General features: G+C 57.2%; 48 protein-coding genes and 2 pseudogenes (1 of these 50 running past the window's edge). 38 read left to right on the top strand and 12 right to left on the bottom strand.

The features are described from left to right. From ACWGS8_RS32150 to ACWGS8_RS32245, 20 genes are all read left to right on the top strand, one after another. The coding region (locus ACWGS8_RS32150; RefSeq protein ID WP_454584708.1) for an NAD-dependent epimerase/dehydratase family protein at positions 1-442 on the top strand (442 nt) is incomplete at its 5' end. A 196-nt stretch (positions 443-638) separates the two neighbouring features. After that, complete coding sequence (locus ACWGS8_RS32155; protein WP_454584709.1) at positions 639-1,889, top strand: hypothetical protein; 1,251 nt, start codon at positions 639-641, stop codon at positions 1,887-1,889. Positions 1,890-2,041: 152 nt separating this feature from the next. Then, positions 2,042-2,743 carry a hypothetical protein gene (locus ACWGS8_RS32160; RefSeq protein WP_454584710.1) on the top strand — a complete coding sequence of 234 codons (702 nt, stop codon included), beginning with the start codon at positions 2,042-2,044 and terminating at the stop codon, positions 2,741-2,743. Between the two features lie 226 nt (positions 2,744-2,969). Next, complete coding sequence (locus ACWGS8_RS32165) at positions 2,970-3,920, top strand: hypothetical protein (protein ID WP_454584711.1); 951 nt, start codon at positions 2,970-2,972, stop codon at positions 3,918-3,920. Between the two features lie 200 nt (positions 3,921-4,120). Further along, entirely contained in the window at positions 4,121-5,311 is a 1,191-nt protein-coding gene (locus tag ACWGS8_RS32170) for a polysaccharide biosynthesis/export family protein (RefSeq protein WP_454584712.1), read from the top strand. Between the two features lie 118 nt (positions 5,312-5,429). Continuing rightward, positions 5,430-6,917: an AMP-binding protein gene (locus ACWGS8_RS32175; RefSeq protein WP_454584713.1), complete on the top strand. Its 1,488-nt coding sequence runs from the start codon at positions 5,430-5,432 to the stop codon at positions 6,915-6,917. Continuing rightward, positions 6,914-7,165 (top strand): acyl carrier protein, encoded by a 252-nt coding sequence (locus ACWGS8_RS32180; protein WP_454584714.1) that lies wholly within the window; start codon positions 6,914-6,916, stop codon positions 7,163-7,165. Before ACWGS8_RS32175 ends, ACWGS8_RS32180 begins: the two co-directional genes overlap by 4 nt. 60 nt (positions 7,166-7,225) lie before the next feature. Further along, positions 7,226-7,828, top strand: coding sequence for a GNAT family N-acetyltransferase (locus ACWGS8_RS32185; protein ID WP_454584715.1), 603 nt, complete (start codon positions 7,226-7,228; stop codon positions 7,826-7,828). Between the two features lie 145 nt (positions 7,829-7,973). Continuing rightward, on the top strand, positions 7,974-10,289 hold the full coding sequence (locus ACWGS8_RS32190) for a hypothetical protein (RefSeq protein ID WP_454584716.1): 2,316 nt from the start codon (positions 7,974-7,976) through the stop codon (positions 10,287-10,289). A gap of 30 nt (positions 10,290-10,319) precedes the next feature. Next, on the top strand, positions 10,320-11,690 hold the full coding sequence (locus tag ACWGS8_RS32195) for a tetratricopeptide repeat protein (RefSeq protein WP_454584717.1): 1,371 nt from the start codon (positions 10,320-10,322) through the stop codon (positions 11,688-11,690). A 69-nt stretch (positions 11,691-11,759) separates the two neighbouring features. Next, positions 11,760-14,099, top strand: a complete 2,340-nt coding sequence (locus ACWGS8_RS32200) for a glycosyltransferase (protein WP_454584718.1) — start codon at positions 11,760-11,762, stop codon at positions 14,097-14,099. A 343-nt stretch (positions 14,100-14,442) separates the two neighbouring features. Next, entirely contained in the window at positions 14,443-16,530 is a 2,088-nt protein-coding gene (locus ACWGS8_RS32205) for a glycosyltransferase (RefSeq protein ID WP_454584719.1), read from the top strand. A gap of 395 nt (positions 16,531-16,925) precedes the next feature. Next, the gene (locus ACWGS8_RS32210) at positions 16,926-18,923 is read left to right on the top strand and encodes a glycosyltransferase (RefSeq protein WP_454584720.1); all 1,998 of its coding nucleotides are present in this window, start codon (positions 16,926-16,928) and stop codon (positions 18,921-18,923) included. After that, positions 18,920-20,488 carry a hypothetical protein gene (locus ACWGS8_RS32215; RefSeq protein ID WP_454584721.1) on the top strand — a complete coding sequence of 523 codons (1,569 nt, stop codon included), beginning with the start codon at positions 18,920-18,922 and terminating at the stop codon, positions 20,486-20,488. Before ACWGS8_RS32210 ends, ACWGS8_RS32215 begins: the two co-directional genes overlap by 4 nt. Positions 20,489-21,079: 591 nt before the next feature. Next, positions 21,080-22,456 carry a hypothetical protein gene (locus ACWGS8_RS32220; protein ID WP_454584722.1) on the top strand — a complete coding sequence of 459 codons (1,377 nt, stop codon included), beginning with the start codon at positions 21,080-21,082 and terminating at the stop codon, positions 22,454-22,456. Positions 22,457-24,397: 1,941 nt separating this feature from the next. After that, the gene (locus tag ACWGS8_RS32225; RefSeq protein WP_454584723.1) at positions 24,398-24,946 is read left to right on the top strand and encodes a DnaJ domain-containing protein; all 549 of its coding nucleotides are present in this window, start codon (positions 24,398-24,400) and stop codon (positions 24,944-24,946) included. Positions 24,947-25,088: 142 nt separating this feature from the next. Next, positions 25,089-25,337, top strand: a complete 249-nt coding sequence (locus ACWGS8_RS32230; protein ID WP_454584724.1) for a DUF982 domain-containing protein — start codon at positions 25,089-25,091, stop codon at positions 25,335-25,337. A 347-nt stretch (positions 25,338-25,684) separates the two neighbouring features. Next, positions 25,685-26,080 carry a hypothetical protein gene (locus ACWGS8_RS32235; protein ID WP_454584725.1) on the top strand — a complete coding sequence of 132 codons (396 nt, stop codon included), beginning with the start codon at positions 25,685-25,687 and terminating at the stop codon, positions 26,078-26,080. A 478-nt stretch (positions 26,081-26,558) separates the two neighbouring features. Continuing rightward, positions 26,559-27,440, top strand: coding sequence for a carboxylating nicotinate-nucleotide diphosphorylase (gene nadC, locus ACWGS8_RS32240; RefSeq protein WP_454584761.1), 882 nt, complete (start codon positions 26,559-26,561; stop codon positions 27,438-27,440). A gap of 12 nt (positions 27,441-27,452) precedes the next feature. Beyond that, entirely contained in the window at positions 27,453-27,767 is a 315-nt protein-coding gene (locus ACWGS8_RS32245) for a hypothetical protein (protein ID WP_454584726.1), read from the top strand. Positions 27,768-27,993: 226 nt separating this feature from the next. On the opposite strand, the gene ACWGS8_RS32250 is transcribed toward ACWGS8_RS32245, so the two are convergent. The 4 genes and pseudogenes from ACWGS8_RS32250 to ACWGS8_RS32265 form a co-directional block, all read right to left on the bottom strand. Continuing rightward, positions 27,994-28,461, bottom strand: coding sequence for a MucR family transcriptional regulator (locus ACWGS8_RS32250; protein WP_454584727.1), 468 nt, complete (start codon positions 28,459-28,461; stop codon positions 27,994-27,996). Positions 28,462-30,294: 1,833 nt separating this feature from the next. After that, positions 30,295-30,439: pseudogene (locus ACWGS8_RS32255) on the bottom strand (tyrosine-type recombinase/integrase); the annotation flags it as partial. After that, positions 30,423-30,653: a hypothetical protein gene (locus ACWGS8_RS32260; RefSeq protein ID WP_454584765.1), complete on the bottom strand. Its 231-nt coding sequence runs from the start codon at positions 30,651-30,653 to the stop codon at positions 30,423-30,425. The gene ACWGS8_RS32260 and the pseudogene ACWGS8_RS32255, both read right to left, overlap by 17 nt. Position 30,654: 1 nt before the next feature. Further along, a complete protein-coding gene (locus tag ACWGS8_RS32265; protein ID WP_454584762.1) occupies positions 30,655-31,023 on the bottom strand; it encodes a tetratricopeptide repeat protein in 369 nt (122 codons plus the stop codon). A gap of 76 nt (positions 31,024-31,099) precedes the next feature. On the opposite strand from ACWGS8_RS32265, the pseudogene ACWGS8_RS32270 reads away from it, so the two are divergent. From ACWGS8_RS32270 to ACWGS8_RS32285, 4 genes and pseudogenes are all read left to right on the top strand, one after another. Beyond that, positions 31,100-31,627: pseudogene (locus ACWGS8_RS32270) on the top strand (IS66 family transposase); the annotation flags it as partial. Further along, positions 31,611-32,777 carry an adenosylmethionine--8-amino-7-oxononanoate transaminase gene (locus tag ACWGS8_RS32275; protein WP_454584728.1) on the top strand — a complete coding sequence of 389 codons (1,167 nt, stop codon included), beginning with the start codon at positions 31,611-31,613 and terminating at the stop codon, positions 32,775-32,777. The pseudogene ACWGS8_RS32270 and the gene ACWGS8_RS32275, both read left to right, overlap by 17 nt. Then, positions 32,774-33,790: a beta-ketoacyl-ACP synthase 3 gene (locus ACWGS8_RS32280; RefSeq protein ID WP_454584729.1), complete on the top strand. Its 1,017-nt coding sequence runs from the start codon at positions 32,774-32,776 to the stop codon at positions 33,788-33,790. Before ACWGS8_RS32275 ends, ACWGS8_RS32280 begins: the two co-directional genes overlap by 4 nt. A 708-nt stretch (positions 33,791-34,498) precedes the next feature. Then, positions 34,499-35,545 carry an IS110 family transposase gene (locus ACWGS8_RS32285; protein WP_454584730.1) on the top strand — a complete coding sequence of 349 codons (1,047 nt, stop codon included), beginning with the start codon at positions 34,499-34,501 and terminating at the stop codon, positions 35,543-35,545. Between the two features lie 889 nt (positions 35,546-36,434). Here ACWGS8_RS32285 and ACWGS8_RS32290 read toward each other — a convergent pair. Then, on the bottom strand, positions 36,435-37,691 hold the full coding sequence (locus tag ACWGS8_RS32290; protein ID WP_454584731.1) for a metallophosphoesterase family protein: 1,257 nt from the start codon (positions 37,689-37,691) through the stop codon (positions 36,435-36,437). A gap of 774 nt (positions 37,692-38,465) precedes the next feature. Continuing rightward, positions 38,466-38,807 (bottom strand): hypothetical protein, encoded by a 342-nt coding sequence (locus tag ACWGS8_RS32295; protein ID WP_454584732.1) that lies wholly within the window; start codon positions 38,805-38,807, stop codon positions 38,466-38,468. A 666-nt stretch (positions 38,808-39,473) separates the two neighbouring features. Here ACWGS8_RS32295 and ACWGS8_RS32300 point away from each other — a divergent pair. Beyond that, positions 39,474-39,926: a helix-turn-helix domain-containing protein gene (locus tag ACWGS8_RS32300; RefSeq protein ID WP_454584733.1), complete on the top strand. Its 453-nt coding sequence runs from the start codon at positions 39,474-39,476 to the stop codon at positions 39,924-39,926. A 148-nt stretch (positions 39,927-40,074) separates the two neighbouring features. After that, complete coding sequence (locus ACWGS8_RS32305) at positions 40,075-40,392, top strand: hypothetical protein (RefSeq protein ID WP_454584734.1); 318 nt, start codon at positions 40,075-40,077, stop codon at positions 40,390-40,392. Positions 40,393-40,432: 40 nt separating this feature from the next. On the opposite strand, the gene ACWGS8_RS32310 is transcribed toward ACWGS8_RS32305, so the two are convergent. The 6 genes from ACWGS8_RS32310 to ACWGS8_RS32335 all read right to left on the bottom strand — a co-directional run bounded on the left by ACWGS8_RS32310 (position 40,433) and on the right by ACWGS8_RS32335 (position 44,367). Further along, positions 40,433-41,146 (bottom strand): hypothetical protein, encoded by a 714-nt coding sequence (locus ACWGS8_RS32310; RefSeq protein WP_454584735.1) that lies wholly within the window; start codon positions 41,144-41,146, stop codon positions 40,433-40,435. Between the two features lie 11 nt (positions 41,147-41,157). Continuing rightward, positions 41,158-41,691: a hypothetical protein gene (locus ACWGS8_RS32315; protein WP_454584736.1), complete on the bottom strand. Its 534-nt coding sequence runs from the start codon at positions 41,689-41,691 to the stop codon at positions 41,158-41,160. Between the two features lie 209 nt (positions 41,692-41,900). Next, the gene (locus ACWGS8_RS32320) at positions 41,901-42,491 is read right to left on the bottom strand and encodes a hypothetical protein (RefSeq protein WP_454584737.1); all 591 of its coding nucleotides are present in this window, start codon (positions 42,489-42,491) and stop codon (positions 41,901-41,903) included. A 280-nt stretch (positions 42,492-42,771) separates the two neighbouring features. After that, positions 42,772-43,110, bottom strand: coding sequence for a hypothetical protein (locus ACWGS8_RS32325; protein ID WP_454584738.1), 339 nt, complete (start codon positions 43,108-43,110; stop codon positions 42,772-42,774). Positions 43,111-43,430: 320 nt separating this feature from the next. Then, on the bottom strand, positions 43,431-43,670 hold the full coding sequence (locus tag ACWGS8_RS32330; protein ID WP_454584739.1) for a thermonuclease family protein: 240 nt from the start codon (positions 43,668-43,670) through the stop codon (positions 43,431-43,433). Positions 43,671-43,767: 97 nt separating this feature from the next. Beyond that, on the bottom strand, positions 43,768-44,367 hold the full coding sequence (locus ACWGS8_RS32335; RefSeq protein WP_454584763.1) for a thermonuclease family protein: 600 nt from the start codon (positions 44,365-44,367) through the stop codon (positions 43,768-43,770). 628 nt (positions 44,368-44,995) lie between these two features. On the opposite strand from ACWGS8_RS32335, the gene ACWGS8_RS32340 reads away from it, so the two are divergent. From ACWGS8_RS32340 to ACWGS8_RS32395, 12 genes are all read left to right on the top strand, one after another. Beyond that, positions 44,996-45,856: a lytic transglycosylase domain-containing protein gene (locus ACWGS8_RS32340; protein WP_454584740.1), complete on the top strand. Its 861-nt coding sequence runs from the start codon at positions 44,996-44,998 to the stop codon at positions 45,854-45,856. Between the two features lie 12 nt (positions 45,857-45,868). Continuing rightward, positions 45,869-46,177 carry a TrbC/VirB2 family protein gene (locus tag ACWGS8_RS32345; RefSeq protein WP_454584741.1) on the top strand — a complete coding sequence of 103 codons (309 nt, stop codon included), beginning with the start codon at positions 45,869-45,871 and terminating at the stop codon, positions 46,175-46,177. 5 nt (positions 46,178-46,182) lie between these two features. Next, positions 46,183-46,491 (top strand): type IV secretion system protein VirB3, encoded by a 309-nt coding sequence (locus ACWGS8_RS32350; protein WP_454584742.1) that lies wholly within the window; start codon positions 46,183-46,185, stop codon positions 46,489-46,491. A 2-nt stretch (positions 46,492-46,493) separates the two neighbouring features. Then, the gene (locus ACWGS8_RS32355) at positions 46,494-48,905 is read left to right on the top strand and encodes a VirB4 family type IV secretion/conjugal transfer ATPase (RefSeq protein WP_454584743.1); all 2,412 of its coding nucleotides are present in this window, start codon (positions 46,494-46,496) and stop codon (positions 48,903-48,905) included. Next, on the top strand, positions 48,902-49,789 hold the full coding sequence (locus ACWGS8_RS32360) for a hypothetical protein (protein ID WP_454584744.1): 888 nt from the start codon (positions 48,902-48,904) through the stop codon (positions 49,787-49,789). Before ACWGS8_RS32355 ends, ACWGS8_RS32360 begins: the two co-directional genes overlap by 4 nt. A 12-nt stretch (positions 49,790-49,801) precedes the next feature. After that, positions 49,802-50,515: a type IV secretion system protein gene (locus tag ACWGS8_RS32365; protein WP_454584745.1), complete on the top strand. Its 714-nt coding sequence runs from the start codon at positions 49,802-49,804 to the stop codon at positions 50,513-50,515. A 226-nt stretch (positions 50,516-50,741) separates the two neighbouring features. Further along, positions 50,742-51,809: a type IV secretion system protein gene (locus ACWGS8_RS32370; protein ID WP_454584746.1), complete on the top strand. Its 1,068-nt coding sequence runs from the start codon at positions 50,742-50,744 to the stop codon at positions 51,807-51,809. A 15-nt stretch (positions 51,810-51,824) separates the two neighbouring features. Next, on the top strand, positions 51,825-52,556 hold the full coding sequence (locus tag ACWGS8_RS32375; protein ID WP_454584747.1) for a virB8 family protein: 732 nt from the start codon (positions 51,825-51,827) through the stop codon (positions 52,554-52,556). Next, positions 52,553-53,389, top strand: a complete 837-nt coding sequence (gene virB9, locus ACWGS8_RS32380) for a P-type conjugative transfer protein VirB9 (RefSeq protein WP_454584748.1) — start codon at positions 52,553-52,555, stop codon at positions 53,387-53,389. The genes ACWGS8_RS32375 and virB9 overlap by 4 nt, the downstream gene beginning before the upstream one ends. A 7-nt stretch (positions 53,390-53,396) precedes the next feature. Further along, positions 53,397-54,728, top strand: a complete 1,332-nt coding sequence (gene virB10, locus ACWGS8_RS32385; protein WP_454584749.1) for a type IV secretion system protein VirB10 — start codon at positions 53,397-53,399, stop codon at positions 54,726-54,728. Then, positions 54,694-55,740, top strand: coding sequence for a P-type DNA transfer ATPase VirB11 (virB11, locus tag ACWGS8_RS32390; protein WP_454584750.1), 1,047 nt, complete (start codon positions 54,694-54,696; stop codon positions 55,738-55,740). Before virB10 ends, virB11 begins: the two co-directional genes overlap by 35 nt. Then, positions 55,718-57,671 carry the 5' portion of a type IV secretory system conjugative DNA transfer family protein gene (locus ACWGS8_RS32395; RefSeq protein ID WP_454584751.1) on the top strand. It continues 329 nt past the right edge of the window, so the window shows 1,954 of its 2,283 coding nt (coding positions 1-1,954); its start codon is at positions 55,718-55,720; the stop codon falls past the right edge of the window. The genes virB11 and ACWGS8_RS32395 overlap by 23 nt, the downstream gene beginning before the upstream one ends.

The raw sequence follows: 57,671 nt of genomic DNA on the forward strand, positions 1-57,671 counted from the left end.
GTTCCTGTTCACCAGGAGCATCCTGGCCGGCGAGCCGATCAAGCTGTTCAACAATGGCAACCACACGCGCGACTTCACCTATATCGATGACATCGCCGAAGGCGTGATCCGCGCCAGCGACAGCCCCGCCGCGGCCAACCCGGCCTGGGATTCCAGCCATCCGGATCCGGCGACCAGCAGCGCGCCCTGGCGCATCTTCAACATCGGCAACAACAATCCGGTGAAGCTCACCGCCTATGTCGAGGCCCTGGAAAACGCGCTCGGCCGCAAGGCCGTGATCGACCTCCTGCCGCTGCAGGCCGGCGACGTGCCTGATACATTTGCAGACACGTCGGTGCTGGAGAGGTCCGTCGGATACCGTCCAGCCACATCCGTAACAGACGGCGTCGGGCGATTTGTGGATTGGTATCAGGCACATTTCGGCACTAGCCGACTTCTTTGACAAGGCCGTGCCCTCAGCATCCAAGAAATAAATGCGCGTATCGTCCGAAATCCCAAACAGAAGCCGTGCTGCCTGCTTCACGCTCGCCGAACGGCTTGGAACGGAGGTAATCCGCCTATCTTTGGAGCTATCCAAGGGTAACGCCGATGTTAAGCGAGATTCAGTTGGTGGCAACCTGACCCGTGGAGGATAAGGAATGCAATCGACAGCCGATGGCAGACCGCCGAAAAGAATTCCATATTTGAAGATAATTCTTCGAATTTTGTCGCGAAGCCCCAATGGCAAGGTAGCCGAGCGCCGGGAAATTTACGAAAGAGCTCAAGAGCAACTCAAGACTGCGATGGAGAACATGCGTGCTCCGCTAGACAAGGAGCTGCAGGATGTCGAGCTCAGAATACTACGACAGACAATCCGTCTTTTGGAACATGACATCCGAGCTGGTGTAGACGTTTGGGCCGCGGGATATGAACCAGCTGAATTGAGCGAGCTCCTTCAGAAGAACGAACAAGCTAAATTGAACATCCAGGCACGTCGCAATTCAATCGAGATTCGCGCGGAACGAGAGGCGGTTGTCGCAAAAAAAGATGCAGAATACGCCGCTTTGGTTCAGGGGCAGGAAGAAACTCTGAGATACCTGGAAATGGCTACGCATATAGACACAATTGGATATAAAAAAAACGGTCACGCCATCAAGTCCATAACAATAATATGGGCGCTTTTTATTCATAATTTTCACACGATAAACGCTGATGGTCCATTTTCAATCATATGGCTGCTCATTCAGCCAATGATTATGCTTGCTATTATCAGTTCTGTATATCTGTTGATTGGCACCCACTACATTCTTAATATGGAAGTCCCTACATTTGCACTGCTCGGCTCTGGCACTTGGGTAGCTTGCCGGATGACGATCTTCCGGGTTAGTGGTCAAATTGCACACAATAGAGTAATGTTAAACCTACCCATGGTGTCGCCATTTCATCAAGGGATAACAACCGCGATATTGTACCTGATTGTCTATATGTTTTCGATAAGTCTTCTTTTTAGCGTTGGACGCTATCTTGATATAATTTCCATGCCTGATGACGTTCTTATTGCTGCACTTTATTTTGTAGGCATGTGGCTATGTGGACTTAGCATCGGCTTCATATTTGGTGTTGTCATTGGAGTATGGCCTTTCTTTGCGCGCCTGACGGGCGCAGTGGAGCGCTTGTTACAGATGTTTTCGTCTGTCTTTTATGTCTCTGAGCAATTGCCGGAGGTATATAGGCGGTACGTACTTTGGAATCCGTTGAGCCATGGTATGCAGCTTTTACGCGGCGCTTATTTTCACTCATATCCATGTACCGACGCGAAGCCGTCGTATTTCTGGCTTGCGGTCGTTTCCTTGATTTGTTCTGCACTTATTCTGGAAGGGTGGTTCCGCCGACATGTTCAGCCCGTCTAGCGGATGTCGACGCCTTTGGCATCTCGCAGTGCTAACGGACCCACGGGGTGGACGTTGTGTCTCTCGTGCCAGGGGTCACGATCATCGTGCCAGCACGGACTTTTGGATGGACAGCATTCAGATCCGCAGCGGGGTAGAAGCTTAGTGGCCAGATGATAGCCTTTCAGCGGACATCCGATGGGCCTGAGATTGCTGGCGTTCGTCGGCAAATTGCGTCATCTGTCGATCTCGACATTCCGACAGGACGCTATGCCCTACTTACAAGCGATCCGCTTGCGAAGAAGCCGGCAATTGATCTTTTAGCCGGGCTCAGGCCGCCGCAGATGGGGAGGGTAAGTTTCATCGGCTTAACATCGTGGCCAATTGGTCGCCCAGCATTTTTACGTGGCAACGTCACTGGTCGACATGTGATCGCCCTGATATGCAGGCTTTACGGTCTGGACATGCATGTATCGAATGCGGCAATGGAAATGATTGTTACCGACCCGAGACATCTCGACGGCAAAGTGGATCACTGGCCGGCGCAATTTCGTTATGAATTCGGACTAGCCGCTGCGCTATTGCCGCCGTTTGACATGTATATAGTCGAGGGCGTGTTCCCATTTCTCAAAGACCGCTTTAGCTATCTGTGGAACACCCTATTTGAGCGGCAGTCGAGCGGGAAGATGCTAATCGCCGGGAGCAATCGTGTCGCTGATCTGAACAGATACTGCGATAGGGCTATTATCGTTAACAGGGGACGAGTGGCAATTGCGAATGATCTCAAAAAGGCCCTTGATCGGTATCCGCCTCGTGCTGCCTCTTACGATGTTCAGAAGGAGTTCGACAACGAACTTACCGACGACATTCTCTGATGCGGATGCTCCAACCTTCCCAGTCTCGCCCGTAGGGAGAGACGAGCAGCGTCGATTTGTCGAATTGCGCCGCTTAACGCGCGCTCGGTCAAAATGGGGGGTCTGGGCGGCAGTTCTTTGCGTAGCTGTTCCGATTTTGACGACATCAATCTTTGTCTTCTTGTTCGCCACCCCAATGTATACGACGGAGGTGAGGTTCGCGATCCGCGGAGGGGCGGATGCTCAGGTGACGACGCCTGTCAACTCACTGTTCTCGTCAGGCAGCGGCCCGATGGAGGGATATGTCGATGGATATGCGGCTCGAGACTTTCTGGTTTCGCGCGAGGCTTTGGCAAGGCTCCAGCAACGGGTTGACGTGCGTAAACTATTTATTAGACCCAATTCCGATCCTCTGGTGCGGCTGCCTCAAAATGCGGATGACGATCAGCTTTTTGATGCCTATAGCGCGCGCGTAGTCGCGCGTTTCAATATACTGGAACAGATTGTCGTCCTGAACGTCAGCTCTTTCAAACCAGAGGACTCGGTGCTCATAGCGTCCTCTCTCGTTCGCATGACCGAGGAGTTTGCGGATCAAATGAACCAACGCGCTCGTAGAGATGCTTTACGGTTCAGCGAGCAAGAATTGGACCTCGCAGAGAAGCGCGCGACAGAAGCCAGACAAGAGATGGCTAAATGGCGGAGTGATACCGGGATCGTCGATCCGACGGCCGACGTGACAATGCTCGACGGATTGATTGGTCAAATGGAATCACAGCTTACAGCTGCTGAAAACGATCTAGCCAATATCGACGCGACCGGCGCGAGCGATCACCCCAGACGTCGGCCTCTCCTCACCGAAATTAAGACCTTGACCGAACGCATTGCGGACACGCGAAAGCGCAGGGGTGGCCCCAGTGGATCAACGACAGACCTGATCTCCCGATATGAAGGTTTGAACGCTGCCTTGGGATATTCCGAGAACAATTTGACATCGGCCCGCCAGGCTCTGGACTACGCTCGGCAAGCCGCTCTCCGCCAGCAGAAATACGTCGTTGTGATCGCCGATCCCAGGGCGGACGGGAGACCGACCTATCCCAACCCGTTCACCAGTCTGCTGGCCGCGTCGATCGTCGGTGTCGGCCTCGCGTTTTTCGGCTCTTTGATCGTAAGTATGGTTCGGTCAAGATTCGCCGCGTGACATTAGCGGATTGATAGCAGTCAAATTGGCGCGATGTGTCGCTTCAACGCGGACAGAGTCATGCAACATCCGGGCGCCAACATAACTGCTCAGGTTTCAACCAGTTTAACCGTAGCTCCCGACATCCGGTCCCGAGTGCCTTCTTCTACATTTACCTCCGTCTGCTCCACAAGGATCCACGCTATGGAAAGCCCAACGGTATGGCTGGCTGGGGCCAGGAAAATTTACAAGTGATGACAAGAAGAAAACACATGTTGTTGCTGTTGCCTGGGCTGTTGATGGGCTGCGCTAGTTTGCCGGCGTCGGGGCCAACAGCCACCGCAGTAATTAATGCGCAGGGTCAAGGCGCCGATTCTGCGCCCTATGAGGTGGTCGATATCACTGATGCCACCCTGGCTGCGCTGCGCAACTGCCCATCCGGTGATCTTGCCAGTCAATTCTCCCGTCATCGGCCCGCGCCTTCACAGGAACTCACGGTCGGAGACCAGATTGTTGTAACGATCTTCGAAGCGGCCTCCGGCGGGCTATTTTCCGGATCATCAGCTCAAGGCGCGGCCACGGGAAGTTCGCATAACATTTCGCTTCCACAGCAAACTGTAGACCGTGATGGATCAATCAGTGTGCCCTACGCAGGCCGTATCATTGCTGCAGGCCGCACGCCTAATTCCCTGGCGAAGGCGATAGAGGCGCGGCTCGCAAATAAAGCCGTTGAGCCACAGGTCATCGTCTCAACGCTGGGCAGCGCGGCTACCGCGACGGTCTCAGGCGACGCGACTGGATCGGCGCGGGTCCCGCTTTCTCTGAAAGGTGACCGTCTACTAGACGTTATCGCCCAATCTGGAGGCGTTAGGACGATGCCACAGGAGACCAAGGTTCGCCTAACGCGCGGCACGCTCAGCGAAGTCACTCTTCTAGACACGATCCTTAAAAATCCAACACAAAACGTCTTTGTATATCCGGGTGACAATATCTACGTTTATCGAGACCCGCCGATCTTCGTAGCGCTTGGTGCCGTTACGGCGCAAAAAGATTACCCAATCGACAAAGAACCCATGTCGTTGCTCCAAGCAATCGCCAGAGCGGGCGGGCTTCAAGACGCACAAGCAGATACCAGTGCTATATTTCTGTTCCGCCGTGAGTCTGCAAGCTTAGTTCGGACTATAAGGCCAAATTCAAAGCATCTTGCTGGCTCTGAAACCGTCCCAGTCATCTACCGACTGCGGCTAGATAAAGCCAATAACTACTTTTACGCACAACAACTTGCCATTCGCGATAAAGACATTATATACGTCGCAAACTCGCCTGTAGTCCAATTCAACAAATTTATAACTATGATCCGGGGTGTTACGTCGACAGCTGGCTCGTTGCGCGGTGTCACTTTCGCCAACTGAAGCTCGTCACCTACGGCCTGCTGTGTCGTTGGGCGAACAAAAATCATCAGCATGAATGACCTTGGTGAGGAACCAAGACATCGCGATAGAAACCTTATCGTTTACACGGGGATATGGCATGCTTCTGGATGTAGTCGACCGATTTCTATCAATGGCTTCTCGTTATCCCGAGCGTCTGGCTATAGACGTTGGCGCGCGCCAATTTTCCTACGCTTGGCTTGAGGAACGAGTCCGAATCTACGCCGAAATTTTTTCGTCGTTCGAACAGCCCAGAATTGCGATAGCGCTCCCTCAGGAAGCCGATGCCTATGCATGCATCCTGGCGGCCGGATTAGCTGGGGGCTTCCACACGCCGTTGAACACGGCTGCACCAATACAGAAGCTTCGGCGAATCCTGCATCGGTTGCAACCCAATATACTAGTAGCCAAGCCAAAGCTGGCGGCGGAAATTGCCGATGCGGTTCCCAACTTGAAGGTCGTGGATCCAGACTCCATCAACACAGATCGCTGCTTCTTGGGCAAAGGAACGCGTCATCATCTAGCTTATGTCATGTTCACCTCCGGATCTACAGGCGATCCAAAGGGAGTAATGATCTCGCGTTCCGCTTTAGCTAACTACGTTGATTGGCTGGAGAGCCTAAGCATTACTCCGCAAGACCGTATTTCTCAACAGCCCAACTTAGCTTTCGATATCAGCATGACCGATATATTCGGGGCATTATGTCATGGCGCTTCCCTTCACCCCTTGCGTGATGAGGGCGACAGAATGCTGCCGGCCGAATTTATTGCGAGACAAGGTATCACGATTTGGAACTCGACGCCCAGCGCGGTTAGTTTAATGATGCGCGCACGGCAAGTGACAGCGAACAATCTCGGGAGTGTACGGCTTTTTAATTTCTGCGGCGAACCGCTCGTTAGACAGCAGCTGGACGCCATTTTTGCCGCGGTGCCAGAGGCCCTTGCCCAAAACACCTACGGCCCCACAGAAGCTACAATCTCAGTGACTGAGCAAGTCCTGACGCCCGACAACTACGCGTCCTACTGCCACACATCCGCTGCCCTCGGTCGCTCCATACAAGGGATGAAGATTTCGCTTGTCGGCGGCAGTTCTGCCAACGAGGGCCAGATTGTGATTAGCGGTCCCCAACTTGCCGAGGGCTACTGGAACGATCCGGAAAAGACCGAGCAGCAGTTTCGCGAATTGGAGGAATTATCGGGCGAACGCGGGTATTTAACGGGTGACTGGGCGGAAATCCGCGGCGACTGTTTGTTCTTCAAAGAGCGAATTGACTTCCAGGTTAAGGTAAAGGGATACCGGATCGAACTCGATGAGGTCGTTTCCGCTATTGGGCAGTGCGGGTGGCCTGTGGCAATCGTATTTAAGCGAGGCGATGGACTGGCGGCCGTGGTGGAATCTAATGGCCTAGGATCGCTTGACGAGCGAAAGCTGAAGGTAGCCTTGTCAAGCATTGTCGAAGCCCATGCTGTGCCGACATGGATCCTGGAGATCCCGAGAGCACCGCGCAGCGAAAATGACAAACTTGACCGCACAGCCGCTGCGGCTTGGTTCGAGGACAATCTTGTTGTGAAGAAGGAGCGCACATGATGGACGACAGCAGCCTGTTCCAAAAAGTCGTTAATATTATAAACGACGAGTTCCCTGACAATGACACGGAAATTGCACGCGAGACCGTTGCGGAGGATGTAGTTGGCTGGGACAGTATGGCGCATGTTAGCCTCATAGCAATGATTGAAGAGGCATTCGGCGTTCGTTTCAGTGGCGCGGAGATTGTCAATTTTGAGAATGTCGGAGGTCTTTCCGATATTCTCAAAGAGAAACTATTGAATAAGTAGTTTAGCTATTTATTCAATATGCGGCGATAAACGCTTATATACTATGAGACGAGGGCGACGGTGGATCACTTGTTCAGGCAATTAACTAGGCGGGAAATTGAGAACGATTTTTCGGAAGACGGAAAGGCGTTTTTAGGCGACCTCGTATTTCAAGCTTTGCCCGAGTTGTATGACAGGGTTCCGATCGATCGACGGAAGCTCAACCTCATTCTAGCCGATCAAATCGATTCTCCGTCGACCGAACTTTCCGAAACCTGGGCCCTTTGGGAAGGGGGCTCGGTTTTGGGTCTTCTGTCAGTCATCGACGCGGGCGAACTGGATTTGTGCCAGCGGACAGGAATGTTGGACATCGTTCGGCACCTAGATCGGGACGCGAGGAAGAATTTTAAAAGAACCCTCGAAGGTCATGGCTCAAATGTTGAGTCTCTTGCATCACAGGCAGGGAAGTATCTTCCTCGCATGGCCGTGGCCGAATCGGCCCGGGGGAAAGGAGTGGCGCGGCGATTGATGCATCATGTCATTGACCGTTATGCGAATACTCCCATATGCTTACACGTAGCAGCCTCAAATGCGATCGTCATAAAACTGCATATGTCTCTGGGATTTCAGAACCAATCCGATACAGAGTGTCCTATTCGCGTGCTAGTCCGCAATCCACAATAATCCAGAATATAGACTTCCGTTTACCTTTCTGCGAATTGCACAGATGCAGTTCGGCAGGGCGGTTGGCGGACTAAACAGCTGTCACGGGTGAATTGGCGGTGGACTGCCAAAAGGGTGATTGATGCTGATGAAAGGAACTATAGCATTGGATAACATTCGCCCACTGTCGTTCGGCGGCTGCCTGCTGAATAACCTAATTTCTGCTCTACATCAGAACAATAAATTGGGAGGCATATATAAGGAGATGGGCTTCCTCAGGACGCCGTTCTCCATTTCTGCCGCGAGCGCTGTCCAGCTTCTCGAGTTTTTAACCGGGAGTAATACAATCCCTCAGCACGTCCGGCGGTTTTGCTATCTCGACAGCAGCCGAGAGCCTAATAAGGCCCAGATGGCCATCCCATATACGGCAGACTTAATTATTGTGGAAATGAGCACCTCTATCGATATTTTGTACGACGGCTTTGTTGTAAATACGAATCGGTTTCAAGAAATCATCCTCCCCGAGCTTGAACATCTCAATGTGCCATCAAGAATAGTTGCCAAGTGGAGGTCTTCTCTCGTTAAACAGAATGAGTCGGATCGCGCCAAGTATGCGACCCAGCTTCTCGAGTTGGTTCCCTCTACGGAAGAGTTCGAGTGGCTTCACGATTTGGTCGGAAGGACCACCACACGGCAATTGAACGTCGATGAAATGACCGACTACATTGGACGTATTAGGGAGACGGTAGATGTCCCCCTTGCGATGGTTCATCACAATTTTAGATACATGCCCGACGGAAGGCCTGTTTCATGGCCGACTGAACTTAAGGATCAATCGATCGAGGTCGCACATCGGCTAAAGGCGCATGAGCTGGATTTTGCTCCTTTTGTAGCGCGCCATGGCGTGAAGCGTGTTCTCGCCGATGATTGCCGCCATTGGAATCCTGCCTTTTTTCCCGAGATCGCCAACCATCTGTATAAATTCATTTGCAAAGGCGCCGGGAGAGGGGCGCCGGACGACCTGATTGAGAGGACGTTCGTTCCAACTGACCTCGAGAACGACGAACCGACACAGATCTCAGGCAAGCGTTTCAGAGAACCCAGCAGCGTCGAAGGGCGCGAAGAGAAGAACTCGACGGTCGGTCCTGCGATGCCCTCTAAAGATGCCGGAGTGCTTCAGCGGGGGACAGAAAGTGGCATAGGGATCTCAGGGGATCTCGTTTATCACCCGGAAACGGCGTCTCACTTCGATTTCGACGCTCGTGTGCTCAACATGATTGTTGTCGTTGGCCAGTCCTGGGCCTTGGGTGGCAATAACGATGAGGCAGGGGATGCGCCTTGTACCACTGCACCTGAACATCCTGGGCGCGCGCTGATGTTTGATGCCGGCTCTGCACCTCGTGGGAGGCGCGTGTCGAAGCTAGTCGACCTGTTTGAACGGGCGACGGGTTCGACAAAGGAAACCCCCTGCGGCGGCTTGGCCGACTACTTTTTGCGAACCTGCGAAGCCCGGTTCGGAAGGAAGCCCACCGTGGTATTTGCGTCTGTTGGCCGCGGGGGCACAACGCTGAGCGGGCTTAATCAAGGAAGCGCCGACGGCTTACTGCGAGGATCTGCACAGCATCTGGAAGTCATGCGGTTGGTAGCGAAGGCAGTGGAATTCGCCAGGGCCGACGGCAAACGTGTCCGGATGCTAGCGATCTGTCTCGCACACGGTGAGTCCGATGCCGGACGGGGAACGCCGGGTGACTCCTATCAGCGAGGGCTGATCCTGCTCAGGCAGCAATACGACGCCGATATTCGGCACCTCACCGGACAGGTGGATTCTGTCCCTATGCTGACATATCAAGCCAATCGGGGAGCATCGCGCCCGGGAATAATCGCCGAAAGTGTCTGGTCGCAGCTTCGCGTGGCAAAAGCTGAGCCACACATACGGTGTATTGGGCCTGTTTACCATCATGATCCTGAAAGTCGTTCGGAAGGTCGCTCGGCTCATTTGAAAGCGATTGGCTATCGACGTATTGGCTTTCAGTTCGGGCGTTATTTACTGGACGACCTCTTCGGACCAGGACTTGAACCGTTACGCGTCTGTCATGTTCGGTTGCTACGAGCGAATGTGATCGGTCTTGAATATTCCAGAGCAATCACTTTGGAACAAGACGATGAACGCGTGAACATATCAAGCTTAGGGGCCGGGATTGGTATCGATGTAGTTGGAACGGGCTGGTCTAGCCCAGCAATAACTTCCTTGGCCATATCCGCTCGAGACGACAAACTCGTCGAAGTACATTTTTCGAGCCCGATAAGCCAGCACGGGTGCCGGCTTTTCATAGCCGCACGCATAACTGGCACCAATTGCGGCCGACACGAAGGAGCGCGAAGCGGCATTCGCGCGAAAGTTCCTTACTACGTAGATCCGCACGACAATACTGAAATGTATGATTGGGCTTGCTCAGAGATCGTCGATTTTCCCTACCAATAACTCGTAGATGTGAAAGTAGGTTTAGGTCACATGAAATCCAAGCCACGAAAATACCAGGCTAAAACTCAAATGAGGACCGTTGAAAACATGTTAGCCCCCACCAGTCCGTCGACCGATCCCGGTTTTTTTGAATGTGTCGCAAATGCACATACGGAGTTGAAAATCTCCTGGAAATTGCGAGACTATATCCGCGTCGGAAACGCTGCAGCGACGCTTTTGGCATTGATCCCCGACAACCAGAATGCGCTGAAACTCCAGTTGAAGGCCGCCATTCGTAGAGGTGACGATACGGACCTTGTCGAAACTGCGCGCGCCGCAGTGGCCATTGCCGCGCCTGATGTTCAAAGTGCGGCTCAGCAGCTCGCCACGAAACGAAGGTGGGAGGATGCAGCCACTTTACTGCTAATTCTACCGGAAAACGCCGTCAAAACCGAACAGCGCGAAGCTCTATCACGCCGCATCGCCACCCAATTGGCCGCCGAAGGCCTACAAGCAAAAAACGAAGGCAACGAAGAGAAAGCGGCCAGGCTTTGGCAGTTGGGGCTGCGCCTCAGTCCCGAAGATGCCAAGATAAAGCGAAGGCTGCGCCAAATCGTTCATTCCGCGGCCGTAAAAGCCGTTGAAGCCAACTTCGACGCGGATCCAAATAGCTATATTCGAACATGGCACGGTGTCCTGACGCTCAGTCCCGATCACAGTACAGCTTTGAAAAGATTGGCGACAGCGTATGAAAAAGGCGGACATCACGAGGCCTCGCTGGAATTATGGGCCCGTTTGGTGCGCCTGACGCCTGAAAATCCGTCCGTGGTGCGTCGCGTGTTGCGGTTGGCGCTTTTGACTAGCCAGGAACTGGACGCCCTTGTGCTTTTGGCACGCGTGGGCGCCTCGGTGCCCGATGATAAGATCGGCGAAGCAACCCGGCGTGCTGTGTTCTATCAGCTCAGGGACTTCCTGCGCGCGCACAACTATCTTTTGGCGGCTCATCGGTTCTCCGTCCTCAAGAAATCCTCGTTGGACTTGTCCAAATACGATGACATTCAGGAACGGGTCTACCGTGGTGCCATCCGCGATTACAAACGCTTGATGAAGGAGGGAAACGTAAAGGAAGCTACCCAGTTGGCGGAACTGATGCTGGATATCGACGGGAACAATCAATTTGCATTGACTAATCTCGCCCAATATTCCTTCAAGGTGACCAATTTCGAACAAGCAACGTCCTACTATGAGCGATTGGCATCGGTGGACGGATCGAATGTAAAGGCATGGATCGGATTAGCTCGCAGCCTTAAAAAACTTGGCGATCATGCGGGGGCTGTTGCAGCCGCGAGGAAGTGTCTCTCCGTGGAGCCTGGAAATCAGATTGCAGAGCAAATCGTCACCGCTTTGGCAACAGCGGCTTAAAGGCTCGACGGACTGCGCTCATCTACTTGTGCATGCCGTCGCGCAAAATCGGGTCGGAGGGATTTCAACATGGCAGGATCGAAAGATCATAGCGCTCGTCAAAGCAGCCGTACGCTGAATAGTCTGTTTGGCGAAGGTCTCGGAACGAAGTCGGTTTCGCGCTTGATCGACGAGAACCTCCCGCCCCTGAGCGAAGGCGCCAAGAATGAGGAGCCTCTAAAGGCAGCGCAGACAGGTGCGCTGTCTTTAGCAGAACGACAGGCTTATGAAGTGCGGATTGAGTCCGCCAGCCGGAAAGAAGCCATCGACCGCGAGCGTATCCGGGAACTCCAGGCCGATATCCATGCGCTGAAAATCGAAATCTCGAGAAGCGATGTCTCCGTGCGAGCGAGCCAGATTGAGAAGGAACTGGAATCCTATAAACAGGCAAAGAGGAATGTCGACGTTCTCAATCTCGACCTATTGGCCCAGATCAAAACGGCGACAAACAAGCTCGAGACGCTCCGCAACAGCCCAATTTTCGGCCTAGGCCAAGAGATCTTGGCGGTCAAAAGCGACTGGACACGCGTTTTTTCCTTTCCGGCCAAATTCCGTGCCGCTCAAGAACAAGCGATGAAGGACAAGGCGGATGCGCCACCCGAACTTGGTGTCGATCTTTTAGCAGCCGAGGCTCTCCAGCATGCCGAACGGGCACTGGCCATCGCCGAACTAGATGGTTGGCTTGCCGCCGAGCATTGGGTTCGCGATCAAAGGTTGCCTGCAGGCATTTTGTCGCGCGTGCTTTTGGAACTATCGCGTCGTGCTCGCTTCAGCGATATTCCCGCGGCCGTTGCGCTGGCCAAGGCCGCGCTGGCGGCTGATCCACAACAGTGGCGAGTTAAACATCTCGCGTTCGTTCTCGCAGACGTTGGCGTTGTCAAAGAGGCTGCCGAGGTGATGCGATCGGCAATAGCCACCGGTGTCAACTTCAACACAAGCGAACTTAGACGCTTCGAGGAGGTAAACGCCCTTGCTAGGCTCGAAACGACTGGGCTCTCTTTGCCGCAACGCTGCGCTGGCCAAAAGGGCCGTTTCAACTCCATCATGCTCTATTGGCCGAAATCTCTCCCCGGCCACTGGTCCGCTTCCAGCTTGCGCGGACTCGCGTTGGCTAGTTCCTTTCAGACGGCCGGGAACGAAGTGAAGATAGTGACCGTCCCCGGCTACCCTTCAATCGACAAATCAGGCCGTATCGAACTTAGCAAGGAGACTGTGGCGGGTATTGCTCACTTCCGGCTCCCGGCCATCGAAATCGACGGCAGCATTTTCGACGCACACTCTTGGGATGCTAGCGAATTGCTAGCCGAGAGGATCGCTGCAGCGAATGCCGGGGCTGTTGTCGCACCAAGCTCGATCGAGTTTGCCTACCCGGCGGCGATAGCGGCGCGCCTCAACGGATCTCGCCTCATTCTCGATTGCACGACTATGACACGAGCGAAGAGCAACCCAGCCAGCGAGCGGGAAGCCATTCTTATTACGCTAGAAAATGCTCTGTTGGCCGAGGCTGATACTCTCCTAGTGCGCGACGACTTCTTTTCCGACCGCTTAGCCGAAGCCGGCGTGTCGGCTAATAAAGTTCTTTCGATTGGAGAAGCGGTTTTCCAATTCAATGTGGACGAGAATCGCCCCGACTGGTCGTCATCGCCAGCTCTCCAGGGCGGGTTTGTCATCGGATATATCGGCGATGCCTATGACGATGTGGACCTCGAAGCTTTCCCGGCAATCGTGGATGAACTGATCAAGCGCGGGCATCAAGTACGGCTCCTCGTTTTCGGCGTCGGCACGCGCTTCCACCGGATTCGTGATCAGCTGGAAGCTCGAGGCCACGGCGATCGATGCCTATTCCCTGGACGACCTCGCAACGGACATATCGCAGCTGCCTTTGCGGCGATTGATTTGATCGTTATCCCGGCCATGCCAGCAACACGTTATTGCGGGCGGTCACGCTTCGAAATAGCAGAAGCCTTGGCGCATGGGCGACCTGTACTTGCGGCAGGACCTGTCGCAAGCGCGATGCAGCCTAACCTAAAAACAATTGACGCTTTTGGAGAGGAAATGGTCGGGGCGATGGTTGATGCCGTCTCGACCTTCATCCTGCAGCCGGCTAGCTTGGAACAACTTACGCAAGCTGCATGTGAGGCAGCCTACGGCATGACCGTGACAGCGGCCGCAAAACGCTTAGTAGAGAAAGCGGATGATTGCAGCATAGAGGCCGGCGAAAGGGTGGAAGACTCCTTGTGTGTGTCTGCGACCCGCCGACAATTTTCCAAAGGAGACCTCGACCGCGTCGAGCCACGAGCACAAGGTCAGTGCCAAGTGGAGGGAGATACGCTGATGGCTGCCGAGCAAGGGACGCACTTGGGCCGCTGATCGGCATGGCTGCCGAGCAAGGCACGCCGCCGCTCAGCGCCTTTGGCATCGGCCATCAATGAATTCGTGATGGCATGCCAGGGGAGTGCAGTCCGGGTTCCTTCCCGAGTCGACACCACACGAATGCGGTAGGGCCGCATCCTGTGGCGCAACAGCCTTCGAAGCCTGCTGCGGCAGGCGCCAGGTCGTGGACTTGGCCTGTGTGCAGCTGACCTCGACTGTTCCACCCTATCACCGCTCTACAGAATAATCTCGGCGGGTCAAACATCCTTCTCTGCGGCGCGCATGCGCGCTCACGGAAGGGCTCTCCGGTTCGCACTGTTAGCAGACCACTAGAAACGTAATGGATTGGCCCAACATGTTGTCCACGGCTAAAAATTGGTGGGGAAGCGCTAAGAGAACCGAAAAGCCAAAGACTGTTGAGCAATATGACGGCGATCCCGTGACAGCGGCAGTTCTTCAGGCGTTACAAGAAACCCGAATTGCTCTTCGGCCTGATGCCCTGGCGATTGCCACGGCCCAAAGTCGAGTCAGCTCGCTGCGAGAAATGGCCGGATTGCCTGACACCCTCTCCTATCTTCTCGGAGAGATCACGCGCTTCCCGAGTGACGAGAGGCTGCAACAGATGGCAGCGCGTGCACTCGAAAGGTTCCAAGACCCGCGTGCACTGGCGGTCTGGCGCGGCATTGATTCTCGATTTCCAAGATCGCGCCATGCCTACGTACGATTCTTGCGCTGGACCATACGATTGGGGGGGATCGATGCCGGGCGCCAGATCCACGATGAACGCTACTCTGAAGAACCTAAGCAATCAGAAGACTTGTTCGTATTTGCGCGCGCTTTGATAGAGCTAAAAGATTTCGAAGACGCAGAACAATCTCTTTCGAAAATAGCTTCTTTAGACGATGCTTCCGAGTCTATCACTCTGGAAGTCGCGAAACTGTACTTATCGATGAGTCAACCAATCCGAGCACGGGAGATAATTCGCTTTTGTCAGGACCGCTTCGGTCTCACAGAGAAAAATATAAGTATCGCCTCACAGGTCGACGCAAATGTATCTGCTCTGGAAAGAGCGCTAGAGGGCAACAATGTCACCGAAGTTGACCCTCAGGAATTTCTCATAAATCACGTCTTCAAAGAGGCAACCCGTCTTCGATCGACCTCAGCGGCAACCAAGAAGGGGTTTTTGGGCCACCTAATACTGGTTAATGGCGGCCTTGGCTCCGGAGGTGCGGAGCGTCAATTGACCAATACAGCTCTTTCGATCAAATCGGCAATGAATGCGGGGCGCTCAATCGACGGGCACGATGTACTCGGTCCTGTTCAATTTCTATGTCGATCCCTCAATTCGCGTTCAGGCTCGGATTTCTTTGCTCCGCAGTTCTCCCATGCAGGATTTAACGTTCACGAATATGTGGAATTCGAAAAATTTGCTGGCCGGCCGGGATGGTCATGCCTGCGGAGCATAGTCCATTGCCTTCCCTATCTTCCGTTTCCTATGCGCGAGGGACTGGCTCAGGCGGCGGATGTCCTTCGTCAGGCGTCGCCGGATGTCATACACATCTGGCAGGACGGTTCTGTCTTGGCCTTGGGGTTAGCAGCACTTTTTGCGAACGTACCTCGCATAGTGCTGGGTGTGCGTACTTTGCCGCCTGTCGACCGAGCCGAACGAAATAAACCCGAATATCAGACAGTTTACCGATTATTATTATCCGCACCGGGTGTTGTGATTGTCTCTAATTCCTTCGCCGCCGCCAAACGTTATGAAGAGTGGCTCGATCTACCCCGCGGAACCGTGCGCGTAATTCCGAACGGTCTAGAGCCGTTGTCTTTGGAAGCTGACGAGCCAACTTTGGCGATGGCGCGGGCCTTTGATCAAAATAGCCCCCGCGGCCTTTTTACGGTGGGTTCAGCAATGCGATTTGACAACAATAAGAGGCCATTAGAGTGGCTCGATGCCGCAGCAGCCCTGGCCTCATCCCGCCCTGACGTGCGGTTCATAATGGTCGGGGACGGCCCCCTCCGTAGCGCTGCACGGGACCATGCTCAAGAACTAGGGATTGCAGATCGAGTTCTTTTCACTGGACGGTCGCAGAATGTGGGCTTTTGGCTTTCGCAGATGGATGTGTTCTTGTTGCTCTCGCGGCATGAGGGTTTGCCTAATGTCCTCATCGAGGCCCAATACTCCGGGCTACCTGTGGTGTCGACGCCAGCAGGAGGTTCTGCGGAAACTTTTGAAAACGGAAAAACGGGAACGCTGCTACCCAGCATAGATCAGCTGAATCCGGAGCAGATTGCAGGAGCGTTGAACTCCTGGAGTCGGCCTCTCGCTCAGAAGAACGCGCTTGCGCAAAAAATTCGTGACTACGCAACCGAGCGCTTTTCAATTGATAAGATGCTCGCACTAACTCTCGATGCCTACCTTAACTGAATAGGACTCGGACATCTGGCAGGGCCCTGAACGGCGCCCTTTTTGGCTAGGCAAAAGGTGAGGCTGCCTACCACCTTTTTAGACGAATGCCGCACCACTCGTGGACACCCCTCGGTGTGACCGGAAACCGAACGCACCCAGACGAAGAGCCTTATGAGATCGGCACGTCGAGGCAGTCAGATCTGGTTCATCTGCCAGCGGGCACCACCTCCTTCTCTTTGCCGCGCGAGTGAATATCGCTCGCCCAATCGGGTGATGCGAGTTCCCCGGCATCCCATAGAGATTTCCTGGGGCGGGACGCGGGCGTGGGTGACGACCTACGGTTTTTCAAACATATCAGAATTGTTGTCATCGCTTGTTGGCCAACTGGATAAAATGCTTCCTAAGGACAGACAATGCTAGACGTGAATGCAGCGCTGTTAGGCGGGTCATCCCTCCAAAACGCCGAATATCTTCATGAAATCAAGCAATTGATGCAGGAAACCGGAACCGCCACGGGTGCGCGGCGCGTGGAGCCTCGCCTTCGGGAACTGGTATCCGTTTATCCGCTGGAATTCGATGTCAACTACAACCACGTGCTCGCCTTGGAATTGTGTCGCACAAGGCATGATATGCTCTTGTTGTGGCTCCAATTGCACGAAAGGTTTCCCAAAGAACTCAAACCTTTGCGATACATCGTTCGGTGGTTCTACCGAGAAAGGCGAGTGGACGAGGCTTGCAATTTCATCGAGACTGTCCTTCCATCTGTGCCGGAAGCGGCGGATGAGTTGTTGGAAAAGGGTGAACTGTACTGCGAACTGCGTAAAAACGACACTGCGGAATCCCTCTTTACTCGGTTTATAGAACGATTTCCTGAGGATACGCGCGGAAGGATATGTTATGCGCGGCGCCTTAAGGAGTGGGGCAACAGTTTCGCGGCGTCATCAGTTTTGGACGGCCTTAACCCCGCTACGGTGGGCTCGCACGCCTCCGGGCAGTTCATTAAGGACTTGCGCGACGGCATGGCGGTCCTTGCCAAACGCTACGACGACCAGACGTTGCAGTCCCGGGACACGTCGGGGTTGGCGCTTGCCCTTGTGATCGAGAAGTACGCGTCCAGGCGCGAGGAGCCGCCAGCAACGAACAGATTGGGTAAGGTCTCCCTCATCACGGGGAGCTTGGCTGCGGGAGGAGCCGAACGCCAGATAGCGCGCGTCGGCATTCGTTTGACCGATGCTTTCCGGAACAAAAGACCGCTCGCAGGGGTCGTATTGACCGAGCCGTGCCATGTCGTGCTCAAATCGCTCAAGAGTGCGGAGGGGTACGATTTTTTTCTGCCAGCTGTGCGTCGAAACGAGGTGGAGACACGGGAGATCGATGATTTTCTTGCAGTAAGAAATCAGGACCTTCCGTTATACGACGCCGAAGTAACAATGCTTCTGCCGATGCTCCCTAAGGCTGCGGTGTACGGCATCCGGAGAATGGTAAATTATTTTCGAGATGAGAAGATCGAAGTCGCCTTTATCTGGCAGGATGGGGCAGTCCTATTTGCCGCTTTAGCAGCGCTGATAGCGGGTGTGCCGCGGATCGTAATTTCTGTTCGCGGCTTGCCACCTTCACTGCGGGTACATCTGTTCCATCCTGCTTATCGCGATATGTACCGGGCGCTCGCAGTTACACCTGGCGTGCGGTTTTCCTCCAATAGCGAGGCGGCAGTTCAGGCCTATATCGACTGGCTCAAAGTTGATAACTTGAATTTCAGCATAGTGCACAATGGCGTTTTGGTCCCCTCGCTTCCGGATGCTGACAGAGACGTAGAATTGTGGGAGGGACTGCAATCGTCGAACGCCGATGCGACTGCCACGATCGGCAGTGTCTTTCGTTTCGATACCGATAAGCGGCCTTCTCTCTGGATAGATTTCGCTTATGCTTACCTGCTGCGCCATCCAAAGACGAATATTGTACTTGTCGGCGGTGGGCGCATGCTTAAGGAGGCAAAAGAGAAGGCTGTCCGCCTCGGCATTGCCGACCGCCTGCTATTCACTGGTTTGTCCGACAATGTCGGTTTCTGGTTGCGTAAAATGGATGCATTCGTGCTGCTTTCCCGGTTTGAGGGCTTGCCCAATGCTCTTATCGAAGCGCAGTTATGCGGTGTTCCGGTTGTCACCACCCCTGCTGGCGGCGCGGCCGACACGGTAGTGGAGGGTGTCACGGGCTGCGTCCTATCCACAGTAGAACACGTAGACATGGAGGAATGCTGTGACAAGGTAGACGAGGTTCTTGCATTCAAACAGGCCGACTCGCAGACATCAGCCAAAATTCGCCTAATTGCCGAGGAGCGGTTCTCAACTGAAGCCATGGTACTTCGTACTGTCCGATTGCTCGCAGGAGACTGCGAAGGTGACGCGCTATGACTGTCGAGATCAGCCAAAAACCCGACGCGAGAGCCGTCGCAGCGGCATCAGTCGGCATTTTGCGCGCCGGCCAGGCAGGCAATATCGAAGAAGCGATCAACCTTGCTCTTGCCCACATGTCTTACGCTGCGGAGTATCCCAGACTTGCGCAAGTGTCGCTGCAAGCGTTTTTGAGGGGGAAGCGCAACGATGCCGCAACGCGACTGGTCGACAACGTGGTCGCGAAGGGCAAGGCATCGCCTGAAGTTGCCGTGTTGGCCATCCGCCATTTGCTTAGCTTAGATCGGGCAGACGACGCCTACGCCTTTGCCCGCACCCTTCTAGAGGTTAACGGAAACGTTGAACCTCGTCTTGCCGAAGCGGCGGCTCGCGCTGCTCTCGCTAGCCATAGACCAATCTCGGACGCATTGGGGATCCTCGAGACGGCTAAAGATTTTGCGAAGGACGACGGCATATTTCTCCGTGCCTACGGCGAACTTCTGCTGTCTGCCGGGCGGTACGCAGAGGCCGTCAATGTCCTCGCCCCCATCGTGTCGCAGAGGCCGAACACAACCAATACCCGGCTTCTGTTGGCTCGAGGTCTCAAGCATGCGTATCGTCTTGAAGAGGCATGCACCGAGATGTTGGCTGTTGTGGAGCTCGATCCTTCCGTAACAAACAGGCGCAGCGCAGTCGCTTTGCTGTTGCAGGTCGGGCGGGATGCTGAGGCAAAGGAACTGTATGATTCTATAGTGAGCGAACGGCAGAATAAGTTAGGAAAGACTTTTTCTGCAGGCTTGGCTACGCTCGATACGCGTCTGGATAGCGTTAAGCTCCCGCAGAAGCGGCTTGACTGGGCGTGGGAGATCGTTACCCGGAAGCTCGGATGCCCGCCATCACACAACCGCGAGGACTGGGATCGGCGCGCAAAGTGGGGACATCTGCTAGACAAACTTATTCAAGACTGGCTGGAATGCTGTATTGACAAAGCCGGAGAGATTGCCAGCTACTTCAACGTCAGCGATGCCAATAGAAATGCTATCATGGAGGCCAGTGACGAAGGCAAAGGGGTTTTACTAGTCAGCGCGCATATCGGCCCAATGTTTGCAGGCCCCATCGCCATCCACTCGTTCGGAAAGCCCTACAGATGGCTGTCGTCGACACCAAGCATCTCGACCGCCAGCTTTACGGATAGCTTGATCTCCACGGCCGATCTAAATGAAGTCCAAGTGGCGCAACGTGTCGTCGATTCATTGCGTTCTGGCTGTCTCGTCACCCTTGCCGCCGACGGAGCGATGTCGCCCAATGCGCCGCGTATCACTTGGGAAGGCAGGTCTATAACATATTCTCCGTTCTGCGCCATGCTCTCATACAAGACCAAAGTACCTACGGTCTTTACCTCTCCGATATGGGTAGAAAACCAGTTTCGTTTTGTTGTAAAGAGGCTGCCAGTCGCCGATACAGGCGAGGGGTTGAGACAGTTTTCAACACGGTGGCAGCAGGCCTTCTTCGAAGAAGTAAAGAATGTATTATCCGCAGGCCCAGAAAATCTACGTCTCAATGGCGGCATCTGGCGCAACATTTAACGGTACTCTCAGGGTCGGCGCAGCCTTCCATGGGGGTAGGTGGACGATGAGAGCACAGTAAAGAGTAAAGGGTGTCCGCGATCGATCGCAGCGGATGAGGCGATCGGTGGAATGGACGTAGAGACGCTCAACGTGGCGACTGTGACCACATCTCTCAGCCCCCATTGGCGACCGCTGAAGATGATCTGCTGCCCAGGTCCGGGGCATAGATCGGCGATAATCCGACCCGGCGTGGACGGCCGGGCGGGATGTCCGCATGGATATGCCTCGCGCCGGACGCCAATCATTTTATAAGGGTCGATCATCGTGGCAATTGGCAATTCGGCGCGCAAGCGGGACCATGCGCCATATTGCGCGAGCGCTACGGGGCCAGCACTTTCTGGTGCGGGGCTATTGGGCGCCGACGAGCGGGGACGTTGCCGAAACCAGAATGCCGCCGGTGACCGACGACACCTCAACGTGACGCGACTTGGCAAGCCCTGTCCGCCAACGGGCGGGGGACCGAACCGGCACCTGAAGCCGCCGCCTTTCAGGGCGGTGGAGAATTCATACACATATTCGATATGGCCTTAACAAGAAGGAGGGTAGTGCTTGACGAAATACCTCAATGCCTTAGTTGCCTTTTGCCGCTTGTTTGCGCTGATGGCTTTGTTGATGCCCCAGGTCGCGATCTCAGCTCCGGCACTAGATGAGTTTGCACAAGGTCGAGCCATATCGCTTGTGAATTCTGCTAAATTAGAAGCGGCGAAAATGGGAGATGGCGATATTACTTGCCATGAAACGACGACAAAAGTCGATAAAATCCCTGGGTTTGCAGGGGAATCACAAACGAGCGGCGGGCAGGGAGGAGTAGTTCTCGAGGTTAGTTCCGATCAAGATAACGAACCTAGAACCAGATCGCTGCCCGGCACTCTTCGAGAGGCTGTCGAATATGGGTATAAGCATCGAACTGCTACTCGCGTCGTATTTTCTCCAAATCTGAAAGGCCACGTGATTAAGCTCCGCTCCGCTTTACGTCCCAGCGATAACACGACGATCGATGGAGTCTGTACCGGAATCACACTTATTGCTGATGCTAATATTGCGCTTATAATTGTGGCTAATCGAACAAACATAGTTATTTCTGGAATTACACTGAGAAAATACGCTTATACGGGCGAAAACAAAGGACGAGCAGATGGTAAGGACTTCCGCGATTGTATAACGGTCTCCGGCTCTGTCGATAGGCTGGCGTTCCTTTATAATGACTTTGAGGCATGCGGCGACGGCCAGCTCGATATTACGTCAGGCGTGGGTAAGCCCATGCCTGACGCTGGGGGTCGCATGACGATCGCATTCAATCGATTTGGACATCATGATAAAGCTATGCTCATGGGAACGGACGGATGCGGCAATGCAACGCGTGGTCCCCTTGACTGCCCCGACTATGCGAATGCCAACTCTTTGCCGCTAGCGCCGCTTTATAAAGTGACGCTTTTTGCCAATTTCTTTGAATGGGCAGGGCAAAGACAGCCGCGGGTCTTCGGCCGTGTGTTGCTGGATGCTACCAACAATGTTTTTGCCTTCACCCCATTCGATCGGGGGAATGGAACTTCAGGCTCGACCTATGCTATTTTTGCAAGCAACGGCGCTTTGGTTTCAGCTCAGAACAATCTGTTCGTGGGTGTGCCATTTTTTGGTGATCCAGCCGAAGGCCTCACAACAACAACGTCGCCCGGTGTATCCAGTTCCCTTCGCGAGTCACAGGCCGCTATCCGGTCGGAAGGCAATTTAGCGTTTGGCCATGAGATTATTTCGGAAAACCGACCGGAGCTAGTGCCGCAAATCTCATATGTCGATCCCGCGGCACTCCAAAGGATCGATTTCAGGCTGCTCGGCGCCCGAGATGCTCTTGCCTGCCTAATCACACGAATAGGACCGAACGGAAAGCCGGAGTGGCCTTCGTCCTGTAAACGAGTTGCCAGGTAATAGATATTTGAACAGGAAAGGTACTTCCTTGGAATTCGCCAGCGTCAAAAAAAGGTGCGAGAACCAAAAGCTCCGAATGAATACTCTTCCGGCATTGTAAGTAGCGTCTTGATGTAGCGAAACCACAGACGGAAAATGACGATGACTAATTCCCTGCCCAACACAGGGAATAAGAGGTTCGCAAACCCCTCCCCCCGGTAATGCGATTAAATGGAACCTCCTGCCGCTCACGCTAGGGGTCCGGCCTCTTTTATTGCTTGATGGTTTCTGCCACACTGGTAACCCACCCGACGAGATAATTCAGAACTGTATCAGCTGGCTGAGTGCACTTGGTCTGAAATTGTGGTTATTCGTAGTTGGTTCGGCCGCCCCGTCTTATGCTGATATTGGTTTCGGCCGTTGTCAGAAGGCGAGGTGGGACCTCCAGTCGCGGCCCGAAGGATAGATGACCAAGTCACCGTTCAAAACCTTGCCGAGCACTCTCCGGCAGGCCGAACCGGGTTTAGCCGCCGCGCAGCCGGGGCTAGGTCAATCCGGCAACGTCGTCGACAGCCGCTTCCGGAACAACGCATCAGAGCTTCAGATCGAGTGCGGATCGAGGCTACTACCCTGACGTTCTGACGCGCAATCCAGGCAGATGCGGCAGCCCGTTTTGTGGTTTTTCGGAAGCGACTTTCAACTTTGTCTTAGGAGCATAGGATTGGAAGACGCGATTACAGTGAACCAGTCCAAAAAATTGGAGAACTTACAGTTCGCCCAGGGAATACTGAGACAAATTCGTCAGACCGCGCAGGCAGATGGTGAAAAGATGCTAACATATTTGCTCGACATGGCTTACCTTCGAAGCCAGCGATCGAATTAGGGCAACCTGGGCTACCAAAGGGGACCATGCCAAACGCGACGACCCATAACAGGGTCGGCGGCCGAGCGCTTTCCTGGCAAGCGTCAGGCGATTTTCCAGTGGCGATCACATTCGTGAAATGCCCGACAATGTTGGCCCTGCTGTGCAAGCAGGCGTTCCTCGTTGAGAGAGTGTTAGGCTCAGCATGGAATGCTTCGAACGCTCCGATAGCCAATATTGGCCTTCAACGACAGCAACCGCTCTGCTGGGGCGATGCGACGGAGCACGGTGATGTTCACCAGACGGTGGAGAGCGCGTTCGGGCCGATATACCATGGAGCACCCGCATCGAAGAGTCCGCGCCTGGCTCACAACTTTTTTCCATCCGCTTCGCTTTCGGCCAACCGTTCAGTCGTCCTGCGGTGAACCAACGGGTGGCCGCCTCCTGATGTTCCGAACGCCGTCCTATCAAGTGCCCCACGAAAGGTTCGGGAGTAATGTCGCCCAATCTCGCCTCTATAGTGCGTCCAGGGCGAGTTGAATGTTCAGTTTGCCAGGGCGGTGGCAAGGTTTTCCATTGCAACGAATGGGCGGTGTCCAATGGAACATGCTGTCCTGAGGGAACCCATCGCTTGCTTTGCCCCGGCACCTCGTTGGCGTGCCCGAAATGTGCGGGAAACGGATTGAAGCCACAACTCGAAATGTGCGGCCACTCCGAATGGGATAGCCCGGGTCCAAGATCCGCCGACATGGACCTTTGAAACATCCGTTCTGCCGCAACCGAGGCGACACGCCCATTGCATCGCGGCCAGCCTCAACGGGTATGTGCTCATGGCGATTGGTTCCTTCCTACACTCGGGCCGAAATGCCAAGAATCGTCGGCTGGCGGAATGTCAAAAAATGCGGACCACTGATGACGATGACCCGCTGCGGCGACCGAGGGTCGTCTTTGGAAAGGTCAAGAGCGGGCTGAACCGGAACCGACGAGGCGCGATCAGTTTGGCTCCTCTTGAATATCGTACCGAGGCCAGGTCGATCATCTTAGATGATGCCCAGCCTTACGGCGCGATAGCTTAGTCCGTATTCAATGGAGACACCGCAATGTTTGTTGATTACTATGAACTGTTAGAGATCAGCCCGAATGCCAACTCGGAAACGATCGAACGGATATTCCGCTATTTTGCAATGCGGTACCACCCAGACAACCAGGAGACGGGAAACGAGCCACGCTTCAGCGGTATCGTGGAAGCTCACGATACACTCAAGGATCCGGTTAAGCGTGCGCAGTACGACATTCGGTACAAGGATCACCTAACTCGCCGCCATCATTTGTCCGAAGGGGCGATGAGCGCAAAGGGCGTCGAAAGGGACAGCAGCATTCAGAAGAAGGTGCTGTCCCTACTTTATGTGAGACGCCGACAAGACGTGAACAATCCTGGCATAGGTGATCAAGAACTCGGGCGCTTATCTGGATGTCCGCGTGAGCACCTTGAGTTCCACCTCTGGTATTTGAAGTCAAAAGGCTGGCTAGCAAAAACTGAAAATGGGATGTTTGCCATCACTGTTGAAGGCATAGATCGGGCAGAGGGCGAACGCCGCACTGACGCTTCCCCAAATACCAAATTGTTGGATCACGCTCATGCGGGATGACCGGGGACGCTCGCGGGCTGGTTAGGGCCGAGGCCCCGGAAACAAAAAGCCCTTGATATGGGCGGGCGAGGCGAGAGGGGATCGTCTACACACAAATGCAGAGTGTCGCGAGCGCTCGGTGACTATTTAGGGATGGGGAGAGATGGTCGGCATCAGCAAGTTCGAGCGGGCGGTTGTCATTCAGGGCGCTCGTCCAGGCTCCGAGCGCACCGTGTTCGATGTCAACGAGGCCGCGGATATATTGCTCCGGGACATCCATTGTCAGACGGAGAAGCGCAAGGCAGCGATGCAAGCGTGCCTGCAAGTGCTGCGCGGCGAGGCTCATCCACCCGTCGCCCGAAGGGCTTTTGTCGCTGCCGCGCTTGAAGCGAATATACTGCGCGGTGACTGAGCTGGACCGTGCAGCTCCGACACTTGCTGAACGACCGACGGTAGACAAGCTAACCAAGTGACTCCATCGCGCTCCTGTGTAGGAAGCCTCCGAACGACAGGAAAAAATATTCTAATGCAACCTTGATGGCCGCAGCCGCTACTTCGTGCGCATCTTCAATCGAGAAATACGGCGTAATCCCCATAAGTCTTTAACCCGACTTTCACGCCATCTGCCTAGCAAATGGCCATCATGAGACAGTGCATGCCAGTGGCCGCGGGCCGTACCCCTCGGGTCCAAAGCGAAGCCGTTGAAGTCGGAATACTCCAAGACCAGTTCGCCGATCTGAGGAGGGGATATTCATCGCCATGCCAATCTGCACCGTGTTGTCTGCCCGTATATTGGCCGTGCAGATGCTGGCGGGCGAGGGTCTTGCGGCGGTGCTTTGGTTTGCCGGGATCAGCGTGATCAACGGCCCCCGCATCGTCCTTGCCGTCACCCAGTCGGACACCATCGATCGCGGGCCAGAGGCCACCGGAGCACGGCTTTCTCTCTTTGGAGGGCTCGCCTTGGCATCGGGTATCGCTTGGTCCTTCCTTGCCGTGCTGTCAGACGGACAGGGATTTCTCTTCTCGGCAGCACTGCCGCCGCGCGATGCGCTTGCCTTCGACGCAGACCATTTTGGCTACTTTGCCTCAGCAGAGTCTTTCTTCGATCCGGTGACGCTTTCGCTGCGCAATCGCTTAAGCGGCCGCGCCGCCTAGGAGTGTCCCGACAGGGAATTCGGCGTCGGTCCGTCACTCCCGTCGGGAAGCGCTCGTTTCTGATCGCGTCGCAGGATACCGTGAAGGCGACATCCAACAGATCGCCGATAGGGCTGCATAGTCGGCGTTCTGGCTGATTGCCCTCGTGGCGCGTGGCTCTGGCGACCTACTGCCTCGGCAGCCTCCTCAGCGATAAAACGAGCTGATCGCATCTCTCGTCACGGCATGACGGTTGCCGCCTTCTGCGCACGATGCTTCGCGCCGGCCGATGACGCTTGTCAGCGAAGCGGTACGTGCCGAAGGCGCAGCTGATCGCGATCTCGGCAGTTCGGCGCGAGGAGAGCCACGGCTCGCATCGATCCGACTTCACGGCGCGTGGCACGATGCTGCCGCCCCTCCTATCGCGACTGACGCTGTCCAAGAGCCTTTGAGAATGCCGTCGCGCTCAACTGGCAAGCAACCGAACGGAGCTTTTGATATGACATCCCTTGCACCGCTTCCCCAGATCATCATGGAGCCGATCGTCCGCAATGCCCTCCTGGAAGATCTGGGCAGAGCCGGGGACTTAACGAGCGATGCGGTCATCCCGGCCGATTGCAAGGCGACGTTTGAGCTGAACGCCCGGCAGGGCGGCGTTGTTGCCGGGCTCGACCTGGTGATGTTTGCCTTCCTTCTGGTCGATCCCGGAATCAACATACAGTTGCGGTGTCCCGAGGGCAGCAAGGTTTCGGCCAGCGAAACCATCGCCATCGTCAACGGGCCGGCACGCGGCCTGCTGACGGCGGAGCGGACCGCACTCAATTTTCTGTGCAAGTTGAGCGGCATTGCCACCGCTACAGCCGCTCTTGTCCACGCGGTGCGCGGTCATAAGGCAAAGATCATCTGCACGCGAAAGACAACGCCGGGCCTGCGTGCGCTGGAAAAATACGCCGTTCGCGCCGGCGGCGGCGCCAATCACCGCTTCGGACTCGACGACGCCGTGCTCATCAAGGACAACCACGTTGCCCTTGCTGGCGACGTCCGCACGGCAATAGAGCGGGCGCGAGGCGTGGTTGGTCACATGGTCAAGATCGAGGTCGAGGTCGACACGCTCGAACAGCTCGAGATGGCGCTCCAGGCGAAGGTCGACGCCGTGCTCCTCGACAACATGTCTGTCGAGGAGCTTTCCCAGGCTGTGGCGATGGTCGGCGGCCGCGCGGTGACCGAAGCCTCCGGTCGCGTAACACGCGCGAATGTCGCGGCCATCGCGGCAACTGGCGTCGACCTCATCTCGGTCGGCTGGCTTACCCACAGCGCCCCCATCCTCGACATCGGCCTCGACATGCCTGCCGACCGAAACTGCAACAGGCACCTGAACTAATGGAGATGACATATGAACCGGGATCGCAGGACCTTTGGCCGCAGACTGACCTGCGCCAGCACACCGCCAGTTTCACCGACTGCCGACGCAAGCCTGCTCGCAGGAGTGACGGACCAGGAACGAGCGAAGGACCGCGTGAAAGCACTGGGCCTCATTATCTGCCGCCTGGATGAGATGCGCCAGTTGGCGGCATCTCATGGGCTTGAACCGCTCGGTCATCTGCTGACCGTCGCCTTCACCGAATCCTGCGATGCGATCAGAAAGGAGCGTTCCGCCGTCCAAGACCAAACCCCAGATGTAGCGGTTCGCGCTGATGATATCAGTTGAGCGAACTCTGGAGAACCGGAGCTTTCGTTGCACAACACGAGAGCGGCCTTCATAAAGCCCCCCGTCCCGAGGCATGTTCGGAAGCACCGAACCTGGTCGATGGCTTGAGGTACGGCCTCGACCCCGCCTTGCTTGCAAGGGAAGGCGCGGCTGACCGCCTTCCCTTTTCATATTCGGCGTAGAGGAATGGGTAGCTGCTACGCGCCAGAACGACCGCGGCGATCAATCAGGCCGCGGCCTCCTTGCGGGTCCGCTTCGCAGTCGCTGGCTTTTCCGGTTCCTTCGGCTTCCGGCCGAGGCCCATGGCCTTGGCCAAGGCCGAACGTGCGGCTGCGTAGTTTGGCGCGACCATCGGATAGTCCGCGGGCAGACCCCACTTCGCGCGGTATTCGTCTGGCGACAGTCCGTAGTCAGTCGACAGGTGGCGCTTCAGGGATTTGAACTTCTTCCCGTCTTCCAGGCAGATGATGAAATCCGGCGTGACCGATTTTTTGATCGGCACGGCAGGATTGAGAGCCTCCGGCTTTGCAGACGCGACGCCACCGGCCGTGCTCCTCAGTGCTGCATGGACTTGCCCGATCAGCGCCGGGAGTTCCCCGACCGGAACTGGATTGTTCGAGACATATGCCGAGACGACATCGGCTGTGAGTTCGATCAGGGCAACAGTGGTGGTGTTGTTGGCTTCTTCTGTCACGGAAATGCTCCTTATAGCATGATCAGCAGTCGGCGAAGTTTCACCCAATAGTGACACCCACTCCCGAAAGCAATGATTGCCTTGGGAGCGCTATGGGCGATGCTCGTCCGGCGGAAGTGGAGCATGCCGTAGTGAGACCGATGGGTAGCTTCAGCGAGTGGTCGGATTATCCATCGCAAGCGCTGCGGTCTTTTGCGGTGGCCGCGTTGTCCCAGCATAGTGCTGCATCGGCAGCATGCGATGTTGTGGTCCTTTCTCGGGGACGAAAGACTGCCAACATTGGCCCCGGTCGCCGATGCTGCCACTTCTCGCCGAGCCAAGATTCGGGGTGTCTTCAATCCCAATGAAACCAATGGACTATCCCATCCCGCTCAATTGGAAGTATGGGGGTTTCGCTCGCACGTGACCCCTCAGACGCTGCTCCCGCTCCATGACGATAGATAAGGAAGGCAATGCTCAGGAAATATCCGAGTTGCAGAACTACGGCAGCGAGCGCGCCCCAAATCAACGAAATCCAGATTGATCCAGTAACATGATAGCTCCAAATCAGCAAAATTGCCAGCGCCGCTGCCGCGCCAACCAGAAATCTCGGGAAATACACTATGCGCCTCCAAACACTCACCTTCGTGGTGTTCTCCCAGATACAAAGCCCAAATCAAAATTTCACGTTTTGTATTTTGTGGCAAGTGGATCTGACTCCATTTTGTTACGTTCTATATGCCGGAGCCGCTATCTTCACTTAGGATTCGACATCCGCGCTAACGACGAAGCTGTTCGAAGTTGACGCGAAAATGAGATAATAACTGTTCTCGCCGACCCCATTCTGGCCGAGTCTGACCGATGTTCCATTGATCACCTGTGGACGAGGACTTAACGCAAGGCGGCAGACCGCCATTGTGCGAGCTGACCTCGCAAACTTACGGAGATGGGGCAATCGTTCCTCTGGGAAACTAGAGTCCAAGAAACATGTTAAGCGAGTCGAAAAGATGGAAAAAAGCCGGGCCTTGGGAGGCCCGGCCAAATACGAAGGTCGCAACCTTCCGACGGGAACGCATCCGACCGAATGGGAGGTTAAACACTCGATGCGTTCCTTTGTTAAGATATCATCGGCGACTATTCAAGATCGGAAAATCGCATCGGCCAAACATCATGCGACGTGATCGTCTGCTGGCGAAGATACTCTTCGCTAATAGAGCGAACTGACTACTGGCGCGCCGATGTCATCTTCGTTGACACCCTATTCAGCGCGGTCGGCAGAGCGCCCGATCCGAGCATTGTGCGGGGCTTTGACGGGGTCCGATCTCGTCGCTCTGGATTGCATCTCCATCCTGTTCGCGACTCTATGATAGCCGGCCACCTGACAATAGCGCGGCGATCTCGGCCTGACGCTTGGTGTCGGTTTTTGCCATAATACCTTTTGCAAGCGCGAGCCGAAGCGATCTCCGACGCGGGGCTTCCGCTCGACCCGGATCGGTTCGTGGCGCACATTGCCGCAGTCTGGCTCAGAGAGGATCATCCGGTCCGTCCCATCATCGCGACTGCGTTCGGCGATTCCTGACGCCAACTATCTAGCAACGCCGCGGCCCTCACCGGCCTCACCGGATGCTTTCTTTCGACGAACACGACAAGGTGTGGTCAAGGCTGTCGAAGCCTCCGACGAAATCGGCTCCACGCGATCGGTCTGGTTGTCAAACGAGGCTGCAGAGTTCTGTGGAGACTTGGTCCAGGTGGATGCCAACGCGGCGGAGATTTTACAAACCTGCGGTGCCAGGATCACGAGCTTGCTGTTTGGGCTCCCGGCTGGCAAAGGCTCACGCCCCCGTGAACTCGCAATCATCCTTCCGAGGCGAGGGGATGCAGGTCGACGACCATGGAATGCGCTCTGGGGCAGGTCGACATGCGTATAGATCTCGGTCCTTCCGAGATCCGCGTGCCCGAGGAGCATCTGGATTGCTCGCAAGTCAGCGCCGTTGCTCAGACTCTTCGGCTTCGCCCGATTGGCGTTCGAGCTCCGGTCTGTCATTCAGAACCCGGTATTGCCAATAAAGGGAGGAGATCGGCGCCCGCGTGCCTTTCCTAAGCCATTCGAGCGCGGCCTCTGGTCTGCTGGCCCGGAAATTCGCGATCCCGGCGGGAACCGCCAGTTCGTGCCGTCCGCCCTCATAGGCCGCCTCATAGTGCTTGGCCGCCAAGTCAAAGTTCTTGTGAAGCTGCCAGACGGTAGGCTTCTTGGTCCTGCACCCATCGGACGGAAGGCGCATGCTCCTGTTCGGCTGCCTTTCGTATCCAGGTTTCCGCCTCTTCGTTTTCGCCTGCCTCAAACAAGAGCGAGGCATAGTTGCACTGTCCGTCTGCATCCCCTGCTTTCGCGGCCCTGGAGAACCAATGCCGCGCGTTGGCGAGATCCTTCGGCAACTGGATACCTTTGGAATACATGTAGCCGAGACACGACATCGAATAGGCACCGTCCGCTTCCGCAGCCTTCATGAACCATTGGCATGCGGTGGCCATGTTGACCGGGACACCATCTCCGTTGAAATGCACATAGCCGATCCAACCCATGGCCTCGCCATCCCCTGCTTCAGCGGCCCGCAGAAACCATGTGAGTGCGGTAGACGTGTCAACGTCGACGCCTCTGCCCTTCATCCATGGCGACGAGACCACCGTCCAGGTCCTGAAGGAAAAGGACAGGGAGGCCACCAGCACATCATTTATGTGGGCATACCGGAGCGGCGAAGAGAGTAACGAGCCGATCGTGCTGCTCGATTATCAACCGGGTCGCGGTCAGATTTATCCGCAGGCCTTCCTCGGCGATTACCGCGGCATACTGATGAGCGATGGCTATACCGCATGGCGCACGCTGGCAGGGGCCACCCATGTGGGATGCATGGCCCATTCCAGACGTCGCTTCGTCGATGCCCTCAAGGCGAGGAAGAAAGGCGGCGGCCCGCCGGAGCAGGCGCTCCGGTTCTTCGAACAGCTCTACCGGATTGAAAGCCAGGCGCGCAACGAGACGCCGGACAAGGGCGAAACGCGAGATCACTGCATCCGCCGCTTCCGCCAGCAACACAGCGTGCCCATCCTGAACGCTCTCAAGGCGTGGTTCGACAACATAGCGCCGAAGGTCTTGCCGGACAGCAAGATCGGCGATGCCGTCTCCTATACTCGATGCGATCTCCTCCTGGTGGGTCATCACGCACGGCCATCGCCATCCGAAGATCGTGGCGGCGATCCGGGACGCCACCGAGACGCTCGACCAGGTGATCTTCGCCGGTCTCAGCCACGAACCGGCAGAGCAATTGGCTGCGGCTTTGGTCGACATGACGCCGGCGGGCCTCGACTGGGTGTTTTATTCCGACAGCGGATCGACCAGCGTCGAGGTTGCGCTCAAGATGGCGCTCGGCTTTCACCGCAATAATGGCGCGCCGCGCTCGCGCATTGTCGTCATGGAACACAGCTATCATGGCGACACGATCGGCACGATGAGCGTCGGTTCGCGCGGCGTCTTCAACGCCGCCTACGAGCCGCTGCTATTCGAGGTCGACACCATCCCCTTCCCCGCTGCAGGCCAGGAGCAGAAAACGCTCGACGCCTTCGAGCGGCTGGCGCGCGACCACAAGGTTGCCGCGCTGATCGTCGAGCCGCTGGTGCTCGGCGCGGGTGGCATGCTGATGTATCCGGCACGGGTTCTTACCGAACTCAAGCGCATTGCCGAGCGCTCGGGGACGCTTTTCATCGCCGACGAAGTCATGACCGGCTGGGGCCGCACCGGCACCATGTTCGCCTGCGAGCAGGCAGCGATCGCGCCCGACATATTGTGCACCTCCAAGGGGCTGACGGGCGGCTCGTTGCCGCTGGCGGCGACGCTTGCCACCGATGCTATTTTCCGTGCTCACTTTTCCACGGACCGAGCCAAGACTTTCTTCCATTCGAGCTCCTACACGGCGAACCCGATCGCCTGCGCGGCAGCACTGGCAAATGTCGGCATCTGGAAGGACGAGCCCGTGGCGGAGCGCGTTGCCGCCCTGTCGCGGATGCAGGCGGAAAAAATTGCGCGGTTCAGCGGGGATCCGCGTTTCAACAATGTGCGCACGACCGGTACGATTGCGGCGCTCGACCTCAGCGTCGGCAATGCCGGCTATCTCGCCGAGGTCGGCCCAAGACTGCGCGCCTTCTTCCTCGAGCGCGGATTGCTGGTGAGACCGCTCGGCAACGTCATCTACGTGCTACCGCCCTATTGCGTGACATCGGGCGAACTCGACCGGCTTTACGATGCAATCGACGAGGCGGGCGAGCTTGAGAGCGAAGGGCGGTGAACCGCACGGCGCACATCATAGGCTTTGGCCATCACGTGCCAGCGCGCAAGGTTGGCAATGCCGAGATCGAGGCGAGCCTCGGACTGGAGGCAGGCTGGATCGAGGGGCGCACCGGCATCCGCTCACGCTTCTGGGCAGACCCCGACGACACGCTCTCTGGCTTGGCGACACAAGCAGGCGACATGGCGTTGGAGGCAGCTGGCATCGATCGCAAGGACATCGGTCTGCTTTTGCTCGCCACGTCGACGCCGGATCACCTGCTGCCGCCGAGCGCACCGCTGGTGGCGCACAAGCTCCGACTTGAAAACGCCGGCGCGGTCGACCTTGCCGGTGCCTGCGCTGGGTTCATCTACGCCATGACTTTCGCCGACGGCTTCGTGCGCCTGCACAACAAGCCAGCCATCGTTATCGCCGCCAACATCTTGAGCCGCAGGATCAATCCGGCCGAGCGGGCGAGCGCCGTACTGTTTGCCGATGCCGCCGGCGCGGTGGTGCTCGCCCCTTCCGACGATCCTGGTCATGGCATACTCGGCGCCTCGCTTGCCTCGGACGGCTCCGCTTATGGCCTGATTCATATTCCGGCGGGCGGCAGCAACCGTCCCTTCGCGCAAGAAATCGACATCGCCGAAACCCGCATGACCATTGCGAATGGCCGCGACGTCTTCGCCAAGGCGGTGGAGATGATGGGCCGCTGTTCCAGGGAGGCGGTGGAGATGATGGGCCGCTGTTCCAGGGAGGCGCTGGAGGCGGCCGACCTTTCGGCACCAGCTGTCGCCCGTTTCGTGCCGCACCAGGCAAATGCCCGCATCTTCGAAGCGGTCGGCAAGTCGCTCGGCATCGAGGATGAGCGCATCGTCAAAACCATCGCCAACCATGGCAACTCGTCAGCCGCAACCATCCCGCTGTCGCTGTCGATCGCACACCGCTCCAATCCCATCAAGCCGGGCGAGAAATTGCTCCTGGCGGCGGCCGGTGCCGGGCTGACCGGCGGAGCGCTGGTGGTTGGCTTCTAAATCATTCGTCCGCTCATGGCCACCTACACAAAGCTTCCGTCCGGTTCCTGGTCCGTCGCAAAGCTCGCCACGTCAGCGAGACCTTCCTGCGCCAAGACGATGCACGGCGGCACTAGTAGTCGGCGTCTGACCGTATAGGCCTTGCTCGGCACCAGCCAAGCGGGAGGGTGTTTTCAGCGGTATTCTCGGACTTGCTCCTTTGATCGTCAGTCAGGACAACCCTTCCCTCGAACGGGTTCGGGTCGCCTGAACCCTTGCCTCGAAGCGAGTAGCGGGGAGAGAGGGGGCAAGCCCCGGGGGCGGAGGGGTCTCCCCGGTCTGCACCGAGCGAAGCGAAGGAAGATGGGGGAAACCGCCCGCGGCGGCTTGCAGGGAGAGAGGGCCGCGCCTCTCTCCCGTGACACGAGAAAGGTGCCACCATGCACATCCGTTTCGGCGCAGCCGTGCCGCGAGAGCGGCCGTAACAAAGAACGTACAAGGCGGAAGCACCGAAATGCCCGCCAGCGGGCCAAGTCAGTTCGGTGCTGGAGAAAGTTCGTGGCCCTGAGACCGGTTTAACAGGGCGGCCGTAGGAGCATCAGCATAGATGGGCTAATCGGCTTCGTGCCCCATCTTGTCCGTCCGGAAAGAAGGTGTTGCGCCACCGCTGATGATAAAACGCAGTCTGTCGGAACCCCCGACCCAACCATCACGCAGAGGAGCGCAGTCATGAAACATTATGCCGGCCTCGATGTCTCGGTCAAAGAAACGAGCGTCTGTGTCGTTGATGAAAGCGGGAAGCTATGCCGGGAATGGAAGGTCGTCTCCCACCCCGATGACCTAATCGCCATCCTGGGCGATCCGGCCTTCAGCCTGGATAGAGTGGGCCTTGAAGCTGGACCATTATCGCAATGGCTGTTCGAAGGGCTGGCAAAAGCTGGCTTCCCTGTCTTCTGCATCGAGACGCGCCACACCAAGGCATTCCTGGACGCCCTGCAGCAGAACAAAAGCGACCGGAACGACGCGCGCGGCATTGCCCATATGATGCGGGTCGGCCTGTTCAAGGATGTGCATGTGAAGACGCTCACGAGTCAGAAGCGCCGTGCTTTGTTAATTGCCCGCTCGCTGTTGCAAGAAAAAGCGATTGATCTGGAGAATGAAATGCGCGGGCTTCTGCGCAACTTCGGCCTGAAGGTCGGTCAGACCTCAGGCGGAACATTCGAGAAGAGAATTCTCGAAGTCGTCCAACACGACGCTGAGCTAGCAGAAATCATGGAGCCATTGCTCGCTGGACGCCGCAAGTTGCGAGAAGGGCTGGCCAGGCTGGAAAAGAGAGTTCGCTGTGTGGCGAAGCATGACGACGTGTGCAGGCGACTGATGACGATCCCTGGCGTCGGACCGATCGTCGCGCTCGCTTATGTCTCCACGGTCGATATTCCGGGCAGGTTCCGACATTCGCGAGCGGTGGGAGCTGTGCTTGGGCTGACTCCCGTACTCAATCAATCAGGCGAAGTGAGCCGGGTTGGCCACGTTTCTCTTCGCGGAGATGCAATGATGCGAAAGCTGCTCTACGAGGCTGCCCAATCAATGATGACTCGGGTGGTGAAATGGTTCTGGTTGAAGGCTTGGGCTATGAACATCGCGAAACGGCATGGCAGTAAGAAAGCCAAAGTGGCATTGGCTCGCCGGCTCGCGGTTGTCATGCATCGCATGTGGGTGGATGGCTCGGAGTTTCGCTGGACGAAGGAGGAGACTATAGCAAACACGGCGGCATAGTCTTCGGCCTAGACATTCGAATTCAAGGTTCCGCGTAGCGGCGGAAGACGTCCTTCGCGGACGATGGTGATGTGAGTTCGTGGCGGCGTTTATACCGATGTTCGTCATCAGGATGCAGCATAGATTGGACCATATCATCTACTGAACCCCATCGTGGGAGGGCCGAGTGCCGATCCCGGAGAGAAGCGCGGGCCGCGGAAAGACGTTGAACGCTGCAGTGTCCGGACGAAGACAGGGCAAGCCTGCTTCTGCATAGCAGCGATTTTGGCTGGAACGCGCCAAGAGGAGACATTGCCAAAGAGCTTGACCTCGCCTCGCCGATTAGAGAAGCGCCGCCATCAGGCGGGATGCGGGACAGACAGCCCCCGGCGAACGGCTCCGTATTCAGCGTACTCACAAATGTCAAGCGGGCGGTCGTCCCACGTCCCATATTGGCTACTGGGGTGGCGCGCGGTGAGACGTGGGTGCTATTCTGGAACGGAAGTCTGAGATGACTAGTCAGGCCGGATCGCGGTATGGTGAGAGGGGTCTGGAGACCTGCGAAAAGCCCAATTTACATACTCAGTGGACACCTCGACTCCGGATTAAGTTCAACTCGTTTACCCTGCTGGAATTCTCTCTTTGAGGCCGTAGTTCAATTGGCCGGAGCGGAGGGTTATGGACCTTGAGGTTAGCGGTTCGAATCCTGCGTATAATATTTTGTGTCTGGTCACGATGTGAACCGACGCTTTGATTGCGGGCGTTTGTCAATTCGAGTTTGGCATTGCCGGGTCAGGGCCTTTTCCGAGCCGAATACCTCATGAACGGGGCGGGCGCCTCAACATATCCAATGAAGGTTTGGACGACGTCAGCCGTTCACAAGCTCATCCAGCGCGGTGTCGGCCCTTTGTCAGAGCGTGGGCACAGATTTCGGGTGCGCCAAGACGACGGGATGCGCGGAGTAGCTGAAAGTGTCGCCCTGGCTCGCTACACCTTGCCGGTTGATCTGGGTGGTAACGCCAGAAATGGTGTTCTGGTCAATCGTCAATGTCATGAAGCCCCAGGATTTGTCGGCTGCGTATTTCAAGACAGCGCCAGAGTCTGGAGCTATATCACCCGGGCTGGAATGGACCGCATGGAGATTATGGTAGCCACCGTTGCCAGCGACGATGAACGGCGTCGGCCCGTCAGGCGAAATGGCTTGTTCGATGCGCTGGTAGTCGTGCACATGACCGGACAGGACGAGATTGGGCACGCGGCCGGTATCGCGGATGGCGTTCTCCAGCGCATCTGCCATTTTGGAGCTGCCACTGTGGTAGACGTCAAATGAGTAGATCGGGTGGTGCAGGGCCAAAATGAGTGCGCGATCCGTAGGGGCCGTCGCGAATTCATTGGTAAGCCATTGTTGCTGTGTGGAATCGATCGACCCGCCCTCCGGCACATTGGTGTACATCCCGATGATTGTTGCCAGTGGTGTGATCAGAGTCCAGTAGACGTTGGGCAGATTGAGCTGAACCCGGGGTGAGTCTTTCGAGATCGGATCGACGTCAGGGTGTGCCTGCATGAAGTAATCCACCCAGCCGTCGAGAGATGTCTGGGCAGTAGGGTCGTCGACCTCGCCATCGTGATTTCCAGGAATGGAAAGGATTGGCACATCATAGTGAGCGTATGGCTCATAGAATTGAGCGTAATAATCATCTCTCAGGCCGGTGAAATAGACGACATCGCCGACATGATAGCAAAACTGCGGCTTGCCACCTTTTCCACTGGCCAAGTGCTCGATCATTTGTTCGGCGACGTTGTTCTGAAATTCCCCGTCCTGAACACCTCCAGTATCGCCAACGACGTGAAAAATCATTTTGTGCTGCTGGCTGATGTCTTCCGAGATGGCTGGAAAATTGGCAGCAAGGTCGTAGTGATAGGGTGCCAACCCCAGTGGCCGCGGCAGTGGCTGAAAGCTGGTGTTGCGATGGCTGACCGGATGCAGGGGGCTGACGCCGGGATGGGCTTGGGAATGCTTGGGGTTGGGGCGAGGACGCGTTTCGCCAGGCTGCAGTTTGGTGATCCATGTCTGGTATGCTGGTTTGGTTTGCCGCGGCATGTCAAATCCTCTGATATTTTGCTTCGACAGAAGGTAGAGGCATATACAGTAAAGCAGCGCGTCCATGGCGCCTCGATGAATACTGCGGATATTCTAAAAGACAAATGTCACTGTTATGTGACTTATTTGGCTAATTACTTGTACACAAAATTGGCCAACAAATACGAAGTGCTCTTGCGGCAGACCTCCCGGGGCCTCGGGCTTGTCTGCGCCCTAAGGGCGTAATTGCATCAACTCCGGCGAGCTATCCGGACATCTTGTGCATATCTGCGTTGAGGCGCCCCCGTGCTTCTTTCCGAAGGCGTCAGTGCCAGCCCGTCCCGCTTCTCTGAGGTGGCCGCGCCGGTAGGCGCAGTTGGGAGCGATTCGCGATTGGGCTAGCTCCCAGTTGCCACACACGATGAACCACCTGGTACACCTTCTGGCGCGCCGTTATCCCTGTAGGGGGCGTTGGAGGCGATCGACACGCGCACCACCTTTGTCGAAGGTCTTGATCTCGCCGACGCGGCCGACGATCTCGGAGCTGGCCTTATCAAACATGGTCTCTCCTGAGCTGGCGGCGCGTCCATTCCCGCTCGAGATGGGAGACGTCACAAGCCGGAAGAAGCTAAATGATCAACGGAGCCGAAGGCGGAGGGGCACCACGGCCGGAGAGGGGAATTTTGCAGCGCGTAACGCGCCACTGGGCGTTTCGGCAAGGAGCCCTTTCGGAATCAAGACGCTGACGTGCGCGAAAAGCGTGGAATCAGGGGCTGCCGTATCAGGAGATCGCAACCCTGATGGAACAGGAGGAGCCGTGTTTGCGCCTGATCGACCATCTCTTGGCGCGGTCGGGAAGTGTCAGAGTTCGAAGCGGCCGCTGCGCAGATCGTTGAGGCGATACTGCCAGACCTGGTTCGGATCTTTGGAATCGACGCCGGACGTCGACCAATCCGAGCGACGGGGCCTTGCAGTGCCCGGCATGGGAAGATCGTCGTCAAGGCGCGATGGCTGTAGCGGTGTGCGAAGGCGATAGCGCCTGGTTCGATGTATTAGAAATTCAATGACGCAGATAAGGGCGAACGCCAGGATCAAGAAAATCGTGGAGAAACCGAGCACCCGAAGCCCAGCGTCCCGATCAGGCAGGGTGAGGTAGGCCAGCACGCCGCCGGTGAAGATTGTAAGCGCTAACTTCATAAGCATGACACAGGGTACCTCCCGTCCTGAGGTTGATCATTATAATATCCGCGATCGCAAGTCATTATAATGTTTGATGTGGTAGAACGGTGCTGACATGGATTAGGCGCCTTCTGGTGGCCGGGATAGCGCCGCTTTTGCCCACATCGGCTTGAAGGGCGTCGTACTGTTCAGATCACGGGCAGATGCGACGGGTATATGGAGGTCGGGCTTTCACAGGCTCCAAGAGATCAAACCTCTGGTTTTTGAGCGTGATCGGGACAGCGCCGGACGTGATGGGGATGTGAACTGCTTACCCCGCATGTTATGCTGCGAGAGGTCAATCAAACACCCCCGCGCTGTGGCTTCGAGGCTTCACTTCCGACCGAGTTTGAAGCCTCCGAAATGGCATGCAGAAGGTTGCGGAACTGCATGCCGCAAGGGCAGAAAGCCGGGTTGGCCATCTGGATGAGAGGCGCTAAAAATTGAGACGTTCGGACGATTAAAATGGTGCAAAAGTGAATCATTCATTTATTAAATTGTTCAATTTTGGTCCGGCATAGGGGACATAGAAAATGCTATTGTGCTTGTGGAACGAACCGCTGAGGTTGGCTCCGACATTTAGGTTAGCCGACTAGACTTTTGACTGAAAATTGGGGTCATAGCCCCACCAGAATGGCAGGAAGGGAACCTATGCCGATTTTCAAGAACAAGAACGAAGACAGCGACGGCTGGCTGTCGATTCTGCTGGCGCTGCGGCTACGCCAAATCGAGAATGAGTACCCCGATTATGCGAGCTTCGCGGACGCCACCGGTCTTTCGAGAGGCACACTCTACCAGTTGCGGACAGGCAAGGGGAATCCTACTTTTGTTACGCTCGAAAGGCTAGCACGGCATCTGAAGGTGCCAATATGGGCGCTTATCGGTCGAACGGGTGACGACGATAGCGTAAAGCGTGATATCGAGACGTTCGGCTTCAGCTTTGACGAGATTGCCCAACACATCGAGGCCACGCGGGCAGTCAAACGTTCCATGACTGAGTTCAGTGGCGTACCTTCTTTAAAAGAAAACGCTAATATTTCTGGATCGCCTTCCGAGAAGAAGCAGGTGTCGCCTGTCAAAAGGGGGCGCAGAATAAACCGCTAGATCACACGAGGAAGTAGAAGCTTTCTTGTTGGAATCCTGTGCTTCAGTCGCCTCCAATTACAGAAAGATTTTACTCTACGATTCTTTGACAGCGCGTCGAAAATCAACCAATGTCCACCGGTAGCACCAATTTGCTGGAGGACTATGGATGCTGGCGGATATCTGGCAAGGTTTGGGGGATGGCGCGCTCTACAGGGCGACGGCCGAGTTCGTCAGAAGCGATCCAAAACCAGGGGTGGAAAAAGTTTCGGAATTTCTGCTGGAGAAAGCGCAGCCGGATATGATCACTTTAGTGATCGGGCAGTTTCTCGTTGCCTCTTTGTTCGAGCGACGGAATGCGGATCTGGTATTTTGGTCCTTGGTCGCCGCGGACATTAACAACGCTGGAATGGAGCAATGGCCAGCCCACGAACGTGACGAGTTGGCAGGCCATCTCAAGCGGATCTCGCGGAATCCTCCCCATTGAAGGGGCAGGCCGACGGCGTGGACTTCAATGGAAATTGTGGTCAGACCTGACCAGAGGCAACGTTGATATCACTGCCGACAGGGCCGGGAGCGGCGGAGGCGAGCTTTGTATCGTCACTCGTATGGAAACCCCCCGGCCCTAGGCACGCGGCGGTGTTACCTTCCTGGCAACTGGCATCGGCCATGGAGCGGGCGTTCTTCGCCATGTCGCATATCGTCGTTCCGTTGATGTCGGAAAACCCGCTGCATCGGCCAGAACTGACCATCTGCTGGCAATTGCCAGTCCCCAATTGAATACAGGCAGCGATGAGAGAGGCATCGACCTTCTGGCCGTCGAAGGTCCCCATCTGCATGAGCTGCTTGACGGGCGTAGATTCATAGCCGTCGTTGGTGAGTTTGGCCCAGGTATCGGCCTGAAACTGAAGCGATTGGCAGCCAAACTCGGAACGCGACATGCCCGCATAATTCTTGATGTTGGTGTTGTTCAACTGGAAAATGCCAGTGCAGCAAGAGCCGTTGTAGACACCTTTGTTACCGCCAGACTCAAAGCGGCCGAGACCGCCGAGACTGCACGATGTGGCTTTGAGCTCCTCACGCAAGGACGAGTTTTTGACCGCATCCGTGATGTCCTGTGCGGAATAATTGGTGGCCTCGCAATATTGCTGTTTGTCGCCGGCGTATGCGACCGCCGTCGAACTGCAGACCAAGAGGCCAGCCGCAAGGGTGCGGGTGAGTTTGGCAAAGACAAGAGACATAGGAATGCGCCTCATGGCAATCTGATGCTGGTTGTGCACCGGGACCATTCCTTGCCACCGGCGAAGGAACGAAAACGGATCTCTTGGGAGTTCGCATTCACGTCGATCTCAGTTCGATCGCTGCGATTGGCCTGAGGCCGATCGTCATCGGACAGATCGACGTAGCAAGCTTCTGCGCGTGCGACGACTTTACCGTTGTCTGGATCGATGACGCGCGCCTCGCAGACGGCGGGCTCTATGGAAGAACCGGCGTTGTTTGCGCCGGCCTCGCATTTGCGGGTCGAGGCGATCGAAACGATAAAGGTATGCGATCCGACCTTGATGGGTTTCGACAGGATGTCGAGCGGCGGAATCTGTCCGGCGGGAATGGTCTTGTGCAACTCGTCTCGCCAATAGGCGATATTCGAGGCGATGATGTCGGACCATGCAGTCTGTATGGCCGGTTGCGCATCAGCGGATGTAAGCGACTTGTAGCTTAGAGGCTCCCATGCGTGTGCAGAAATGGCAGACATCGGGATTATCGCGAGAGCGGCAAGCGTGGACATGGTGAGCCTCCTGAGCTTCACATCGCCGCGGCCGCCGCCAGGAGCCGCGGTCAAGGCCGTGCATCGCGCGCCGTCAGGGAGGCCTTGATCCGCTGTGCCCGGGGGCAGGCTGGTGTACGGAATAGGGTTAGCTTCTCCATCTCGATCATGATTGCACTCCTTCAGAATATAGAGGCTGCCGGAAACACAACGGCCACGGGCGCCTTCCTCTAGGGTTGCGGGACAGCGACCCGGAATTGGCATTCCTGAGCGATTTCGCCTTGGAATATGATGCCGGCGCGGATGGTTTTGGCCTGAACATCATACGCGCCCATAGCACCATTGCGAGCGAGGTCAGGCCGGGCATTGTTCGGTAGCGGGCCATATTCAATGAAACAGCCGATTCCAGCGTCAGCGACCATGGATCGGCCATTCTGATAGACCGCCAAGCGCATGGGGCATCGTTTCAGCGTGGCATTTCCGACGGGATCCGTGCGGATCGGCGAGCAGTCGGCGAGCGTGTGCAGGACCGAGAGGACGACGGTTTTCGTCGGACTGCGTACGACGATGTGGCTTTCGGAAGCCGGCGCGTTGGCGACCGCAAAGCGCGTGTCGCCTTTGGCCGCATAGGCGTCGTTGTTCTTTCTCAGCCGATCGGACCATAGCGAGGCGTAGGGCACAGCTTCCGAGTTCGGGAGCTGGAGATCGGCGTAGGCGACAGCGCGCCAGGCGTTGGGGTCAGGCGTGAGCGACTGAGCCGAAGCGTGGGGCGTCATCGTAAGGGCAGCGGCAACTGCGAGAAGTGTCAGGCGTTCGTGCATTCCTTGTCTCGCTTTTATGCCCTATGATTAAATCAATGTGCTAGTGACTGTCGAGCCCTGAAATTCTGGCGGAACAACGAGTTCGCCATCAGGGCTGTATGAATTGCGCGGGCTGACGATCGGCTGATGGTGCTGCCGCATGTCGGAGCGGTCTTCAGAGAAGACGGGACAGCCGCCGCTAGCGTCGGGTTATCTGTTCCAGCAATGGTCGATTGAGGTTCAGACAAAGCGTATTCCTTTCAAAAAAGCCTGCCGACCTACAGCGATGCGAGGGCAGCCGTTAATAGCGGTCGCCGAACCAACCCTTGCTCTTAGGGGGCGAGGGTTCCCAATAGGCCCACGGCACGGGCTTGTACGACGGCCTCGGGTCTTGGACGCGCCAAGCCCTCTGCCAGTAGTAGAAATTGAGGGGTACCCGAGCGAGCACCCGGCCATCGGCCGACAGGAGGTCGGAAGCGCAGACGACGACAGGGCCGTTGTAAGATTGCACACGGCCGGTATAGCCGTTGAGCGCTCCGGGCCGGCAAGCGAAGAGGCGGACGCCTGCAGCGATCGTGTCCGGGGCTTCTGCAGGGACGGAGATCGCCTTGACGCCTTCCTTTGTGACAAGCGTCCGCACAGGCGCGGAGTTCCAACGCGAGCGCCGCAATGCGGTGTTCGCCTGGGAAACGGTTGGGTAGCCGGTTCGCTGGGTCATGATCGGTGGGAACCGACCCCAGTCGGGGGCATATTCCTGTCGGCCGCGGCTGGCCCAACCCGGCTTCCAATAGGACTCTGTGACTGGAACGGGGCTGGGCTGGGCGGGTTGTGAAGCATCCGGCGGGCGCCCGGCGCAGCCGGCGAGCAAGGCCACGGATGCGACGACTGGAAGGATATGGCGAAAGGAACGCATGTCGTGCTCCGGGGGTCATGGACGTGGAGGTGAGGATTCCGGTAGAGTCAAGGCATCTGGAAGGTTCTGGCCCAAATACCGCGATAGGATTTGCGAGCCTCGCGCTCGAGTTGGGCGTAGGTCGGAATGCGACGATCGGTATCGTCAGGAAGGGTGACGGCTATGCCGGCTTTCAGCATCTCGCCCGCGACGTCGGCCATTTTGCCACTGACCCTTACGGTCCGACCGACCTGGCCCGGTTCCTGGCCGACATTTCCACGGAACATAAGTCGATTGATGGTTCCCATGACTAACTCCTCTCCAGATTCGCGCTGGCCGTCGCATTCGTGATCCGACGATGGCCTCTGCAGGATGTCGCGTATGATGCAGCTCGTCAGGATCCCATTATTGATTTGCAGGCGGATGCGACGGATCACCGGCCGCGTTAGAGGCGTTGCGCATATTCCGAAGGATGATGGCATTGGGATCGGGAACGTCGGCGAACTGCCACAGGCCAAGGCGCTGTTTTTTCGCGACCTCCTGCGCGACGATATAGGGAGCATGAACCGGAGCGCCGTTCGGAGTGACGGCTGCAAAGGCCCAGCCAGTCGAAATCAGTGCCGTGCCGAGATCGATGCGAGAACCGGCCGCTGATCCTTCAGTAGGCTGTGCGACACAAACAACGAAGCGTGTCTTGGTCGCGGCCTGCCAGGCTGCTGTGTAGCACTGAGGTTTGAGATCTCGGATAAGAGAGACTAGCATGGCAAGGCTGGCCTCTCCGCAATCGACACGCCCCCCTGCCCCATTTGTGAAATACGTGCCTCGTAGACACGCTTGAACGCCGTAGAGACGATGGGTCTCGCCGGCGTAGGTCCAAGTGTCGCCGGTACTGAAAGACGCAGTGGCGGGGACCGGAAACCAGGGATTGGGTTTGTCCTCGGCCCGTGCCGGAAGACTGGCCAGGATGGCTGCGAGAAAGCCAGCGGCGACAAGGCCACGGTTCATCATCGATACCTGCTCAGATTGAACCAGAAGCGCTGCGTGCCGTCCGAGGACGTGAGATCCACATAGTTGGGATCGGTGCGCTGCTCGCGTGGCTTTATGCCTGTCGCTGAGATGGTGGCAGACCCCGAGCCTCTTGGGTTCGTGCCCCATGAGCCGCTGGTCGCATTGTGGGGGGCGCAGAAAGCGCCGTTGCTCTCTGGCCGATAGACAGTACTTGAATGGGAGCTGTTGTCGCCTCCACTCCACTCTGTTTCGGGCGTGACGGCGATCGTGCCGTCAGGGCAGGGTTTGAATCTCTCATAGCCGATACGACCGGAACTGCCGGCTTCGGGGCACTGAGGCCAGGGCTCTCCATGCGCGACTAAACGGAACGCGCGTTCGACCGGGGGCACACATTCCCCGACGCTCGCCCAACCCTGCGGGTTGAGGATGCACAGCAAGACCTTGCAGCCAAGATCATCGGCAGAGGCCGGCGCCGATGACAGAGCCGCCAAGATCGGCAAAATCGCCACAACGGGGGGAACTTTGCTCATTTTCATTGTGCGCACCTCAATTTCGCGATTGCAGTTCATCGCGTCATTGTATTAATTCGATATCGCTGACTCGGCAACGGCACAGGATTATTTTGATGATCTCATTATTCCAGAAAGCCATTCTGGCAGCGGGTGCAACCTTGGTGGTGAGCCAAAGTGCGTTTGCCCAGGAAGCTTCGCAGAAATTCCAGGCTGGCGTTACGGCACCCGCCAGGCACATCGTCAATGCTGCCGTCGACGCGAATGGTCGGGTGATTCCGGTCTATCAGGTTGAGAGCCAAGACGTGCAGCGGATCGGCGCCCCAGGGGTCGCGGGTAGCTCGGCCACGACCGTGACGACGACAAAGGCCGAGAGCCCCTGCCCCGGCATCTCAGCCCTCTCTAGGGAAGAAGGGCAGCGAATCGTCGAAACGGTCGCGCGCCAGCAAGGCTTTGCGCCACTTCTCGTTCTCGCGGTTGCCCGTGCCGAAAGCCGCTTTAATTCTGGTGCGTTATCGCCCAAGGGGGCCTATGGGCTGATGCAGCTTTTGCCGTCCACGGCAGCAAGCTACGCCGTCGATATCTGCGATCCCGCGGACAATGTGAAAGGCGGGATCGCCTTTCTCCGGGATCTGCATCGCAAATATCCGAACCCGATGTACATGCTCGCGGCGTACAACGCAGGCGAGGTGGCGGTTCTCAAATACAAGGGCGTACCGCCCTTCTCCGAGACGGTCGGCTACGTCGCGAAAGTCATCAATGATTTCTATCAATGGCCATCGGTCGGATCTGAGGCGGTGATGCCTGCTGGGGCAGCGAGCCTTGACCTGGCCAGTGTTCAACAGACTGCAATCGGTGCAGTGGATCAGCAAAATGATCCGATATCCGGTACTAACACCCGCAATGGCAGCACCGCGAAACGTCGCGAAGCGACAGCGCCGGTCTGGCAGGGAGGGATGGTGCAAAACCTTGACTGAGGAGAACCCTTGATGAGCTTGTTGAAGACGATTGGTGCGCGCAGTACTGGTGCGGCGATGCCGCTCATGCTGCTGGCGACGCAGGCGATGGCCGCGGGCGGAAGTCTCCAGCCGGTGCAAAACACGTTGCAGACGTTGGTGCAGACCTTGACCGGGCCGATCGCCACGGCCTTGGCGGTTCTGTTCTGCATTTTCATGGGCTTCATGGCATGGGCGGCACGCCTGTCATGGTTTGTGGCCGGAAGCTGGATTTTGGGCGTCGTGTTGGTCTTCGGATCGGCCCAGATCGTCGAATTCTTTCAATCCGCAGTCGGTGGGTGATCGGTATGGCAGACGGTCGGATCGATCCTGGCGAGCCCAGATTGTTGATTACTCCGCTCGTCAAGGGTTTGACCCGAGCGCCGACGGTGCTCGGCATACCCTACGAGCTGGCAGGGTTCATCGGCGTGCTGACAGCCGTCATGTTCCTCGCAACCCATAATCTGTTCATGCTCGCTATCTGCGTGCCGCTCTATGCGGTCGCCAGGATCGCGATCATGCGCGATCCGATGTTCATCGAGATCATGTTCATCCGTTCACGAAAGACGCCACCCCGGAGCGCTAGCTTCTGGGGCGCGCGCAGTTATCGGGTGTGACCATGGCAATCACGCGGGCGCTTCGTGATGAACTGAGCTTCGGGGCTGTGTCTCGTCGGGAAAACCCCGTTTCCGCCCACATACCTTATTCCCGGCATGTGTCGGACGAGGTGATCAAGACGCAGGACGGCATGCTGATGTCCTTCGTCCACATGAGCGGCCTGTGCTTCGAGACGATCGATATCGCGGAGATCAATTCGCGCCTGCTCGGCCGCAACGATCTCATTCGGGGTCTGGCGAATTCCAGATACGCGATCTACTCCCACATTGTGCGCCGCGAGGTGAAGCCGGCAATCGAGTCGAGCTTTGATAATAAGTTCTGCCAAGATCTGGATCAGCGCTATACGGCGGCCCTGCGTACCCAGCGCATGTTTGTGAACGACATTTACCTGACGATCGTGCGGCGCGAGCTTCAGGGCACAGTCGGGACGGCGGATCTGGTGATCCGCAAGCTTTTCGGACGCAGGGCAGCGGATGGTCGCTCCTCGACAGAGGAGCGGGCATTGATCGAACTCACCGACGTGATGAAAGCCGTCCGTGAGAGCCTGCAGGCTTATGGCGCTCGGGTCCTTTCGGTCGTCAAGCGCGATGACGTTTGGCATTCCGAGCCTTTGGAATTCCTGGTGCAGCTTGTGAATGGCGGGTTTCCGCGGCCGATGGCATTGCCGCGCATGAAGCTCGCTGAGGCATTGGCGACGAAGCGGCTGTTCTTTGGTCCGAACGCATTGGAGATCCGGGGCGCTCACCCCAGCGAAACTCGATACGGCGCCATCATTTCCGTGAGCGAGTACCCCTCCATCACGGGGCCGGGGATGCTCAACCCGATGCTGAAGGTGCCGCACGAATTCATCGTGACACAATCCTTCGCGATCATCGACAAGCCACAGGCACTGACCCAGATGGAGCGGGTCGGACGCAAGATCGACATGTCGGATGAAGCCGGCTCGATCGTGGCTGATCAGCTCGGTGAAGCCCGCGATGAGCTTCTGTCCTCAGAAGCCCTCTACGGCATGCATCATCTGATGGTGCTTTGCCTTGGGAAAACCATGGACGACGTCGCCCGCTGCGTGACCGATGTCGGCACGGCGCTGACGGAGGTGTCCGCCCTTTGGGTTCGCGAGGACCTGAATTGTGAACCCGCGTTCTGGGCCACCCTGCCGGGCAATTTCGCCTATGTGGCGCGCAAGTCCATGATTTCCTCGAAGAACATGGCGGGCTTCTCGGCCTTCCATAATTATCCGAGCGGGCGGACTGGCGGCGTTCATTGGGGAAGCCCGATAAGCGTCCTCGAGACGACGTCGCAAACGGCTTATTTCTTCAACTTCCATGTTCGAGACCTCGGCAACTTCACCCTGAACGGCCCCTCGGGCTCGGGCAAGACGGTGTTGCTCGGCTTTCTGGCGGCACAAGCGCAGCGCCTTGCGCCCCGCCCCAAGCTGGTGATGATCGACAAGGATCGGGGCCTGGATATCTTCGTGCGGTCTCTGGGAGGGCGCTATGAGGTCCTGAAGGCCGGGGAGCTTTCCGGCTTCAATCCGTTGCGCCTGCCCGACACCGCGCACAACCGGGAATTTCTCTTCCAGCTTTTCAGCTTCATGCTGCGTCGTGTCGACGGGCATGGGCACTCGACGCGCGAGGAGCAAGTCATTCGGAACGCGATCGCCCAGGTGGCGAGCGCGTCGCCGGAGGGTCGGACGATGGAGGAATTCGCCGAGCTGCTGCGCGGTGCGATGCGCGCCGGCGATGACGATCTCTATTCGCGCCTTCAGCCATGGATGAGGCCGGACCAGCGAGGTTGGTTGTTCAACAACGCCGAAGACACGTTTTCGATGTCGTCCATTTTCGGGTTCGACATGACGAGCGTTCTGAGCGACACAACGACCAGCACGGCGGCCTTGCTCTATATTTTCCATCGCATCGAGGAACTGCTCGACGGGCAACCGGTGATGATCTTCCTCGATGAGGGCTGGAAGCTCCTCGACAATGATATTTTCAGCTACTTTATCAAGGACAAGCTGAAAACCATTCGTAAGCTGAATGGCATCATCGGCTTCGGCACGCAGTCCGCGGCCGATATTGTGAAGTCGTCGATCGCCAATACGCTGATCGAACAGACGCCGACCAACATCTTTTTCCCCAATCCGAAGGCCGACGAGGAATCGCACAGAGCGTTCGGGCTGTCGGAGCGCGAGATTAAATGGATCCGCGAAACCCCTCCGGAAGCTCGCAAATTCCTGATCAGGCATGATCACGACAGCGTCATCGCGCGCCTGAACCTGGGCGCGATGCCTGACGCGATCAAGATCCTTTCCGGTCGAATTGAGACGGTTCAGGAGCTGGACGCGCTGCGTGCGCGCGTCGGCGACGATCCGGAGGTTTGGTTGCCAATCTTTCTTGGGAGGGACCAGCAATGAAGACCATCATCGGCGCGACGGTCGCCCTCGCAACGATTTTTGCGGGATCGGCGGCCGTGGCGGCGGTGCCGGTATCGGACAGCTCGATCTTGTCGAAGCGAAGCGAAGACAAGACCGACAAGGTTCAGATCCAGTTGATTCAGGACGGCACGAAATCCTCAACGCAGGGCGTCAATTGCGCTGTAACGACGCCGAAGAAGGCGGACAACGTTAAGAGCCCGACGGGTTCAGTCGATCCGTCGAGTGGGCGCGCGTCCCTCGAACAGGCCAATCCCGATATTAAGGCCTCCTCCGCGTTCGCCTCGATCGGATCGGGATCGGGCGCTGTCGCTGGCAATGCCGGCGACAGGAGCATGCTGGATATCACTGGCACTGTCGTTGGCGGCATGAACGGCAGCATGTCGACCGTCGCGCCCAACAAGCAGGTCTTCGAGACCATGGGCCAGGATATCGGAACCGACAAAACGGTCATGGAAGCCTTCGACCGCAACAGCGGTATCCGCGCGCAAGGTGGGTTGACCTTCAATGAGGTGATCCAGTCTACCGGGTTCTTCGCCCAAGCTTTCAATGTTCGAAACATCGGCACGGCCACGATGACGAGCCGTGGAACTTCCGGGTTGGTGGTGCCAACACCGCCGCCCCCTTCCCCTGGGACGGGCTCGGGCAGCTCCACAAACTGCCCGAACGGCACGAGTGGCGCCGGCACGGCCGGCACCTCGTGCTGCTCGTCAACGGACAGCGGATGCACCGCACCGCGCACGACCGACACGGTTGAGAACGTGTCGCCCATGCTTGCGCAAATTCAAAAGGAGGCGAACAGCGCCCCTGTCAACCTGACCACGGACGATTTGATGTCCGCGGTCAATCAGTATCAGGCTCAATAGGAGAGACAGGCCATGCGTAGACTTACGTTGTCAGCGGCAACGTTGTTTGGCTTTGCCAGCGTCGCCTTGGCCCAGGTGCCCACGATCGACGCGGCCAATCTGGAACAGGCTCGGCAGATTGCATCGGCGACGAGCCAGATTCTGAGCACCGACCGCAACATCATGAACTATACGCAAAAGACGCTGCAGGCCGTCACGGGCGACCGGTCGAGCCAGGCGGGCCAGCTCGCGCAGATGGCCTTGGGCAATGGTGGCTTTTCCATGGGTGGCGCGCCGTCCCTCGGCAACGTGATCTCGGGCGGTTCGTTGTCGTTTGGCGGCCTCGGCAATGGAACGCAAGGGATCGTTTCGAACCTCATCAACGGCCTGCAGCTTGTCAAAACCATCTCGGGTCTGATCAACGGTCAGACGACGCAGATGGATAAGAACTACAGCTCCCTGGTCAATGTTGCTGCCACCGTCACAGGGCTGGTTGACTCCTCGCAAAACGGGGTCAAGACCCGCTCCAGCGCCTTTCAGTCGGGTGCTCAGAAGATCGGCACTGCGCAAGACATTAAGGGCTCGATCGATCAGAACAGCCAGATCATGGTGCAAACCGGCCTCACTGTGAACGAGCTGATCGGCTCGGTGAACACCGCTACGGCCGCTGCCAATCAGGAAAACATCGATCGGATGAACCTGATTACTCAGGCCACGCGGGCGCTCGATTACAAGTCGAGCCAATGACAGTGCGCTTTTTCCTTTTAACAGCCGCCGTCTTGGGCGCCGCTGCGACCTCGGGATGCAGCCACAAGCCGCTCAAGGCTCCGTGCTCACGTGACGAGGGACCGATGCAGCCAATGGCGTTTGCGGCGCTCGAACCAAAAACAGAAGCGGCGAGCCCATTTGAGTGCGGTGCGATGCGGGCACTCAATAGCGATCCATCTCTGTTTCCAGGTGGGATGGCGAAAAAATGAACTTCAATATCACGACGCTCCTGCAACAGGTCGACCAGTTCGGCAACAACTACGTATCGCAAGCCTACCAGAACCTCGCGTCGGCCTTGACCGGCGGGGGAACGGTTGGCGTCGCCGGCCTGATGCTGACGCTTTACGTGATATTCTGGGCTGTCAGCATCTGGCAGGGAACCTCGACAGGATCGGGAAAAGAGATGGTTTGGCGCTTATTCCGCGCCTTCGTCATCTACGCCCTGGCAACCAGCTGGGCGGACTTTCAAAAATATGCCTACACGTTCGCGAATGAGACACCTTCCGCGATCGGGAACAGCCTGCTCACGAGCGTGTCGGCCAATGTGACGGGGACATCGGCCGGGTTGAACTCCGTCAATTCCGTGCAAACGGCCCTCCAAAACATCTGGGATTCGCTCGCCAACTCCACCTCTGCCTTTATCAAGAACCTGGGGGTATTGAACTTCGGCGGATATGTGCTGGGAGCGCTCATCCTTATCGTCGGCGCGCTGCTCATCGGTTATGCGATCTTTCTCATCATTCTCTCGAAAATCTTCCTGTGGCTTTTGCTGGCGCTCGCGCCAGTGTTCATCATTCTCATGCTGTTCGGCTATACGACCAGGTTCTTCGCTGGCTGGATGACGGCGATCGTGCAGTACATGTGTGTGCAGATTCTGGTCTATGCCTTCTGCGCATTCTTCATTTCGATCACGCAGACCTATTTCGACGCGGTCAACCGCTCGAACGGTGCTGCGACAACGACATTGACCGAAGCCGCGCCGCTCATCCTGATCTGCCTTGTTGGCGTGCTGCTGCTGTCGCAAATCACGAACGTTGCCGCCTCGCTCGCCGGCGGAATTGGCATCGGAACGCCTTCCTTTGGACGGTTCTATGGCGGCGCTTTCGGAGCAATGAAGGCCGGTTCGAACGCGGCCATGAGGCGCATGGGTATGAGCACCCGCCAGGAACGCTTGGCGGGTCGTGAGCGGGCGCGGGTTAGCTTTGCCCAGAGAAGATATGAGAGTTCAGCGGAGTATGCGCGGCTTTCCCGAAAGCTGACGGATTCCGCATAGTGTTTTGGGGTACCAATGAGCGATGTGAAGCAAAACGCTGGAGGACCGGCGAAGGGAAACGAGTCTCCATTGCCGTACTACGCGGACGCGGCAATATGGGAAAAGGATATTGCGCGGCGTAATCGCTGGTCGCAATCTCTGGCGTGGTGCGTGGCGACCGTCGCCTCGGTCATTGCCGTTGCAGCCATGGGGGCGCTGATCCTGGCGCTGCCGCTCAAGACCTATGAGCCCTACATGGTGGTGGTCGACAAATCCACCGGGTTTGTCGAGGTGAAGCGCCCGTTGGCCGACGGTCCTTTGCAGCAGGACGAGTCGATGGGGATGTTCGATATCGTCCGCTATGTGAAGGCGCGCGAGACCTACGATCCCAAAGCCCTGAAGGACAATTTCGATCTCGCGCAATTGCTCAGCACCGCGGACGCCTCGCGCGAACTCGTCGAGCTTTTCAGTCCGGCCAACAAGGTGACGAATCCCGTTGTGCTCTACGGGCGAAACACCGTCGTGGCGGTGACGGTCAAGTCGGTAACATTTCCTAACCAGAGGACCGCGCTGGTCCGGTTCATGACGGAGGAAAAGAGCCAGGCGAACACGATACAGCGGCATTGGGTGTCGTTGATCCGCTTCCGCTACACCGGCGTGCCAGCCAAGAACGAGATCCGTTTTCAGAATCCGCTCGGCTTCCAGGTGCTCGAATATCGGCGCGATCAAGAGACCGCGCCGGCACCCACCGCGGAGAGCCCGAATTGAAGGTCGCCAGCATCCTGACAGCAATCGGGCTCGCCGTTTTCGCGGTTCAGCCGGGCTTTGCGGAACAAACCCCTCGGGCGGGATCTCGTGATAGTCGCATCCGCTTCGTCTGGTATCAAAAGGACGATGTGGTGTCGGTGCCGGCAAGCTACGGCGCCTCGACCATGATCGAATTCGGCGATGACGAGAAGATCGAGACCCTCGGCGCCGGCGACGTGCCGGCCTGGAGCATCGAGCCCAACAAGAAGGGCAACGTGCTCTTCGTGAAGCCAATCGAGAAGAACGCAGGCGGTAATCTCAACGTCCTGACGAATAAGCGCAGCTATGTGTTCTTTCTGACGGGCGAGTTTCGGCCGGTTGCGCAACAGGTCTATGCGATCAAGTTTCGCTATCCGGAGGAGGCGTCGGACGCGGCTTTGATGGACGAAGCCCGGGCCCGGGCTGCGCAGCCGAACCGGCAGGGCTTCAAGGCGGAAAATGCCAATTCGTCCTATGGCTATAAGGGCTCGTCGGTAAATAAGCCGGTCGTGATCTACGACGATGGCGTGAAGACCTGGCTCCGCTTCGATCCGGCGCGGGAAGTGCCGGCGATCTACGTCGTTGATAGCGAGCGCAATGAGACCCTTGTGAATTATCGCCGCGAGGGCGCGTACATCGTGGTCGACAAGGTCAACTACCAATGGACCCTGCGCAACGGCAACGAAGCAACCTGCGTATTTAATCTGAGACTGAACAACGTGAACGAATCGACGGGGCTCGAACCTTACGAGCCGCAGCGTGTCGGTGGTGAGACGGTTCGGAAAGTGAGGGGACCCAATGCCATCTCCCAATGAGTACAGAATGCTCGCTGAGGAGGGCACGGCGGTTGCCGCGCCAAAATTCGGCGCGAGCACATTCTTCAAGATCGCCGTGCCCTTGGGTGCCGCGGCCTTCGCGGGGTGGATGATTTATGCGGCGACGCGCGCGCCCGACAAGCCGCTGCTGACCGCGCCGGATGGCGAGGAGTTTCATACGACGCAGTTTCCAGCGCCGGGGCTCGATACGCCGCGTCCCCAGCTTGATAACGGGACCCTGAAAATCCCGACGGCTCCCGAGGAACCGCCGGCAGCGCCGCAACCGCCATCGACAATTGAGGCGCCCCCTCCCCCGCCGCCCGCTTTGCAACCCCCGACAGCAGCGCCACAGGTCCAGGACGATTCCGAGGCCCGGCGTCTGGCCGAGGAAGAGCGGCGGCGCCGTGAGGAGGAGGAACGGCAGAAATGGGAGCGCTTGCGTGCCAAGCAGCTCGTCGTCGATACCGGTGATGCGCCCGGCAGTGCATCGACACTGGGCGGCAATGGGGCGGATGCAGCAGCGGCCGCAACCGCCGGTGAGGGCGAGGAGGATCCCAATCGGCGTTTTTTGGCCAGGGCGAGCCAGAGCGGAGCGGATACATCGAAGGCCACGATGAACCCGCGGACGGACGCGCTGGTCGCCCAAGGTACGATGATCAAGGGCGTGCTCGAGACGGCGATTCAGAGCGATCTTGCCGGCATGGTCAGAGCCGTGGTGTCGGAGGATGTGTGGTCGTTCGACGGCCGCAGGGTTTTGATCCCCGGTGGCTCCCGCCTTATCGGTGAATATCGCAGTGGCCTCGCGACCGGTCAAACTCGTGTTTTCATCGTGTGGACCCGGCTGCTGCGCTCGGATGGCGTGTCGGTCCAGCTCGGTTCGACTGGCACCGACGACCTCGGCCGGAGCGGTATGCCGGGCGAGGTCGACAACCATTATTTCGAGCGGTTCGGTTCCGCGATCCTTCTGAGCGTCGTGGGGGGCGCGACGCAGTTCATCGCCAACCTCGGCACGGACCAAAACGCATCGAACGCCAATCAGACCTACACCGATCCGACGACTGGTCAAACGGTGACAATCCAGACGCAACCCAACCAATACATGCAGAGCGCGCGCCAGATCGGTGCTCAACAGGTTTCACAAAGCCTCAACCGCATTGCCGAAGAGGCGCTTCGTAATTCGATCAATATCCCGCCCACGATCCACGTTGATCAGGGGTCGCGGATCATTGTGTTCGTCCGGCGCGACCTCGATTTTTCGGAATTCTATCTGGACCCGGTGCGCGAGGCGTTGAGGGAGATAAGACGTGAGCGGGCTCCAAAGAACCGTATTTCTAAATAGGGCTCTGGAGCCTGTTCGGCGCTGGCTCGATGACGACAGCGTGGTGGAAATCTGCGCGAACGGGCCTGGACGCGTTTGGGTCGAGATCGTCGGGTCCACACATATGGAATCCTTCGACGTTCCCGAACTCGACCGCGCTGCGATCACCTACCTCATGGAGCGCGTCGCGGCGTCATCCTCGCAGTCCGTCAGCGAGGAAAATCCATTGCTTTCGGCCGCTCTGCCGGGCGGCGAACGCTTTCAGGGCGTGCTTCCACCGGCGTCACCAACAGGAGGCGCCTTCGCAATCCGCAAGCAGGTCGTGAAGGATATGCGCCTTGAGGATTATCGGCAGCGGGGGTCGTTCGATACGATCTCCGTCCAGGATCCCGGCGAATTGAGCGGGACTGACAATGCCCTTTGTGAATATCTCGACGCTGGCAAGATCGAGGATTTCATCCGTTTGGCCGTTCGGGAGCGTTATTCGATCTTGCTTTCAGGAGGAACGTCGTCGGGCAAAACGACATTTCTGAACGCGATCTTGCATGAGGTGCCCTCGGATGAGCGGATCCTCACCATTGAGGATACGCGAGAGGTCAAACCACACCAGCCCAACTATCTGCCCTTGGTCGCGTCAAAGGGCGATCAGGGCCTGGCGCGTGTGACTGTCGAAACGCTTCTGCAAGCGGCCATGCGCTTGCGGCCAGATAGAATCTTCCTCGGCGAGATCCGGGGGGCGGAAGCCTATTCGTTCTTGCGCGCCGTCAACACGGGTCACCCCGGGTCGATCACGACGGTTCATGCGGACAGCCCGACCGGTGCATTCGAACAGCTTGCGCTCATGGTCATGCAAGCTGGCCTCGGCCTGAGCAAGACAGAAATCATTGACTACGTGCGGTCTGTCCTGCCGATTGTGATCCAACAAACGCGCCGGGGCGGCTGGCGCGGCACTTCGGCGATCTGGTTCAACCGCATGACTGAATGGAGAGCCGCCAGAAAGGTTCGCCAGAATGTCTCGCGTATTCGCTTATAGGCTTCTCCTCGGCCTCATCGGCCTCGCCGCCTTCCTTGCCCTTTGGAGCATAGCCTACGAGCTGGTGGCGACATGGCGATGGAATCCCGCCCTCCCCTCTGAAGGCGCCTCGCGCTGGGGGCTTCTAAAGTACCAGAACGCGCAACGCAGCCTAAGCGGCCTGTTCGTTGCATGGCAGCATTTCAGTCAGCGCCTGGCCTATCATCCCACGCAGAGCGAGACGATCATCCGGGGCGCGATCGCGATCGCGGTTGTCGTGGCGATCGGCGTCGGCCTGATCTTTGCAAGCCTGATCAACCGCAAGCCAAAGCACTACGGCGATGCGCGGTTCGGCACAATCATGGACGCCGAAAGGAAAAACCTGCTGGCAAAGCAAGGCTTGATCCTCGGCAAGATGGGCGGGGCGACGATCCGCTCGGACGAGCCAGCGCACGTCTTGGTGGTCGGGCCGACCCGATCCGGCAAGGGCGTCAGCTTTGTCATTCCGAACGGTTATATGTGGCGAGGATCCTCGGTGTGGTTCGATCCGAAGCGGGAGAACTTCGAGGCGTTCGGTGCGCACCGGCAGGCTCTCGGCGACAAGGTTTTTTTCTTTTCGCCGGGCGAGCAGGATTCGCATCGCTATAATCCGCTGGATTTCATCCGGCGCGACGCGCGCATGCCGACGGACTGCGCCGTGGTCTCCTCCTTCATCATCCCCGAGGCGACAGGAAGTTCCGAGATCTGGGCGCGCGCCGGCCGGCAGCTCCTCACAGCCATGATCGGCTATGTGCTGACGTCACCACGCTATGAGGGGCAGCGTCATTTGCGCGCCGTCGCGATGCTTCTTTCGACCGGCGTGGATTTTCTCAGGGTGCTGACGAATATCCGCAATGATGAGGAAAAATATCTGCCTTCGTGGGTCGTGCATGGGCTCAACCAGTTCATTGCGCTGGAAAAGGAAACGCGAAACTCGGCCTACTTCAACCTGACGGCGGCTCTCAACCCCTGGACCAATGATCTCGTTGCAGCCGCTACGGCGTCGACCGATTTCGATATCTCGAAGTTTCGGAAGGACCCGACGGCTCTGTTCATCGGCTGCTCGGTGGCGCAGCTCGACGTGTTCCGGCCCATCATCAAACTCCTGGTTCAGCAAATCCATGATGTGCTGATGGCTTCCTCGCCAGGCCCAGACGAGCCATATCAGGTCCTGGTGATGATCGACGAGTTTCGCCAGCTCGGCAAAATGGAGTCTATCGTTTCCAAGCTGGCGATCAACGCGGGCTATGGCTTTCGCATGGTCCTGATCCTGCAGGATCTTGCCCAGCTTGACGAAGTCTATGGAAAAGCGACGCGGCAGACCACGGTGACCGCGTGTCAGGTGAAGCTTTTCATCCGCATGAACGACGTGGAGACCTCGGAACATGTCTCTGTAATGCTGGGACCGACCACGATCGAGGTGCCCACACCGATCATCAGGGCTGGTCAAGGTATATTTGGGGCCCGAGACAAGAGTTTAAGTTATCAGGAAAGGCCGTTCCGGACGGCGGCGGAGCTTCGGCAAATGCCGGCGAAGCAGGCCGTGGTTCTGGGCTCGAGCCCCCCTGGTTTCATGGTGCGCAAGATCACCTATTATAAGGACGCTCCCTATAAGGCGACCTACCAGGAATTTCGGCACCGGCGCTTGAAGGTTCCGCCTCTCTCACGATGGCACGATCTTCCGCTGCGCTCCATGGCGGAGGTCGAAGCGGCGGCTAACAACGCGCCGGCGGCACCTTTCGAGTTGGGGGAACCCGATACCGTCGAAGCGCCGGTTTCGGGCGATACAGTCTATGCCGATGCGGTGCCGCGTGCGACTGCGGCTGAAAGGGCTGATCCCGTCGCGTTAAAGCCGAAAGTAGAGAGCGACAGCGCGGACGCACCACAGGTGCTGCCAAGCTCAGGCCTTTCAA

It is taken from the genome of Mesorhizobium sp. 43Arga, from assembly GCF_053714255.1.

Bases quoted from the DNA above. Each gene is read 5' to 3' on its own strand.
- ACWGS8_RS32155 (WP_454584709.1), top strand. From the start codon at position 639: ATGCAATCGACAGCCGATGGCAGACCGCCGAAAAGAATTCCATATTTG.
- ACWGS8_RS32160 (WP_454584710.1), top strand. From the start codon at position 2,042: ATGATAGCCTTTCAGCGGACATCCGATGGGCCTGAGATTGCTGGCGTT.
- ACWGS8_RS32170 (WP_454584712.1), top strand. From the start codon at position 4,121: ATGGCTGGCTGGGGCCAGGAAAATTTACAAGTGATGACAAGAAGAAAA.
- ACWGS8_RS32175 (WP_454584713.1), top strand. From the start codon at position 5,430: ATGCTTCTGGATGTAGTCGACCGATTTCTATCAATGGCTTCTCGTTAT.
- ACWGS8_RS32180 (WP_454584714.1), top strand. From the start codon at position 6,914: ATGATGGACGACAGCAGCCTGTTCCAAAAAGTCGTTAATATTATAAAC.
- ACWGS8_RS32195 (WP_454584717.1), top strand. From the start codon at position 10,320: ATGAAATCCAAGCCACGAAAATACCAGGCTAAAACTCAAATGAGGACC.
- ACWGS8_RS32200 (WP_454584718.1), top strand. From the start codon at position 11,760: ATGGCAGGATCGAAAGATCATAGCGCTCGTCAAAGCAGCCGTACGCTG.
- ACWGS8_RS32205 (WP_454584719.1), top strand. From the start codon at position 14,443: ATGGATTGGCCCAACATGTTGTCCACGGCTAAAAATTGGTGGGGAAGC.
- ACWGS8_RS32210 (WP_454584720.1), top strand. From the start codon at position 16,926: ATGCTAGACGTGAATGCAGCGCTGTTAGGCGGGTCATCCCTCCAAAAC.
- ACWGS8_RS32215 (WP_454584721.1), top strand. From the start codon at position 18,920: ATGACTGTCGAGATCAGCCAAAAACCCGACGCGAGAGCCGTCGCAGCG.
- ACWGS8_RS32225 (WP_454584723.1), top strand. From the start codon at position 24,398: ATGTTTGTTGATTACTATGAACTGTTAGAGATCAGCCCGAATGCCAAC.
- ACWGS8_RS32230 (WP_454584724.1), top strand. From the start codon at position 25,089: ATGGTCGGCATCAGCAAGTTCGAGCGGGCGGTTGTCATTCAGGGCGCT.
- ACWGS8_RS32235 (WP_454584725.1), top strand. From the start codon at position 25,685: ATGCCAATCTGCACCGTGTTGTCTGCCCGTATATTGGCCGTGCAGATG.
- nadC (WP_454584761.1), top strand. From the start codon at position 26,559: ATGACATCCCTTGCACCGCTTCCCCAGATCATCATGGAGCCGATCGTC.
- ACWGS8_RS32245 (WP_454584726.1), top strand. From the start codon at position 27,453: ATGAACCGGGATCGCAGGACCTTTGGCCGCAGACTGACCTGCGCCAGC.
- ACWGS8_RS32265 (WP_454584762.1), bottom strand. From the start codon at position 31,023: ATGGGTTGGATCGGCTATGTGCATTTCAACGGAGATGGTGTCCCGGTC.
- ACWGS8_RS32275 (WP_454584728.1), top strand. From the start codon at position 31,611: ATGCCGTCTCCTATACTCGATGCGATCTCCTCCTGGTGGGTCATCACG.
- ACWGS8_RS32285 (WP_454584730.1), top strand. From the start codon at position 34,499: ATGAAACATTATGCCGGCCTCGATGTCTCGGTCAAAGAAACGAGCGTC.
- ACWGS8_RS32290 (WP_454584731.1), bottom strand. From the start codon at position 37,691: ATGGACGCGCTGCTTTACTGTATATGCCTCTACCTTCTGTCGAAGCAA.
- ACWGS8_RS32295 (WP_454584732.1), bottom strand. From the start codon at position 38,807: ATGCTTATGAAGTTAGCGCTTACAATCTTCACCGGCGGCGTGCTGGCC.
- ACWGS8_RS32300 (WP_454584733.1), top strand. From the start codon at position 39,474: ATGCCGATTTTCAAGAACAAGAACGAAGACAGCGACGGCTGGCTGTCG.
- ACWGS8_RS32305 (WP_454584734.1), top strand. From the start codon at position 40,075: ATGCTGGCGGATATCTGGCAAGGTTTGGGGGATGGCGCGCTCTACAGG.
- ACWGS8_RS32310 (WP_454584735.1), bottom strand. From the start codon at position 41,146: ATGTCTCTTGTCTTTGCCAAACTCACCCGCACCCTTGCGGCTGGCCTC.
- ACWGS8_RS32315 (WP_454584736.1), bottom strand. From the start codon at position 41,691: ATGTCCACGCTTGCCGCTCTCGCGATAATCCCGATGTCTGCCATTTCT.
- ACWGS8_RS32320 (WP_454584737.1), bottom strand. From the start codon at position 42,491: ATGCACGAACGCCTGACACTTCTCGCAGTTGCCGCTGCCCTTACGATG.
- ACWGS8_RS32330 (WP_454584739.1), bottom strand. From the start codon at position 43,670: ATGGGAACCATCAATCGACTTATGTTCCGTGGAAATGTCGGCCAGGAA.
- ACWGS8_RS32335 (WP_454584763.1), bottom strand. From the start codon at position 44,367: ATGAACCGTGGCCTTGTCGCCGCTGGCTTTCTCGCAGCCATCCTGGCC.
- ACWGS8_RS32340 (WP_454584740.1), top strand. From the start codon at position 44,996: ATGATCTCATTATTCCAGAAAGCCATTCTGGCAGCGGGTGCAACCTTG.
- ACWGS8_RS32345 (WP_454584741.1), top strand. From the start codon at position 45,869: ATGAGCTTGTTGAAGACGATTGGTGCGCGCAGTACTGGTGCGGCGATG.
- ACWGS8_RS32350 (WP_454584742.1), top strand. From the start codon at position 46,183: ATGGCAGACGGTCGGATCGATCCTGGCGAGCCCAGATTGTTGATTACT.
- ACWGS8_RS32355 (WP_454584743.1), top strand. From the start codon at position 46,494: ATGGCAATCACGCGGGCGCTTCGTGATGAACTGAGCTTCGGGGCTGTG.
- ACWGS8_RS32360 (WP_454584744.1), top strand. From the start codon at position 48,902: ATGAAGACCATCATCGGCGCGACGGTCGCCCTCGCAACGATTTTTGCG.
- ACWGS8_RS32365 (WP_454584745.1), top strand. From the start codon at position 49,802: ATGCGTAGACTTACGTTGTCAGCGGCAACGTTGTTTGGCTTTGCCAGC.
- ACWGS8_RS32370 (WP_454584746.1), top strand. From the start codon at position 50,742: ATGAACTTCAATATCACGACGCTCCTGCAACAGGTCGACCAGTTCGGC.
- ACWGS8_RS32375 (WP_454584747.1), top strand. From the start codon at position 51,825: ATGAGCGATGTGAAGCAAAACGCTGGAGGACCGGCGAAGGGAAACGAG.
- virB10 (WP_454584749.1), top strand. From the start codon at position 53,397: ATGCTCGCTGAGGAGGGCACGGCGGTTGCCGCGCCAAAATTCGGCGCG.